Raw genomic sequence first — 55,992 nt, forward strand, 5'->3', positions numbered from 1 at the left:
CACACCCGTTCCCATACCGAACACGGAAGTTAAGCTCTCTAGCGCCGATGGTAGTTGGGACCTTGTCCCTGTGAGAGTAGGACGTTGCCAGGCAAAATGGAGGATTAGCTCAGCTGGGAGAGCACCTGCCTTACAAGCAGGGGGTCGGCGGTTCGATCCCGTCATCCTCCACCATATATGTCGGAGGGGTAGCGAAGTGGCTAAACGCGGCGGACTGTAAATCCGCTCCTTTGGGTTCGGCAGTTCGAATCTGCCCCCCTCCACCATTTCTTAATTATTGGGCTATAGCCAAGCGGTAAGGCAACGGACTTTGACTCCGTCATGCGCTGGTTCGAATCCAGCTAGCCCAGCCATTAAGAGCCATTAGCTCAGTTGGTAGAGCATCTGACTTTTAATCAGAGGGTCGAAGGTTCGAATCCTTCATGGCTCACCATTTTCTTGAAAAAATATGCGGGTGTGGCGGAATTGGCAGACGCACCAGACTTAGGATCTGGCGCCTTTGGCGTGGGGGTTCGACTCCCTTCACCCGCACTTTTAATAAAATATCTCATACATGTCTTGCGGAAGTAGTTCAGTGGTAGAATACAACCTTGCCAAGGTTGGGGTCGCGGGTTCGAATCCCGTCTTCCGCTCCAATTTTCAATATGACATGCCGGGGTGGCGGAACAGGCAGACGCACAGGACTTAAAATCCTGCGGTGGGTGACCACCGTGCGGGTTCGACCCCCGCCCTCGGCACCATATGCGCCCGTAGCTCAATTGGATAGAGCGTTTGACTACGGATCAAGAGGTTAGGGGTTCGACTCCTCTCGGGCGCGCTTTTATTAACGGGAAGTGGCTCAGCTTGGTAGAGCACCTGGTTTGGGACCAGGGGGTCGCAGGTTCAAATCCTGTCTTCCCGATTTTCCAAAAAACATGGGGCCTTAGCTCAGCTGGGAGAGCGCCTGCCTTGCACGCAGGAGGTCAGCGGTTCGATCCCGCTAGGCTCCACTTTATTTTTTATATGTCGGAGGTATACCCAAGTTCGGCTGAAGGGATCGGTCTTGAAAACCGACAGGCGGCGAGAGTCGCGCGGGGGTTCGAATCCCTCTACCTCCTCCATTTTTTTAAAAAAGTGGTTTAGTTACATATAAAAATGAATAAGATATTAATTTTTTCCTTCATGGAGGTATACCCAAGTTCGGCTGAAGGGATCGGTCTTGAAAACCGACAGGCGGCGAGAGTCGCGCGGGGGTTCGAATCCCTCTACCTCCTCCATTTATTTTTAAAACATAATATCGTCGCGGGGTGGAGCAGTACGGTAGCTCGTCGGGCTCATAACCCGAAGGTCGCAGGTTCAAATCCTGTCCCCGCAACCAATGGTCCCGTGGTGTAGTGGTTAACATGCCTGCCTGTCACGCAGGAGATCGCCGGTTCGACCCCGGTCGGGACCGCCATTTTATGTTGGCTCGGTAGCTCAGTCGGTAGAGCAGAGGACTGAAAATCCTCGTGTCGGCGGTTCGATTCCGTCCCGAGCCACCATTTTTTTATTTTTTTTTATTTATGCCGGCTTAGCTCAATTGGTAGAGCAACTGACTTGTAATCAGTAGGTTGGGGGTTCAAGTCCTCTAGCCGGCACCATTTAGGGGCATAGTTTAAAGGTAGAACTGAGGTCTCCAAAACCTCCAGTGTGGGTTCAATTCCTACTGCCCCTGTAAATTATATGGGCCTATAGCTCAGCTGGTTAGAGCGCACGCCTGATAAGCGTGAGGTCGATGGTTCGAGTCCATTTAGGCCCACCATATATTCCGCAGTAGCTCAGTGGTAGAGCTATCGGCTGTTAACCGATCGGTCGTAGGTTCGAGTCCTACCTGCGGAGCCATGGCCCGTTGGTCAAGTGGTTAAGACACCGCCCTTTCACGGCGGTAACACGGGTTCGAATCCCGTACGGGTCATAAAAAAAGAGTCAGCATATTGCTGACTCTTTTTTATTATGTATAAGCCTCTTTTTATCACCTTATTTTCCTCAAATAAATAAAGGGATTTAGGAAAAGCTATGGTATGTATTAAAAGGAGGAGATGAAAAATGACACAAGTTAGAGAACTTATGAGTACTCATATCGTACATTGTACACCATTAGACAATGTATATGAGGCGGCTGTAAAAATGAAGGAAGAATCGGTTGGATTGATTCCTGTTATTGAAAATAAACAAGTTGTTGGGCTTGTTACTGATCGAGACTTAGTTGTTCGTGGGATTGCTGAAAAACATCCTGGATCTAATCAAATTACAAATGTAATGACAACAAACATTGTTTCAGTTTCTCCAGATGATTCTATTGAAAAAGCTACAGAATTAATGGCACAATATCAAATTAGACGGTTACCGGTAGTTGAGAGCGGTCAACTCGTTGGGATGCTAGCACTAGGTGATTTAGCTATAAGAAAATCAGCAGATGATCAAGCAGGGTTTGCTTTAAGTGAAATCTCGGAGCATACGGAATAAATTATGTATAAAGATCAGATACATCATTCTAGTATATATGGATTAAACTAATATGTTAGCGTGATGTATCTAGGGCATTATATAATAAGTATAGAGTCAATATTTTTGACAGTTTTTTTAAATTTGTCATTCCTAATTTTTAATAAGAGAAAAAATGATATACTGAGAGATATAAGTATTATGATAGATTTTGAATATAACAATATTTATCATTAATGATGTAATAATGAATTAATATTTCCTACGTAGATAAAGTGAAACTTTAATTATTGGGGGAGGTTGTCCATCCCCCAATAATTATTAGTTGAACCAATCGGGCTTTTATGGGCAGTTTTATCTCCCACCTAACTTCCTCGCATTCGCAGAATTTTGAGGTGGGAGTCTTACTGTCTGAAAATAGCGGGATAAAAAGGGAAGGGGAATTATATGAGGGCTGTACAGGGCGATCCAAATTGGAATTTGGTTACAGATACATATATAGAACCAAATAATTTCGCTGAGTTATTTTCTTTGCTTGTACCTTGTCATCCAAAAGGTGAAGGGAAAGAGCGAACTATATTAGTATGGAAAGAAAAAGAATTTTATAAAGAAGAAAATTTAGCGGCATTTATCGTATATGGCATGAATAAAGTAAAGAATTTACCGCAGTTTCATAAAGATGGAATTCCAACTCTAGTACGTATTCTTCGTTTATGTCAAGAGATTGGTTGGTATGAAGAGGCAAATGCTTTTATGATAACCCAAGGGCTAGATGAATTTGTCCAAACTTCATTGGAGTATGAAACATGGGATCTTTTGACGAAAGCAGTTGCTTTAAACTATTTAATTATTAAATATCGTATTGGTGAATTAACAGCTGAGGATGTAGAAATTTGGGATCGAGTTAAATTTAATGAGAAATGTATAACCGATTGCAAACATCTATTATCTCATAAAGAAGTATTGGAATTTACATTCTTTTATATATGTAAGCGAGCGAAAACACTATCAAAAGAGCAATTAAATGGTGATATGATGAGTCTAGCAATGCATTGTAATACTTTTGTGTATGATTTATATACACATGATTTATTACGAAAGTATCGTAAGTGTACAGACTTCCTATCATATTATGGACCTAGTCAAGCAGTTTTAGCTTGTCAAAGAGCTGTACTTTCACAAATTTCTGATCGATTAGACCCTTTAAAGACAACTCATGTAGATGATTATTTATATGTGATGAAAGAAATGATGGAGCATATGACGATAGGGGTAATGGATCGGTATGGTCATTTTATTGGAAAGTTACTATCATATGTACCATTTTTCGAAATGATCCAAGTTCCACAGCATGCATATTATTGTGAAGAATTACTGTATATTTGTAAGGGAATTGAATACAAAGAAGAACTACTACGCAATTATATATTTATACAATTACATGATTGTTTACCATCATTCTTTAAACTATTTCTTAAAAATAAGCGTTATGCAACGATTCATGATATTCTTTTCTATTGGTGCGACGATGAACAAAGAATGAGCTTAGAGAAAAAATATAATCTTAGTTTTATTTATGAAAAATATGCTTGTGGATAAACCGTATTTTACATATTAAAAATTAATATAAATTAAAAAGGATCTCAAGTTTATGTGAGATCCTTTTTTGTTAGTAAAACAAGGAGAAAGTAACTAAGATAAGAAATAACATTCCATAAAGGAGAAATTGTGAAGTATAACTTCCTTGTATACCAAAAAAAGTATTCATTTTTTCATATAAATTCAATATATATTTCATTGGATTATCTTTGAAAGATTGGTACACAGTGTCTCCTCTTTCTAAGCTTCTTGTTCATGTTTTTGGTTATTAGGAACATTAACGTATCTAGCTAGGAATAATAAAACACCTATAAAGAATACAGGAAGTACAGTAGATAAATAAAAACCATTACTAATTATATTTGTTATAAGAGCACTCAAAAGAAAAATTGCATTATAAATATGGGCAATTTTTTGTTTTAGCCGCATTTGTAATGCTTCCATAATGATTTCTAAAGCAACAAAAGCAATAATAATAGATAAAAATACAGTGTTCGTATTATAAATGATTAAACAACAGATTAAACCTAAAAAGGCCAGGTATTCAATAAAGAGAGGTATATTGCGTGGCATATAATTTACCTAACTAAATATGGCAGTGGGTTTACTGCATTTGTTTTTTCAAAATTCCATTCCCCATTATGTAATTCAAAATGAAGATGTTGCCCGTATGAATGACCTGTATTTCCCATATGACCTACTAATTGTCCAGTTTGTACTTGATCACCAGCTTGTACAGTACGATCCTTCATATGAGCATAAACTGTTGTATATAATTTCCCATTTATTTGATGGGTGATGAACACGACATTGCCGTAGCTAGCCGAATAATAAGATTTCACAACCTTACCCGCAGCAGCAGCTTGAATAGAGACATTTCCTTGTGCTGCTATATCTATACCATAATGCATTTGCTCCCAGCGCATATCAAAAGTGGAGCTGATTTTTCCTTGAGTAGGGAATTTGAAAACTGCTGGAATTGATGCAGGTTGAGCTGTTTTAGCTTGTGCTTGATTTTGATTTTGCACTACATAGTGTTTTGCTACATATCCGTATCCTGTGCCAAAACGAATTTTATACCAAGTACCTACCGTTTCTACTACTTGTACTTGTGTACCATTTTGTAATGAGCCAAGTAGAGTGCCACTTGTGCTAGCATTGCTACGTACATTTAATTTTGGTGTTGCAACAGTATAAGAAGGAGAACCTTGTACAGTTACACCTTTTACTAGAGGTGTGGATCCATTAGATACAAATGTTTTTTGGACGTAACCAATTTGCCCGTTATGTAATATTTTGTACCAATCTCCTTGTTCACCTTGAATGGTAATGAATTGACCATTTGGTAATATATCTAGAATAGAAGACTCTGTATTAGGTTCAGAACGAACGTTTAATGCGTTTGCATTTACGATATATTGATTCTTTGGTTGAACATTTTTTTTGAATAGAATTGCATCTTTTTTCATATAGCCTGTTTTGTTGTTAACAGATACTTTATACCAATCTTGAGTTGTCTCAAGAATAGTAACAGGGCTATTAAATCGAATGTTATCAATTATTGCACTGTCTGCATGGTTATTTTGATGTAGTGCAACGTTATCAATTTTTACATATCCAGTTTTTACTGTAGATGGTTGCTTAGCAGCTGCTGTTTGTATATCGGATTCTCCCATAGAAGGAAGTAAAGAAGCAATTGCGATAGTAGTTGCTGTTAAAGCTGTAGCTTTCATATTCATGTAATAAAGACCTCCTCTAGTTGTATAGTTGTAATTTTATTATAGTATAAAGATATAATATAGTGGGTGTATTCACATAAATGTAATATGAAATCAATATAAATAATGTTAGAAGAGAGGTTCATATATAAATATTGTATATATCATTTGTGGGGTCGCATTTATATTTGTTTAACACGTTAATATTTAATTCGCAATTAAGAAAATTAAAACAGTTGATGATGTCTTATAGCGGTGTTATACTGACAGTGATAATTTTATAGTTTGCTAGGAGGGCTGGTGTTGCCAGCTGAGAGTAAGACCTTAAGTCTTTGATCCTTTTTATTACCTGATCTAGATTATGCTAGCGTAGGGAAGCAATTCGGACACTAACAATGAGTCCCCGTTTCTTTGCGTATAGAAACGGGGCTTTTTTATTTAAAAATTTCATATTAACACCACTAGGGGTGCTTTTCGTGCTGAGAGAGGAATAATCCTTAACCCTTACAACACCTGATCTAGATAATACTAGCGAAGGGAAGTGGAACAACGAATAAATTATAATTTTATTTGCTGTAACCACTTCTTATATACAGAAGTGGTTTTTTTATTGAGATAAATAGATATATAGGAAGGGGAATTATTAATGAAATTTTGTGAAAGATTATTTGATACGGTGCAGCCTGTTTGGAAGAAAAGTCATAATCATCCGTTTGTAGTAGGTATGGGGGATGGTACGTTGGAAAAAGACAAATTCCAGTACTATATTATTCAAGATTATTTATATTTGTTAGATTATGCAAAGCTATATGCAATTGGGGTTGTAAAGGCAACGAATCCACAAGTTATGGCAAAATTTGCAGAGCAAATTGATGGGATTTTAAATGGTGAAATGACGATTCATAAACAGTATGCAAAAAGACTTGGCATTTCTGCACAAGAGATGGAATCTGCGAAACCATCTGCTAAAAATTTAGCCTATACAAATTACATGATGTCTGTATCTCAAAATGGCACACTTGCAGAATTAATATCAGCTTTACTTCCATGTATGTGGAGTTATTGGGAGATTGGAAAGCGTTTAAATGATATTCCTGGAGCAGGAGATCATGAGTTCTTTGGAGAGTGGATTCAAGGATATAGTTCTGAAGAATACGGTAACCTTTGTATTTGGTTAATAGATTTATTAAATGAAATGGCAGTTGGAAAGTCAGAGAAAGAGCTAGACCGATTAGAGGAGATTTTCTTATATTCCAGCCGATTTGAATATTTATTCTGGGATATGGCTTATCGTAAGGAGATGTGGGGTTTTGAGGAGCAAGAACATACTACAGTTTCATAATGTTTCCTTTCATTATGATGAGAAACCAATCATCAGTGAATTAAATGCTTCTATACAAGATAAAGAGTTTGTAAGTATTATCGGACCGAGTGGATGCGGGAAAAGTACTTTATTTCGCCTTATTACAGGCTTAGAAGAGGCAAGTACTGGACAGATAGAGCTGACAGAAACAAAGAGTCATCCTGTAGGGTATATGCCCCAAAGAGATATGCTCTTGCCGTGGAGGACGATTATTGAAAATGCGGCCCTGCCGCTAGAGTGCCAAGGAGTGCAGAAGAAAGAAGCGCAAGTAAAAGCGAAAGAACTGTTACATAAATTTGGTTTACAAGGGTACGAGAAAAAATATCCGAAAGATTTATCTGGCGGTATGAGGCAACGCGTATCTTTTATCCGAACTTTATTAACAGGCGGGGAGATATTATTGTTAGATGAACCTTTTAGTGCATTGGACGCTTTAACGAAGGCATCTTTGCAAGAATGGTTGTTTGAACAATGGAAAGAGTGGGAAAAAACAATTTTATTTATCACTCATGATGTTGAAGAAGCACTGTTTCTTTCTAATCGAATTTTGGTTGTAGAAAATCAACCGATAGCAACTTTAACTGAGCGAATTGTGCCGCTTGATCGTAACCGAACAAGAAAAGATTTATATAAGCCTGAAGTGTTAGCGCTTAAAGAAGATCTCCTTAGTATGTTACAAAGGCAGGTACTCGTATGATGAATCGCTTGAAGGAGCTATTACCTGCCCTCATATTAAGTGGAATTTTACTTGCTCTGTGGGAAGTAGGAGCAAGAATTGTAGATGAGATGTACATTTTGCCATCACCGTCTGCAATTGTAATGAAGATATGGGTGCTGAAAGATATATTATTTACGGTTCATTTACCTGCAACGTTGTACGTCGTTTTAATAGGCGTTGTTATTTCTATCGTACTGGGCGTAGGGCTAGCAATGTTAATGAATGCGAGTACGTGGATGGAAAGAGCATTTTATCCATTATTAGTAGCTTCTCAAACAATCCCGATTACAGCACTTGCGCCACTATTTGTTTTATGGTTTGGATATACCATTTGGAGCAAGGTTGTTGTTACAGTTTTAATTACGTTTTTCCCAATTGCGGTAAATACGTATGATGGACTGCGTAGTACGAAGAAAGAATGGGAGGAGCTCTTAGTTACGTACGGTGCAACAAAAAAAGATATTTTTCTAAAGCTAAAGTTGCCATCTGCTCTTCCTTACTTTTTCTCAGCGTTAAAAATTGCCGTTCCGCTTAGTGTTATCGGGGCAGCAATTGGAGAATGGCTAGGTGCACAAGCTGGGCTTGGATATTTCAGTAAAAGAATGATGACGCAGTTAGACGGAGCTGGTGTGTTTGCACCAATTGTATTGTTATCATTATTAGCTATTTTCTTCGTCATACTTGTTTCGATATTAGAAAAGAAATTTATTAGTTGGAGGAAACATTCATGAAATTATTAAAACGCATCTTTGTGTTTACGTTATTAGTTGCAATGATTGCAGGATGTTCGAGTAATTCAGCATCAGATAAGAGTAAAAAAGAAAAAGAAATAACGGTCATGCTTGATTGGTACCCGAATGCGGTACATAGCTTTATTTATACGGCAATTGAAAAAGGATACTTTAAAGAAGAAGGAGTAAAGGTGAATATTAAATTCCCTTCTAATCCGACTGATCCATTAACGCTAGCGGCAGCAGGGAAAGTGACAGTTGGTTTGTATTATCAGCCAGATGTTGTTATGGCCAGAGCAAATGAACAAATTCCAGTGAAATCAATTGGAGCTGTCGTACGTTCCCCATTAAATCATGTTGTATCGCTGAAATCGGCAGGTATTCAATCACCGAAAGATTTAGAAGGAAAAACAGTTGGATATTCTGGAACTCCTTTAAGTGAAGCATATTTAAAAACGATGATAAAAAAAGATGGTGGTAATCCAGATACAGTAAAAGTAGTTGATGTTGGATTTGATTTAGTACCAGCGTTAATTACGAAAAAAGTAGATGCTGTAACAGGAGCATACATTAACCATGAAGTACCTGTTATGCGTCATGAGGGACATGAACCAGCATACTTTAATCCAGCTGATTACGGAGTACCGAACTATCATGAGCTTGTGTTTGTAACGGGTGATAAAACGTTGAAAAAAGATAAAGAAGCATTGCAAGCCTTTTTACGTGGTGCGAAAAAAGGATATGATTTCATGAAGAAAAATCCGGATGAAGCATTAAATATTTTATTAAATCATCAAGAAAAAGAAAACTTCCCGCTAGTACCAGAAGTTGAAAAAGAAAGTATGAAAATTTTATTAGAGAAGATGGAAACGAAAGATGAGCCATTCTTATCAGATTCAAAAGAGTCATGGGAGAAGCAAAATAAATGGCTGAAAGAAAAAGGAATGACGAAAGAAATTGTTCCAGCCGATGAATTATTCGAAAACATTTTAAAGTAGGCGAATGAATATGAAAAATGAGCTCCATGTAATCTCAAATGGTCACATGCCATTCGAAGAGTTAGTGAATGTAGCGATGCAAATTGAGAGTGAGATTGATTATTTGCATATTCGTGAGCGTGAGAAAAGTACGAAGGAATTGTATGAAGGTGTGGAAAGTCTTTTGGGTAAAGGCTTTCCGGCATCAAAGATAGTGATAAATGATCGAATTGATATTGCTATTCTATTAAATATTCCGCGTGTGCAGCTAGGATATCGAAGCGCAGATGTAAGGTCAGTGAAAGAAAAGTTTTCTTATTTGCATGTTGGTTATTCAGTACATTTTCTAGATGAAGCGATAGTGGCATTTAAAAATGGAGCGGATTCCCTCGTTTACGGTCATGTATTTCCAACGACTTGTAAAAAGGATGTACCAGCAAGAGGATTAGAAGAAATTGCTCATATGGCAAGGTGCTTATCCATACCAATAACTGCAATTGGTGGAATCACTCCTGAAAATACAGGTGATGTTCTTGCAAATGGTGTAAGTGGCATTGCTGTTATGTCCGGGATTATAAGCAGTAGTAATCCGCATAGCAAGGCGAAATCTTATAAGGAATCAATAAGAAAGTGGGCGGAAAAACATGTGTAAGAAGTACGATGTAGCGATTATTGGCGGAGGTGTAATTGGTAGTTCAGTTGCACACTTTCTAGCAGAAAGAGGGCATAAAGTAGCGATTGTAGAGAAGCAAAGAATCGCATCTGAAGCTTCGAAAGCAGCTGCTGGTTTACTCGGTGTTCAGGCAGAGTGGGATGAATATGATCCGCTGTTTGAACTTGCTAGAGAAAGCCGTGCTATATTTCCACAACTTGCAGAAGTTTTACGTGAAAAGACAGGCATCGATATTGGGTATGAGGAAAAAGGCATTTATCGCATTGCCCAAAATGAAGATGAGAAGGAAAGAATTCTTCATATTATGGATTGGCAACAGAAAACAGGTGAAGATTCCTATTTTCTAACGGGGGACCATTTACGGGAAAAAGAGCCGTTTCTATCCGAGTCAATTATAGGAGCGGTATATTATCCGAAAGATGGTCACGTTATTGCGCCAGAGCTTACGAAAGCATTCGCACATTCCGCGGCATTTTCTGGAGCTGACATATATGAACAAACAGAAGTGTTTGATATTCGTATTGAGAATAATAAAGTGACTGGGATTGTTACGAGTGAAGGTGTAATCACATGCGAAAAAGTCGTTATCGCTGGAGGGTCATGGAGTACGAAATTACTACATTATTTCCATAGTGATTGGGGTACATATCCTGTTAAGGGAGAGGTTGTTGCAGTAAGAAGCAGGAAACCGCTCTTGAAAGCTCCTATTTTCCAAGAGCGGTTTTATATTACGCCGAAGCGCGGTGGCCGTTATGTGATTGGGGCAACGATGAAGCCTCATACGTTCAATAAATCTGTACAACCAGAAAGTATTACTTCCATATTAGAGCGTGCTTATACGATATTGCCTGCTTTAAAAGAAGCAGAGTGGGAAAGTACATGGGCTGGATTAAGGCCACAATCGAATCATGAAGCTCCTTATATGGGAGAGCATGAAGAAATAAAAGGTTTATATGCTTGTACTGGACATTATCGAAACGGTATTTTATTAAGTCCTGTTTCTGGTCAGTATATGGCTGATTTAATAGAAGGAAAGCAGGAGAATCATCTGCTAGATTCATTGCTTTCTAAATCGGTTTAGAAAGGGGATGGAAGTTTGAATTTGAAAATTAATGGTAATCAAATTGAAGTACCAGTGAGTGTGAAAACAGTAGCTGAGCTACTTACACATTTAGAATTAGATAACAGAATTGTTGTAGTAGAGCGTAATAAAGATATTTTACAAAAAGATGATCATAAAGATACATCAGTTTTTGATGGAGACCAAATTGAGATTGTAACTTTCGTAGGAGGCGGTTGATTATGTTAAACATTGGACCATTTTCATTTCATTCTAGACTTTTATTAGGAACAGGGAAATTCTCTGATTTTGATGTACAGCAAAAAGCAATTGACGTTTCTGAGGCTGAAATTTTAACGTTCGCAGTACGTCGCATGGATATATTTGATGCGAAGCAACCTAATTTATTAGAGAAACTTGATGTGAAAAAATATACGTTATTACCAAATACAGCAGGAGCAAAAAATGCTGAAGAAGCTGTTCGAATTGCGAAATTAGCAAAAGCTTCTGGACTTTGTGACATGATAAAAGTAGAAGTTATTGGTGATGATAGAACGTTATTACCTGATCCGGTAGAAACGTTAAAAGCATCTGAAATGTTACTTGAAGAAGGATTTATCGTTCTACCGTACACATCTGATGATGTTGTATTAGCGCGTAAATTACAAGAACTTGGCGTGCATGCCATTATGCCAGGTGCATCACCGATTGGTTCAGGGCTTGGTATTGTAAATCCATTAAATTTAAGCTTCATTATTGAACAAGCGACAGTACCTGTTATCGTTGATGCCGGTATTGGTAGCCCAGCTGATGCGGCATTTGCAATGGAATTAGGAGCAGATGGCGTGTTATTAAATACAGCAGTATCTGGTGCGAAAGATCCTATTAAAATGGCATCCGCGATGAAATTAGGTATTGAAGCAGGCCGATTAGGCTTTGAAGCGGGTCGTATTGCGCGCAAACGTTGTGCGACAGCGAGTAGTCCTTTAGAAGGAATGAGCGTAGTTGAATAATCGATATTCTCGCCAAGAATTATTTTCTCCAATTGGAGAAGAAGGACAACAAAAGATAGGAGAAAAGCATGTACTCATTATTGGTGCGGGTGCACTAGGTAGTGCAAATGCAGAGATGTTTGTAAGAGCAGGCGTTGGTAAGGTGACAATTGTTGACCGCGATTATGTAGATTGGAGTAATTTACAAAGGCAGCAATTGTATGCAGAGTGTGATGTAGAGAATAACCTTCCGAAGGCTGTAGCGGCAAAGAAGCGTCTGGAAGAGGTTAATAGTGAAGTAAGAGTAGAAGCTCTCGTTCAAGATGTAACGGCTGAAGAATTAGAAGAACTCGTTACAAACGTTGATGTAATCATCGATGCGACTGATAATTTCGAAACGCGTTTCATTGTGAACGATATATCGCAAAAATATTCTATTCCATGGGTTTACGGGGCATGTGTAGGAAGTTACGGCCTTTCTTACACAATTCTTCCTAGTAAAACGCCATGTTTATCATGTTTATTACAATCGATTCCGCTTGGCGGAGCGACATGTGATACAGCGGGGATTATATCACCTGCTGTATCTCTTGTCGTTTCTCATCAAGTAACGGAAACACTTAAACTGTTAGTAGAAGATTATGAATCGCTTCGAGATGGACTTGTATCATTTGATGTATGGAAAAATGAATATTCATGTATGAACGTGCAAAAACTTCGTAAACATAATTGTCTATCGTGCGGTGAGAATGCGTTATATCCATATTTAAATAAAGAAAACACATCGAAAACAGCAGTTTTATGCGGGAGAAATACAGTTCAAATTAGACCACCTTATAAAGAGGAAATGAATTTTGAACAATATAAAAAACTGCTGAATGACCGTGTGAATGATTTGAATGTAAATCCATACTTACTATCGTTTTCAGTTGAAGGAAAGAGATTAGTTGCCTTTAAAGATGGCCGTGTACTTGTACATGGAACGAAAGATATCAGCGAAGCAAAGACGATTTATCATCGCTATTTTGGATAGAAAAGGATGAGTGAGATGGAAGTGAATAAAGCTTTAACAATTGCAGGATCTGACAGCGGAGGCGGTGCTGGAATTCAAGCAGATTTAAAAACATTCCAAGAGCTTGGTGTGTATGGCATGACGGCTATTACAGCAATTACTGCTCAAAATACGCTTGGCGTTCAAGGGGTATATCCTGTTTCTTTAGAAGGAATTACGGAACAGCTGAATTCAATTGGTACGGATTTAACGCCAGATGCTGTGAAACTAGGGATGCTATTTAGCAGTGAAATTATTCAAATTGTCGCAGAACATATTAAGAAATTTGGCTGGAATAATATTGTGCTAGATCCTGTTATGATTGCTAAGGGCGGGGCATCATTATTACAACAAGAAGCAGTGCAAGCATTAAAAGAATATTTATTGCCACTAGCAACGGTTGTAACACCGAATGTTCCTGAAGCAGAAGTGTTAACTGGGATGGAGATTCATAATATAGAAGATAGTAAAAAAGCTGCAGAAGTGTTGCACGAATTAGGTGCTAAATATGTGCTTATGAAGGGCGGACATGCAGAATATCAAGGGAATGAAGTAATTGATTTACTCTTTGATGGAGAAGAGTTTATTGAATTTAGAAGTGAACGAATTCCTTCGAAGCAAACGCACGGAAGTGGCTGCACATTTGCTTCAGCAGTTACAGCTGGACTTGCAAAAGGATACTCAATTGAAGAGGCAGTTCAAGAGGCAAAACGATTTATTAGTATAGCAATTGAAGAGCCATTGAATATTGGTAGTGGCCATGGACCGACGAATCATTTTGCTTATAAAGTGAATAAGACACATGCATAAGTGAAAATTTAACCAGTGGGGCTATATCCCCACTGGTTATTAATGTTAATGATTAATAGGGGTTTAATATATGCTAGCAAATGTGATTGGTTCTTCTTGTTTAAATGCGTCCTTTAGATGAGTAAAGTATATAAAAGATGTGATGAGATTAATATTAAATATATAAAATAGGGAATCATAGCTTTCTTATTTTTACTTAAGTATTTACTATAAATTAATAACAAACAAGAAATTAAAAAAATGATTTCTAATGTAGTACGGAATTCAGTATAACCAGGAATAATAACTATAATCGCTAGAATGAATAGCAACGAATTACCTAGAATATTTATTATTTTGATAAAATTATTCTTTGTATCCTCGATCATATACCATCCTCTTTTCACTTTTAGTTTTTAATCATTTTTTTATTTAGTATTATTACAATACGACTAATGAAAATCCCTATTGAATACAAAAATTTTTATTGTTTACTTTTTCCAAATACAGGAGTAATATATCAGCCAGAATACATTTCTTGTAATACGCTGAGTCCAATTGTATGGAGCGGAGGAACCAATTTGTGCGTCGTCACTAGGGGTGAATCTTTCAATGTTGAAAGTAGGGCTACTCTCAAAGTCCGAATCCGACAGCTAACTTCGTAAGCGTCTTGAGAGAGGACGGTGCCATGATGGATATATCACTTCGTCGGTCTGATTAGTATAGGAGAATATCAATCTGTGTTGGAGTTCTTTTATGCTAAGGAGGATGAGGTACATGGAATTAACGCTTATTTGTGTTGGAGAAGAAAATAAGGTAAAGAGTTTAAGAGAGCTAGTAGCAGTTCAGCATGAGTTAATTATTTTTACAGCAAATGAAGAGCTAGCAGCTCAAGTTAGAAATTGTGGATTTGATTCGACTTATAGCTGTAATAAGGAGCAGGATTTTACTAGTATTTGCGAGCGGATTAAGAAAGTAATTTTATTAGGAGATGAGCTTCCGATAGTTAGCTTTTTCACAGAACGCATTCGTTTTTCTTTTCAAGCGCCTATTACTGTTGTTACAAAGAATAAACGCTATCCAGCCAGGCTCTATGAAACAATTGGAGCTAAATTTGTAGTGTTTACGAACTGTGATAATATTTCTTTTTTATTTTTTGAATAGGGCGGGGGAAACGAAGATGAGGGTATTGTTACTAGGAGATATTGCGAATCGTTGGGTGGTATCGGTAGAGCGAGTTCAAGAATTGGTAGTGCTCGATCCTATTTTTCCAAGGCCATATATAATATTGCCATCGAAAGATGCTTTATATTTAAAAACGGATATTATCGAATATGAGCAGCTACATGCAGAACTGTCACAAGTTTATATTCGGGGGAGAAATTTACGTGCATTTTTGCGTGGAGAATAAAGTGAAACTTTAATCAGTGGGAGTCTTACTGCTCACAAATAGCGGGATAAAGGTTGAATGAAAAAAGAGCGAATACTGAGTGCAACAAGCTATGCACTTCATGTAGTTCGCTCTTTTTATTTCATATTTAAAAGATCATTTTTATGAAAAAGAAAGAAAAGACAAGGAAATAGATGGAATTATATGAATAACACTTAATGTAAGCGTTTAAACAGCGGGATATTTTCTTATTTTCAGTAATTTGCCTCTTTACAAGTTAAATATAGAGGAGTATATTTACTCTCATAAATCATTCATGAAATTTCCAAAAAAAACCTAAAATCGCTGAGTTCCAGAAATGGAGCGGGGGAACCAATTTTGTGCATCGTCACTTGGGGTGAATCTTTCAGTTTTGAAAGTAGGGCTACTCTTTAGGCCCGAATCCGACAGCTAACCTCGTAAGCGTTTAGAGAGGAGGTTTACTTTGTGTAGTTCGTTTCGAACACTAAGTAGAGCTTAGTGTTCTTTTTTTGATGATTAGATGGAAAATTTTAACAGAAGAGAGGGGTAGTTATGTTAGATGTTGTAATGATCGGGATTTTTGTTGGGTTAGTCGCATCGATGGCAAGTCTTGCAAGTTGGTCAGATAAAGTTGTGAAAGAAGGGAAGCAATCATGATGATTGCCTTATCGGTTATTGTTGCAGCGATTACGGTGTACTTAGTATACGCATTATTAAATCCAGAAAAGTTTTAATTAGGGGGAATCATTCATTATGATTTGGGTTGCAGTCGTTATTACAATGCTCTTGTTTATTCTAGTAGCAAAGCCAATGGGGATTTATTTAGAGAAAGCCTTTCAAGGTAGCAAGAAGCTAGATAAAGTATTCGGGCCTTTTGAAAAACTTATTTTTAAAATTACGGGTGTAAAAGCATACAATCAAACGTGGAAGCAATACGCATTATCATTAATTTTGTTAAACGGATTTATGATTATCGTTGTTTATTTCATTTTCAGATTACAAGGTGTGCTGCCGCTAAATCCAGCGCATATTGCAGGGATGGAGCCTACGCTCGCTTTTAATACAGCAATTAGTTTTATGGCTGATACAAATTTGCAGCATTATAGCGGTGAAAATGGTTTATCTTATTTATCACAATTAATCGCCATTACGTTTTTAATGTTTGCAGCACCAGCAACGACGTTAGCGATTGTTATGGCATTTATAAGAGGGCTTGCTGGAAAAGAACTTGGGAACTTCTTCGTTGATTTTACGAGAGCTTTAACGAGAGTTTTTCTTCCAATCGCATTTGTTGCGGCGTTAGCCTTTGTCGCACTCGGTGTACCACAAACGTTAGACGGGGCAGTTACAGCACATACGATTGAAGGTGCAAAGCAAAGTATATTACGTGGACCAGTTGCATCATTCGTTTCAATTAAGGAACTTGGGAATAATGGTGGTGGTTTCTTCGGAGCAAACTCAGCGCATCCATTTGAAAATCCAGGACAAATTAGTAATATTTTGCAAATGATGCTTATGATGTTATTACCAACAGCACTTCCATTTACGTACGGAAGAATGGTAGGAAATAAAAAGCAAGGACGTATCCTTTTTGTATCACTGTTCATGGTCTTTTTACTAGGATTTATAACGATTACGACATCCGAATTACATGGAAATCCAGTATTGAACCAAACGGGTATCCAGCATGTGCAAGGAAGCACAGAAGGAAAAGAAGTACGATTCGGAACCGTATTTTCTTCACTTTACGCGACAGTAACGACAGCTGCTGAAACAGGAGCGGTTGATACGATGCATGATACGTTAACACCAATTGGCGGTTTAGTTCCACTCGTAAATATGATGTTGAATACAGTATATGGCGGCGTTGGAGCAGGCTTTATCAATATTATCATGTATGCAATTATTGCAGTCTTTATATCAGGATTAATGGTCGGACGGACGCCAGAGTTTTTAGGTAAAAAGATTGAAGGTAAGGAAATGAAATTAATTGCGGTAACGATATTATTCCATCCGTTGCTTATTTTAGGATTTTCAGCATTAGCTCTTTCAACAAGTTTAGGAACAGATGCCATTTCTCATTCCGGTTTTCACGGTTTAACGCAAGTTGTATATGAATACACATCGTCAGCTGCGAATAACGGGTCTGGATTTGAAGGTTTAGGGGATAATACGCCGTTTTGGAATATTACGACTGGTTTAGTTATGTTTTTAGGACGTTATTTCAGCTTAATTACGATGCTAGCTGTTTCTGCTTCACTGAAGGAGAAAACGGTCGTACCAGAAACAGTCGGAACATTCCGTACGGATAATAGTTTATTTGGTGGCATCTTCATCGGAACGATTGTAATTGTCGGTGCGTTAACATTCTTCCCGATGTTAGTATTAGGTCCAATTGCAGAATTTCTTACATTGAAGTAATGGAGGGTAAATGATGAGACCGGTAGTAGTAAAAGAAAAACAAGTGAACGAGTCACAAATACATGTTATAGAAGATGAGGTTAGACAAGCGAAAACGTTGGATCGTGATATCGTGACGCATGCGATGAAACAATCCTTTGCGAAATTGAATCCGAAAGTAATGATAAAAAATCCTATTATGTTCATTGTGGAAATTGGATTTATAATAACGTTACTTTTATCCTTTCTTCCAAGTAGTTCGAGTAGCGTACCAGGATGGTTTAATATAACAGTTTCTCTCATTCTATTATTTACAGTTTTATTTGCTAACTTTGCAGAAGCGTTAGCTGAAGGTCGTGGTAAAGCGCAAGCCGATTCTTTAAAACAATCGAAAAAAGATGTATTTGCAAATGTTGTAAAAGAAAATGGAGACATTGTTCAAGTTTCAGCAACTGATCTGAGAAAAGGTGACATTGTTATTGTAAAACAAGGAGAAATGATTCCAAATGATGGTGAAGTAATTAAAGGATTAGCGTCTGTAGATGAATCTGCAATAACAGGAGAATCTGCTCCTGTTATAAAAGAAGCAGGTGGCGATTTTTGTTCCGTAACAGGCGGTACGATGGTCGTAAGTGATGAGATTACAATTGTGATTACGAGTAACCCAGGTGAATCATTTATCGATAAAATGATTTCTTTAGTAGAAGGAGCTGCTCGTCAAAAAACGCCGAATGAGATTGCTTTAAATACAGTATTAACGAGTTTAACTCTTATTTTCTTAATAGTTGTTGTGACGTTGCCGATTTTTACAAATTATTTAGGGTTTCAAATTGATACAGCTGTACTTGTAGCGTTGTTAGTTTGTTTAATTCCGACGACAATTGGTGGGTTATTATCAGCGATTGGTATTGCTGGGATGGACCGTGTGACAAAATTTAATGTGCTAGCAATGTCAGGGAAAGCAGTAGAAGCTGCGGGTGATATTAATACAATTATTTTAGATAAAACGGGTACGATTACTTTCGGAAACCGGATGGCACATACACTGCTTCCTGTAGGAAATGAAACGATTGAGCAAGTAGGAAAATGGGCTGCGATTAGCTCAGTTTTAGATGAAACACCAGAAGGTCGATCAGTTATAGAATATGTACAAACGAAATCTATATCATATAATAGAGAAATTGCAGAACAAGGTGAATTTGTTCCATTTAAAGCAGAAACGAGAATGAGTGGTGTTGATTTACAGGACGGAACGAAAGTGAGAAAAGGTGCTGTTAGTGCAGTTATTGAATGGGTTCAATCGCAAGGCGGAACAATTCCGAAAGATGTGAATCAAAAAGCAGATTTAATCTCAAAAGAGGGCGGGACACCGCTTGTAGTTGCAGTAGATGATCGTATTTATGGTTTGATTTATTTAAAGGATACAGTAAAACCTGGTATGCGTGAACGTTTTGAACAATTGCGCCAAATGGGGATTAAAACGGTTATGTGTACTGGTGATAATCCGTTAACAGCAGCAACAATTGCAAAAGAAGCAGGGGTAGATGAATTCGTTGCCGAGTGTAAACCGGAGGATAAAATTGCGGTTATTAAAGCAGAGCAAGATAAAGGGAAACTTGTAGCGATGACAGGTGATGGTACAAATGATGCTCCGGCATTAGCGCAAGCTGACGTTGGATTAGCGATGAATAGTGGTACGACAGCTGCGAAAGAAGCAGCGAATATGATTGATTTAGATTCGAATCCAACGAAAATTATTGAGGTTGTAGGAATCGGTAAGCAATTGTTAATGACACGAGGTGCGTTAACGACGTTTAGTATTGCGAATGATATTGCAAAATATTTTGCAATCATTCCAGCAATGTTTACACTTGCGATTCCGCAAATGGAAGCATTAAACATTATGAAATTAACATCACCGCTTTCAGCAATCTTATCAGCATTAATATTTAATGCAGTTATTATTCCGTTACTCATTCCGTTAGCGATGAAAGGTATTGCGTATAAACCGATGAGTTCTAATGCACTACTTAGTCGAAACTTATTCATTTACGGGCTTGGCGGAGTGATCGTTCCGTTCATTGGAATTAAAGTAATTGATATGATTGTCGGCTTGTTCATATAAGGAAGAGGGGAAAAAAGATGGCGAAAAAACAAAGTATACTTTCACCAATTATTCGTATTACTTTTACATTTCTAGTCTTGTGTGGACTTGTATACCCGCTTATTGTAACTGGTATTGCGCAAGCGGTAATGAAGGATAATGCGGATGGAAGTCTTATATATAATGATAAGGATGAAGTAGTTGGTTCAAAATTAATCGGTCAAAATTTCACAGATCCACGTTATTTTCATGGACGTGTCTCTAGTATAGAATATAAAGCAGAAGCATCTGGTTCAAATAACTATGCACCGTCTGATCCAGAATTAGCAAAACGAGTTGAGAAAAGTATTGAAGACTGGAAGAAACAAAACAGGGCCGTTCCAGTTACAGAAGTACCGATAGATTTAGTGACGAATTCGGGTTCAGGGCTTGATCCTGACATTAGTCCAAAAGCGGCTTCTGTGCAGGTAGATCGCATCTCGAAATTAACGAATATTCCGAAAGAAAAGCTGGATCAATTGATTAAGGATCAAACAGAAGGTGCTGCACTTGGCTTGTTTGGAGAAGATCGCGTGAACGTTTTAAAGTTAAATTTAGAATTACAGAAATTAATGAAATAGTAACAGTGCTACCTCAATCTAACGGATTGAGGTAGTGTTGTTTCGAAAGAAAGGTTGTGAGTGTTTTGTATGCGGATGACTATAAACCGACGTTTCAAAGGCGAACACCAGAAGAGTATTTAGAATACATTCGTCAACAAAATCGTGGGAAGTTAAAGCTATATGTAGGAGCGGCTCCAGGAGTAGGAAAAAGTTATAAGATGCTCTATGATGCTAGAGAAATGAAAAAGGATGGTATTGATATTGTAATTGGTTTAATTGAAACACATGGGAGGGAAGAGACAGAAGAAGCGATTGCTGATTTAGAAAAAGTCCCTTTAAAAGAAATACAGTATAAAGGAAAGTTATTTTGTGAGCTTGATGTGGAAGGAATTATAAAGCGTGCACCGCAAGTAGTTGTAGTGGATGAACTCGCGCATAGTAATATTCCTGGATCTAAAAATAAGAAACGTTATATGGATGTACAAGAATTATTAGAAGCAGGCATATCCGTATTATCAGCATTTAATATTCAACATTTAGAAAGTGTTCATGACATTGTAGCTCAAATTACGAATGTAAAAGTAAGAGAGCGTATTCCAGATTTTATTTTGCAAAAAGCAAATGAAATTCAACTCGTTGATGCAACGCCCGAGGTACTCCGGAAGAGATTAATAGATGGAAAGATATATAAGGAAGAAAAAATAGAGCAAAGCTTACAAAATTTCTTCACACTCAATAATTTAGGGGCACTCAGAGAGTTATCGCTTCGTGAAGTGGCAGATGATATGGATGAGAAAATTAGTCAAACAGTTACAGAACCAATTGGGGTGAAAGAAAAAATTCTCGTTTGTGTACAATACAGTTCAACAGCGGAGAAGTTGATACGAAGAGGTTGGCGTATGGCTGACCGGTTAAACGCTGAATTGTATGTCTTAAACGTTGAGAGGGAAAATATAGATTCTCTTTCAGCAGGGAAAAAGCAAACAATTGAAGAGTGGAAGTCGCTAACGAATCAATTTGATGCGAGTTTTGTATTAGAAGAAGCGAAAGGAAGAAAACCGGCGGATGTTATTATTGAAGTTGCCCAGAGACTACAAGTAACACAAGTTTTACTCGGGCAATCGGCGAGAACACGGTGGGAGGAAATACGAAAAGGTTCTATTGTAAATGAAATTATGAGACAAACGAAGTATATTGATATTCATATTGTTGCTGATCAAAGAGCTTAAAATAGAGCCGACCTTTCGGGGGCTCTATTTTGCTTTGTGTGCGGTAGGGGAGCGTAGCATTTTCATCGCATATAAGATTACGAGTAGAAACATAATTGCTCCTATGAAGAAAATCCAAAAATAATTTTGGTTAAATAAAAGAAATCCACTTATAATAGGTCCAGCACCCATACCGAGATAGCGAATGAAGTTGTACATACCGATAGCAGTTGCACGTTCTTGTACGAATTCTTCCGTTAATAAAGTAGTGTGAGTTGGCATAGAAAGTCCCATACTAAAACCGTATAAAGATGTAACGATAATTATGAATGGGATATTGATGCTATATGTGAAAGAGAATAAAGTGACACATATAATATTGAAGAAACTAGTGATGAATAAAGCTTGCTTTGTTGTGAGCCGTTTTTGCAAAAATTTGTAGCAATAACTTCCTAACATAATAGAAAGGGACATCGGTACAAACATAAGACCAATTTCACCTGCGTGTAGATAAAATATCTTTGTTAATATGCTAGGCAAAAAAACGAGGAAGCAGAAATACATACAAAATTGAATAAAGCCAATAAGAGCAATGGAAGATCCAGTTTTATTTTTTAAGATAAGCCAGTAATTCTTTTTTGTTTTAGGTTGCTCAATTACATTTGGTTTTGTTTCTGGAAGTAGTGAAATGTTTATAATTAATAAGAGAATGCCAAGTATAGATAAAAACAGAAATACGGATAAGTGACCATTTATACTGCCGAGATAACCACCTATGAGAGGGCCGAGAGCAGGTGCGAGAGCAAGTAACATTTGATAAAGGCTCATCGCTTCTCCACGTTCTTTTCCTTCAAATAAATCACCGATAATCGTTGCTGCAACTATAGGTATAGCCGCTATTCCTATAGCTTGAACAGCTCTAAAGAATAGAAATAAGTAAATGTTTGGTGAGAAAGCACAACCGATTGAACCAATTGTACTAATGATTAAACTAGGGATAAGGACAGATTTTCTTCCTATTGTATCAATTAAAGGTCCATAGATGAGCTGCATAATCGCAAGAACGAATGTGAAAAGTGAAACGGTTAAATTTACGAGATAAAGAGAAGTATGAAATGAATTTTGAATCATCGGTAAAATAGGTGTGTAAATATTTTGAGAAAAGGAACCGAGTAAAGCACTAATACAGACAACATATAAAATGAAATTTAGTTTGGATTTTTTCATTATGTTAACCTCCTTGTCATTTGGTTTCCTAGGAAACTAAATTTATTTTAACATGATTTTCTCACTTGTAAAGATGGAGAAATGATTTTAAAATGGTATATAGTTAAATTGTTTCTTCGGAAACTTAGGAGGCGGGCGGATTGGAACGTACAGCGAAACAAATGGAAATAATTTCGGATATTCGTACACTTTTTCATAAAAAAGAAGAACATATGAAAGAAAATAATGAGAAGTTTCTTCGTGAAACAGGTGTAAGTGGTATGTCTTTATCTGAGTTACATGTTATCGAGTGTATCGGACAAAATGGTCTTATGAATGTAACGGCTATTACGACAGAAATGGGAATGACGAAGGGTGCAATCTCTAAAATTTGTACAAAGTTGTTTCAAAAGCAATTCGTTGAGAAGATGCAAATGTTAGATAATCAAAAAGAAATTTTCTTCCGCTTAACGGAAAGAGGAAATGAAATATATAAAGCTCATGAAAAGTTGCATAAACAAGCTGAAGAAAAGTGGCTGTTACTTTTAGATGGATATACGAAAGAAGAGCAAAATTTTATTCAAAGGTTTATAAAGGATGTCTCCGATCATTTGGAAATATAATTGGAAGAAAAAATCTCTTTTTTCAAGCCTTTTGAATATAATTTCTGAAAGAACTCATATATAATAGAAAAAGATACTTAACATAGTGAATAATTAAAGAGTCAATGTATATAAAGAGGAGAGAATAACATGCTTGAAAATACGGGGTTAGTATTAGAAGGAGGCGGTATGCGTGGTGTATATACTGGTGGGATACTAGAATACTTTATGGAACAAGATTTATATTTTCCATATGTAGTCGGTGTATCAGCTGGTGCTTGTCATGCAGCGTCGTATCTTTCCAGACAAAGAAATAGAAACAAAACGGTCAATATTGATTATGTATCACATCCGAAGTATTTATCGTATAAAAACTTATGGAGAAAACGTCAGTTATTTGATATGGATTTCATTTTTCATGAAATACCAGAAAAGCATGTGCCGTTTGATTTTGAAACATACTTTAATAGTCCCGAACGCTTTCTTGTAGGAACAACGGATTGTGAAACAGGACAGTCTGTTTATTTTGAAAAAGAGGGAACGAATGATGATGCGCTAAATTTATTACAAGCGTCTAGTTCATTACCTTTCATTGCACCAGTAGTAAATTACCGTGGTAAGCAGTTATTAGATGGCGGGATTTCAGATCCGATTCCAGTGCGTAAAGCACAATCGGACGGGTTTAAAAAATCAGTCGTTATTTTGACGAGAAACCATGGTTATGCGAAGAAAAAATCAAAATTTGGATGGATTGCAACGAAAGCTTATAAAAAATATCCGAACCTTGTTAATACGATGCTAGCTCGTTATGAAGTGTATAATGAAACACTTCACTACATTGAAAAAGAAGAGCAAGCGGGTAATTTATTTGTTATTCGCCCGGAAGTGCCGCTTCAAGTAAATCGTATGGAAAAAGATGCGGCAAAGCTACAAAGTTTATATGAGCAAGGCTATGAAGATGCAAAGAGACAATTTGCAGATTTACAGTCGTTCTTGCAAAAGTAATAATTAGGCTGTGGAGAAGGAGTTCTCCGCAGTCTTTTTTATTATTGATCTATAACTGAATGCCATTTTAGAAACATATATATATATTTAGTTATGGTATAATATGGATAAAGTTGTGTGGAGAGGTGATACATATGGAAAATGTATATAAGGGGCTTAGACATACTGGATTTACTATGATACTTATTTTTGGTGGTGTATTTCTACTTCGCTGGTTCATCCATGATGAGATGCTACTGGACCAGCTTATTGGGTTTAGTGTAGGAATGATGATGGTTATTTCATCATTTTTTATTCAAAAGTATAGTAAAGAGTTACAGGTAGATGAGAGGTATTAGAAATTGTGAGCGCCCTTTATTTTGGCTTTTATTTCTGCTGTTATGCTTGTATTTAATAACGGAATGGGAGAGCTGATGATAGCAGCTTTCCTAGGATTTGTAGCAGTAGCGAACTTTCTCTTACTGCTTGCGCTAAAAGTAGTTCGTGTGATTGTTGCAAAAGGAAAGTAGAGCATCGGAATTCGATGCTCTACTTTTTTATTTAAACTTTTTTTTAATAAATGAAAAGGCTAAAGCTGTAATTAAAATACTGCCTTTAATGATATCTTGTGCATAATAAGGAACGTTCATCATTGTGAGGCCATTTAATATAATTCCAATTAATACTGAGCCAAGAAATGTTCCGACAATGTTTGGTTTCTTTGCACCAAACATTGCATAACCGATATAGGCAGCTGCAACTGCATCCATTAATAATGGGGCGCCTGCTGAAACTTGTCCTGTTCCAACGCGGCTACATAGAATGATGCCGCCAATAGAGGCAAGTAAACCGCTAATCATATAGGCATATACACGGTAACGATCAGTAGGGATACCGGCTAGTCTAGCAGCTTCTCGATTCCCACCTGTCATATAAAAGAAACGACCGTACGTTGTTTTTTCTAAAAATAAATATGCAATCAAAACGACGCTAAGCATGATAATGACAGGGACTGGAATTCCTAAAACGGAGCCCTGACCGATAAATAAAAAGGATGGAATAAAATGTCCTGTGGCACCAGACATTCCTTCATAAATAGAAGATCCTTTTGAGAATGTTAAGTGTAGTCCATTCACGATATACATGATACTTAATGTAGCTAGTAAATCTGGTAGCTTAATTCGGATAACGAGTAGTGCATTTAATAATCCAACTAATAGTCCACAAAGAATAGGAATAAGGAGTGTGACTATTAGTTCTTGTCGATATAAAACGAGACAAGAAGCCGCGGTAATTGTGGCTAAACTAGCGGTAGAGCCGACTGATAAATCAAATCCATCTACAATTAATGTAAAGGTAACACCAATTGCAAGTAACGTTACAATAGAAATGGAACGTAAAATATCACTAATATTGTTGTAGGTTAAAAAAGAATCGTTGGCGATAGAGAAAAAAATTGTAACACCTATAATGATAGCAATCGTGCTAAATTGATAAAAAAGATGGGTAGGTAAATATAATTTCTTAGTTTTAGTTTTATGAATGAGATTCAATGGAAAAGCTCCCTTCAGATAAATGTAAAAGCTGTTCAGGAGATAGGTCATTCGGCAAGTACTCACCAACAAATTCGCCGTTTGCTAGTATGAGAATACGATCGGCGATATGTAGCGCTTCATCTTGTTCTCCTGTGAAATAAATTATGGAATTTCCGTCATTTGTAATGTTACGAATGGATTGAAAAATGTCTTGTTTCGCAGCGATGTCTACACCTTTAGTTGGCTCGTCCAAAAGAAATAGATTAGGTTTGAATCCATGCCACTTTGCAATTGAGACTTTTTGTTGATTTCCGCCGCTAAGTGAATGAATAAAGGCTTTTGGATCATTTGGTGAGATGCCGAAAGCAGTAATTGCCGCAGTAGCATTATTTAATTCGGTTTGTTTTCGTCTCCAACCTGATTGGTGTAAATTTGTGTGACTTATAATATCTTCCGAAAGAAATACGCCTTGTTTTCTTCTTTCTTCTGGTACAAGCGCGATTTTCGCTTTAATCGCATCTTGCGGTGTTTTAATCGTTATATTTTGACCGTCGATTTCTGCTTGATAAGTATGACGAGCACCAAATAAAGTTTCAGCAAGTGTTGTTTTTCCGCTTCCAATTAATCCGTATATCACAACAGTTTCTCCTTTTCGTACTGTAAGAGAAAGCGGAGGATGGTCTTTGTGTAATTGAAGTTCTTGTACTTTCAATATTTCTTCGCTCCCGAGTTTTGGTGTTGTATTAATAGGAAGTGTAAGTTGTTTTCCAGTCATTGCTTCAACAATTTGTTGATCCGTAATCGTTGTAATGGTTTCAGAAAGTGCGACTTTACCTTTATATAAAACAGTTACCTCATCCGCAAATTTTCGAATCTCTGATAAACGATGAGAAATCAGGATGATGCCAATTCCTTTTGATGTTAAATCTTTTAATAGTTTTCCAAAGGTTTCGACTTCTTTTGGTCCAAGAGAAGAAGTTGGCTCATCTAATAAAAGATAATTTGTATTGTTAGATAGAGCTCTTGCGATGAGAAGTAATTGTTTTTCATGTAATGAGCAGTTTGAAACATCTTCAAGCATATTTAAGTCGGCCTGTACAGCTTGCAAGTATTGTTTAGCGAGTGCCACTAATTTTGATTTTGAAAATAGTGCTTTATTTTGCATTGCTAAATGATCGATTAGTACATTTTCTAATACGGATAATCCAGGAATAAGTCCGTGATCCACTTCTTGTGTTACGAAAGAAATACCATGCTTTTTTGCATCGCGTGGTGAAGTAAAAGAAACGGGCTGATTATTAATTGTTATGTGTCCAGCAACTGGTTGAATTTCACCAGTTGCTATTTTTAGTAAAGTACTTTTTCCTGCACCATTCATTCCTAGTAAAGCGTGAACTTTTCCTTTTTGTATGTTAATAGAAATATTTTCTAGTACAGGGGTAGCGATGTGATAAGAATGTGTAATGTTTTGAAGAGAGAATGGCATCATTTTTTCTCCTTCTCTAATTTTTTCATCCAAGGTGAATATGCATCTTTCGAGTCTCCCCAACCGTTTATATGTTTTGATAATTGATCCATCGTTATATTTTCTTGTGGTAAAATATTTTTCTTTACTAAATAAGGTTCTAGTGAATAAATATCTGGCGTTTGTTCACCAGCGATTTTCTTGTATAAGAAACGCACTTGAACTTTACCGACTTCAGCTGGATCGGTTGCAGCCGTAGCAGTCCAAGGTGAATTTTCTTTTTGCATGAGTTGTAAATCTTCATTACTTAAGTCGATGCTGTATACTTTTATATCTGTACGACCAGCTTGTTCGAGTGCTTTGACGGCCCCTTTAGCAAACTCATCCCACGAAGCGAAAATAGCTTGTAAGTCACCTTTTTTTGGATATTTTTTTAGTAAAGCTTCTACTTGTGTTTGTGTATCAAGTGGTGTGTTATTACTAGCGGTACCAAAGCGTGCCACTTCTTTTATATTTGGATAACGTTTATAAAAAGCATCAATGATAACATTGCGACGTTCCATTGGAGAAAATCCGCCAACCCATACGACGGCGATATTCCCTTGTCCATTCAGATCTTCTGCTAACGTTTTTAATGATTTCCATGCAAGACTATAGTCATCTTGATCAATAATCGTTACGCCTGGTAAGCGTAGGTCGTTATCAGATGCCACTACAGGAATGTTCGCTTGTAATGCTTTTTCTACTCCGGGTTTTAGTGCTTCAGAGCGACCATGATCAATTAAAATACCATCAACTTTTGAATTAATAGCAGTATCTAGATTTGCTGCCATTTTTGCTAAATCATTATCAGAATTGTAGACTTGCACACTGCCACCGAATAGCTCGACTTGTTTTTTGACACCCTCAATATATTGAGAGGAAAAAGTTCCGATGGACATTTGCATAATTAATGCGATTTTTAATGGCTTTTTTACTTGGCTTGGAATTTCTGTTTGTAAATGATTTTCTGCTGTAGTAGCTTCTTTCTTCACCGTTTGTTGCCTTTGTGAAGAGATAGCATCTTGTTCATTTGTGCAAGCTGTTAATGCGAGTAAGAGAATAATGAGTACGGTGGAACATAATTTTTTCATAAAAAAATCCCTCCTAAATTAAGAAGAGAGAGGAGGGAGTGAAAATAAAAACGTCTTTTCATATAGAAAAGACGTCTTATCATATTACTCTTATCTTTCAACACAATGTGTTGTAAGAATTAGCACCGTGCCCATAAATGGGTCGGTTGCCGGGCTTCGTAGGGCTCATCCCTCCACCTGCTCTTGATAAGACATCGAATATTTAACTATTTAGAATTATTCCATAAGTATATACTGTTGTCAAATGTTTTTTTGTAAATAAAAAATCCCTCTTTATGAGGGATTTTAATGTGGTAAGAAAACTAATTGATAAGCGAACAAGATTCCGAATAAATACACAAGCGGGTGAACAGCACGGAATTGTCCTTTTGCCAATTTCATAAGTGGGTATGAAATAAATCCAAGTGCAATTCCTGTTGAGATACTTGATGTAAGTGGCATGCTTAAGATTACTAAAAATGCTGGGAATGCTTCATCGAATGTATCCCAATCGATGTGGCGAACTGAGCCCATCATAAGACTACCAACGATAATTAATGATGGTGCTGTAATAGCTGAAACGCCAGAAACAGCACTCACTAACGGTCCGAAGAATGCTGCTAATGCAAATAGAACAGCTACTGTAACAGTTGTTAAACCAGTACGACCACCAGCTGCAACACCAGCAGATGATTCAATGTAAGCTGTTGATGGTGTTGTTCCGAACATAGCTCCAATTGTTGCTGAGAATGAGTCAGATAGAAGAGCTCGTCCTGCTTTTGGAAGCTTTCCGTCTTTCATAAATCCACCTTGTTGTGCAACGCCAAGTAGTGTACCTGTTGTATCAAATAGTGTAACGAGGAAGAATGAGAACACAACGCCGTATAATCCGTAGTTAATTACATCAGATACAGCAGTAATTGGATTTGAAACGATAATTCCTTCTGGTAATCCAGGCATTGATGTAACGCCGTTTGAGAATGTTAATTGACCTGTGAAGTAAGCGATAATACCAGTTAATAACATTCCGATAAATAGTGCCCCGTTTATATTTAAAGACATAAGGATAATTGTAATTCCAAGGCCAGCTAATGCTAGTAGAACTGGAGCAGAGTGAAGATCGCCAAGCCCAACTAAGTTTGCATCATTTTTTGTAACAATTCCTGTTAAGCGCAAACCGATAAAAGCAATAAAAAGACCGATACCAGCAGTAAGTGCATGTTTTAAGTTTTCAGGAATTACTTCCATTAATTTCGTACGGAAAGATGTGAATGATAACAAAATTAAAATCATACCTGCTACGAATACAGCAGAGAATGCAATCGCGAAAGTCATGCCTTCATGAGCTTTTACAACAGAGTAAGAGAAGTAAGCATTTAATCCCATACCTGGTGCAATTGCGATTGGTAGATTAGTAAAGATCGCCATAAATAATGTTCCGACAACAGCTGCAATGATTGTCGCTGTAAATGCTTGCTCAAATGGAACGCCTGCATCCCCAAGGATGACAGGGTTTACGACAATGATATATGCCATTGTTAAAAAGGTAATAATACCTGCCATAATTTCAGTTTTAATAGAAGTTTTATGTTTTGAAAGGTTAAACATATAAACATCCTTTCTTTTTACGAATAATTTTCACAACAGTTATATATAATATTCGTTTTTTAACTATTTTGCAATAGTTTTGCATAAAAACTTTAGAACAATTCCTATTTTATGTCGTAAATTCGAATATTAACCGTAAAACTGTGTGTGAATTGTGGTTTTTTAATGTGTAAGTAGTTTTTTTTATTGTGCGCATTATAAGGGGAAAGGAGTTGAAGGAAGTTATGCCGCAGCAAAAAAACTTTGTAACGATGCCAGCGCAACATCAAAATAAACAGCCTGGTATTGAATCATTAATGAATCCTCGTCCAAAGTTTGAAGATCCTAATTATAAAGGAAGCGAAAAGTTAAAAGGAAAGAATGTATTAATTACAGGGGGAGATAGTGGGATTGGGAGAGCTGTGTCCATCGCTTTTGCAAAAGAGGGAGCAAATATTGCGATTGCTTATTTAGATGAGGACGAAGATGCAAATGAGACGAAAAAACTTGTTGAGAAAGAAGGCGTAAAGTGTGTATTGTTGCCGGGTGATTTAAGTAATGAACAACATTGTAAAGATATTGTGGAAGAGACCGCCCGACAGCTAGGTAGTTTAAATATTTTAGTGAATAACGTCGCACAGCAATATCCGCAGCAAGGATTAGAATATATTACAGCGGAACAGTTAGAAAAAACGTTTCGCATTAATATTTTTTCTTATTTTCACGTTGCGAAAGCAGCACTCTCTCATTTAAAGCAAGGTGATGTAATTATAAACACGGCATCTATCGTTGCGTATGAAGGAAATGAAACGTTGATCGATTATTCTGCAACGAAAGGAGCAATCGTCGCTTTTACAAGATCGCTATCTCAGTCGTTAGTACAAAAAGGAATTCGTGTAAATGGGGTTGCACCAGGCCCAATTTGGACACCGCTTATTCCATCCAGTTTTGATGAGAAAAAAGTATCACAGTTTGGGAGCAATGTTCCTATGCAAAGGCCTGGTCAGCCGTATGAATTAGCGCCTGCATATGTATATTTGGCGTCTAGTGATTCGGCATATGTGACAGGGCAAATGATGCATGTAAATGGTGGAGTAATTGTGAATGGATAGTTTTCATTTATAAGAGCAAAGTAAAGCTAATTGCATTTATCCCGCTATTTGCGGGCAGTAAGACTCCTACCTCAAAATTCGGTGAATACAAGAAAGTTAGGTGGGAGATAAATGCCCGATTGGTGAAGGCTAATCCTCAGTGGGGATGGACAAAATCCCCCAACGAGTAAAGTTTCACTTTATTATGATGTTAGTGCTAGGGAGGATTTAGATGAAGAAAGTATGGTTTATCGTAATCCTATTTTTCTGCCTGCCAGCTAGCGTTTTTGCTAATACAGATCATTTAATATTAGTTAACCTTACAACGAATCAGCTGTCTTTTTTTGAAGAGGGAAACTATACTAGAACATTTCCGATAACGACAGGAAGAGATAGCACCCCAACGCCTGAAGGGAATTTTTGTATTATAACTAAATATAAAAATAAAGAATACCATCGTAAGAAAATAGCTGGGGGTGCTCCAAATAACCCTCTCGGTACGAGGTGGCTGGGTCTAGATAAAAAGGAATATGCGATTCATGGAACAAATCGGGAATGGACGATTGGAAGCCGGGAGTCGAATGGTTGTATTCGCATGCACGATCGGGACATACAATGGTTATACGACCGAGTACAATTACAGACGAAAGTAATTATTTCGCGTTTTCATACGAGTCCCGAATATGAAGCGTATAAGCTTGGTTATCGTGTTGTGAGTTGGAATGGTCGTAAAGTAGAAGAAGAACAAATTGGAATGCTTACGTTAGTAGACCGTGTAAATATATATTGGCAAGAACCAAATGGACAATTGACGAAAATAAAAACGGTATTGCCAACTGAAAAATATACAGTGTATTCCAAACGAAAAGATGGAACCTATTATATAGGAAACAATTTGTATATTGTAGATGAAACGGGAGAAAAAATTCGTTATGAGCAATTACCTTATTCGATTTTAAGTAACATATATAAAAGGAAATATAATGTTCCATAATAGCTACCGTGTATAGGCGGTAGCTTATTTGTGATGAAGTTTAGTTGGTTTTAATGATTTCATACCAATCGTGTGCCTGCAAATAGTGAGATGAAAAAATTGAAACAGCAACTATTATGTTTTGCTGAATATAATACAGTACAGACTGGGGGGCGGTCACATTATGAAAAGTGAATTTGCATTTAAAATTTTCTTAATCACGACTTGTTTATTTATCGTGTATGTATATGCGTTACTCGTCTTCTCCTTTTATGTTCCATATGTTGATTTAATATTGTTCGTCGGATTTATTTGGGCATTTGTTAAAGCGAGGGAAGGGGAGAAGAGTGTATATCGACGCATTACTTTATGCGGGACGGTCCTTCTCGTTATTTTGTACTTTTTTATGATGCATGATTTTTGGAGGGTAATGTAAAAAAGCATACGACTAATCGTATGCTTTTACGTTTAATATTTCGGTTTAAATGTATGACAACACGTTTCTACACTCGTTGTTACAGAACTTTCAAGCGTCTCGTTTGTTAAAGTAGTGTTTGTATATGAACTGTTTTCAATTTGACCTGCTTCTTGTGCATCAGGTTGAACAACGATTGCACTTGCTTGACAAAGGTTACCTTGTCCCCAAAATGAGCAATTGGAAACAGAGCATTTCACTTCTGGCATAAAACCCCCTCCTTATACATTAGTGTGGGATTTTACACGCATTTCATGTATAGAAGGAGTTTCCTTTTCTTATTATTTTTTCGTTTGCTCAAGCCACTCTTTTAATTTGTCTTCCGGTTGTTCGCCGCTAATACGGCTCACTTCTTTACCATCTTTAAAATGAATGATTGTTGGAGTACCTTTAATTTTATATTCATCCCAAGGAGCATCTAATTTTTCAATATCCATAACTTTCATATCAACATTCAAGTCTTTAGCCATTGGTACTACGATAGGAGATAATTTTTGGCAATGAACGCAAGATGTTTGATAAAAGTATACTGTTTCTTCTTTTTTCTCTTTTAAATTCTTTTGGAGATCTGAAAGAGAAATTTTGTTTGTGTAGTAGTCAGGACCATCTGATTGACTAGTAGCATTATCAATTTTTTGGCTTGTTGAAGCATTTTTTTCTTCCATTTGTGTTACAGCGAAAATTGCTGCAAACAAGGCAATAATAATACCGCCAAATATAAGCATTTTTTTCATTTTTTCATCTCCTTACTTGTTTTTAATTACAATGAAGCTACAAATAGCGATTGTGATAAAGCCGATAAGTGCTAAAAACGGGATTGTCACAAAGCCAAACCAATTTATGTATTCTCCCGTACAAGGTACGCGTCCGCAAGCTGCTCCTGCAGCTGATAGTGCTGAAACTTTTTGAATTGCATAATGATATAAAGAAATACAAGCACCAATACTTGCAATTGGTAAGGAATAACTTGCAATGCGATAATCTTTTTTTACTACAGCAATGCCGAGCCATAAAACGAATGGATACATAAAGATACGTTGATACCAGCAAAGGACACAAGGCTCAAATTTCATGATTTCGGAAAAGTATAGGCTACCTAGCGTAGCAATAAAAGAAGCTCCCCATGCAGTAAATAAAGCATACTCTTGCTTTTTTTCTCGTCCCATATTTTATACCTCACTTATAATAGTTACATACTAAATTATAGTATGAAGTAGTACAGAAAAGAAAGAGAAAATATGTTTATCAATAAAAGTTTTGTAAAAGAAAACTTTTATTGATATAAAAATGTTCAAAAAAGCGCCATTCTCTAAGAGAGAATAGCGCTATATTTTACATTTGAATTTGCTCTACTACTTCTTCTACATGTGACTTCTGGGATGCATGGTCAATATATTGAAATAGGAGCTGCAATTGCTTGTCAACTTCTGGTAATTCTTTACTGTATTGATAAGCGTGTAAAAAGTGTTCAATACGCTTAGAAAATAGTTGATCATTCGTTTGAACCATTAAAACGAGTAGTTTATCCCAATTACAGCAATACGTGTAATAGAGAGCTTTGTCATAGTCGTTATATGTTTGCACTGTGTTACCCTCCTTACCGAAGAGTTATATATAGTGTGTGATAAGCGAGGAGAAATACACTTGAAAGAATTTGTTAAGAAAAAAAGTGAATGAAAAGAAAAAAAACGAGGAGTCTCCTCGTTTTTTAAGCTTTTGGCATTGGCGTAGGTGTTGGTTTTCCATATCCTTCTTTGTATTTATTATCAATATAATTACGAATTTCAAGCGTTGATTTTCCTTTTTGTTTCATCGAAGCAGATTCAACTGCGATTTCTAAGCAATTTACACAAGTTGTTGCATGGGAATCCCAAACAACTTCACCATTCTTTTTGATTTCACGAATAAAGCAATTTTTATTATTTTTATGTCCTACACTTTCACCACAACCGCAGTAACAAGGAATCCAATCCAATAGTTCAGCATTTTGTCCAGCGACAGTATAGATGTCTTTCATTTGTGGATCAAGTTTGTCTAGGAAGGCCGGAAGTGTGTCGACTCCTTTTGTCTTTTCTTGAATGTCAGCTTGCTGAGTATGCGTGGCATGGTCATGCTCTTCTTTTGATTCAGAAGATTTTTTTTCATTTGTACCAGTACTCCCGCATCCAGTAAGAATTAAGCTCAGTACTACAAGTAAAGAAAATACATACTTTTTCATCCGCTTGTCCCCTTTACAAATGTATTAATAAAATTGTATCAGACTAAAGCACACCTAGGGAGAAGTTTTTTTTGAACGATTTTTGAAGCGCCACCGCAGTGAATGGAATAGAAATAAAATCGGTACATAAGCGTAGACAATATACATGCCTATTTGGGATAATATTGTATTTAATGCATTGATACTCTCACGGTTTGTAAAAAATAGGGAGGAAATAAATATAATTGTGATAAAAAGTGGCAATGTAATTTTAAATGGTATGCGAAAAGATTTCTTAGTAATGCAACAAGAAGACCAAATCGTTAAACAAAGGTTAGGTAAAATAATAAGAAACCATAAGAAAATAATAATGTACTCAAACCTTTGGATAAAGGGAACCTTAATAATTTTTAGCATCGTTAATGTTGGCCAAATTGTATGATGTAGTTGTCCTTGGCTATAGTACATAAGGGAAACAAGCGCTAATATTACGTATAGAATGGTTGTAAAAGCAATACCGCTATGTGCCCATTTATTTAACGATTTTCCTTTTTTTATAAATGGATAAAAAATAAGGATTGCTTCAAATCCAAGAAATTCTAATGCAGATGCTTTAGTTGCAGTTAGAATGTCTAAAGGTGAATGAGTGAGAATTGGGAAAATGTTACGGACATGTGCATATTTCATTGGGAAAACTAAGAAAAATAGTACGAAAATCGGTATTATGACGCCCCAGAAACAGATTCCTGTTACAGAGCGGAATCCACCTTTTATTACGTAATATGTTACGAGTAAAAATAATAACGTTAATTTCCACGGTTTAATTGTAGGAAAGACCCAAACTTGAATGACTTCAATATATGTACGAAGAACAGTAAGGCAAAATAATAGAAGGTATGCAGCAAAGCATACGGAAAAAAATGTTCCAATCCACTTTCCGAAACATGTCGTATGAATATTCATTAAATCATTATCTTTTTCTAACATTTTAAGCATGCAAAATAACACGATATGAGTTGCAATACCAGCGACAATAAGGGAAATCCAAGAATCATAACCGGCATATTGCGCAATAATTCTTTGGTATCCTAACACACCTACTCCGATTTGAAGGGAGTGTAATAGAAGGAATGTGAAATAAGGGGAAACAGTATGTGTTTTATCTTGTTCAGCCATTATAGCACCTCACTATTCTCCGATACCAGATTGTACGACATTAATTTGCACATTAACAGCAACGTCTACGCTAGGGTACATTTCTTGAATTTGTTGTATAGTCCATTTTCTTGAATGACTACGAATTTCTTCTCGTATCCCTATTGGATCGATTTCTTTTTCTTGGAATTGTTTTATTAATTCGTTTAAATGCTTCTCAAGCGTTTTTTCTACATGTTTTTTTACGTAAGTTATATTTTCGTTCTTTGCTAAATCGAGCCAGTCGGGAGCATTTTTTATAAGTCCATTTAACTTTAAGTGGATGTTAACTTTCGGAATGTCACCGTTTTGGGAAAGAGAACAAAAACTTTTTCCAGATAAGTTTTGAGTAGCGATCAATCCTTTATGTTTACCTTGACGTATCGGAACTTCGTAACGCCCATTTTTAGTTGGATTAATGAGTAATTTTAATAAAAAAGATCCTTTTTTATCTGTGTACATAACCACTTTATCCTTTTTTAAAAAAGCAAGTCCTTTAATGGAAGCGGACTTGTCTTCATCAACTTTAATATAAGGAAGAAATGGATCGCATCCAGATGAATAAAAGTTATATAAAAAAATATTTAAAGCTGTCCGAGGGATTGTCTCGGTTTCTATATTTTGCTCCAGTAAATCAGATAGATATAGCGATCCATTCGTTTTGACATGTTTAAGTAATTCTTCTGTTGAACCATCTACAAGCGCTAGTTGCACATCTCGGCCAATATTAGGATCACGTTGTAAGTTGGTAATAACATCCCCAATTCCACGTTCACCAAATGATTTTCCAAATAGGACAACACGCATTTGACCTACAGCGATCGTATGTGGTGATTTGGCGTTTAGAAGTGAAGATATTGTTTCAATGGTACCAGCAGTCGTTGATTGAGTTTGAGGCTTTGATTGCACGCCCCTTGTGTAATCGGGATAGAGAATCGTCCCGCGAAATTTTTTATCTTTCGTTATATCAAATCCACCTACATGAATAATTCGCTGTGTGTCTACTATATTTGGTTGTGTACAGCCGGATTGGAAAATTAAAATGATAATGGAAAAGCATAATAAAGTATTTTTCATTTCTCTTCACCATCATGCTTTTCTTTCGCTTTGTTTGGATCATAGCGCCATTTCTTTTTTGGTCTTAGAAAAGAGGCACGTCCTGCAGTTTGACTAAATGGCAAGCGAAAGAGGCCTTCTGCTGTCCCTAAACCGCGAAATGGATATAGAGGTAATAAATAAGGTGATCCAAGTGATTTTAAGCGAATTAAATGAGCTAATATGAATACGAATCCTACAATGAGACCTAAGCCCCCAAATGCACCAGCTAAAAGAATAAGTGGAAATCGTAGTATCCGGATAGTAGAAGACATTTTTACAGTTGGTGTTGTAAAAGAAGCGAGTGCTGATAAAGCAACTGCAATTAATAAAATGGTACTCGTTAAAGCAGCCTGAACAGATGCTTGGCCAATTACAATCCCGCCAACGATGCCGATTGTTTGTCCAACTTTTGTAGGTAATCGTGCTCCAGCTTCACGGAGCAATTCGATTGTGATTTCTAAAAAAAGTGCTTCTAAAATAGGCGGAAAGGGTACATTAGCTCTTGAAAAAATAATCGGGCCTAGTAAATCCGCAGGAATCATTTGATAGTGATACGTTAATACAGCTGTATAAATAGCTGATGAAAATAGCGAGAATGCTGCTCCGAAAAAGCGAACCATTCGAAGAAATGAGCCTGCTATCCATGGTAAATAATAATCTTCTGGAGAGACGAAGAAATCGAGTAATGTCGCTGGTCCAGCTAATGCATATGGTGAACCGTCTGTTAAAATGACAACTCCTCCATTCAATAATGCATAAACGGAACGATCTAAACGCTCTGTAGGGAGTAAAACAGGGAAGGGAGAGTTGCTGTTATCACTAATAAACTGTTCAATCATAGTTGCATCGAAAGGAACATCAAAGTCAATGTCTTGTAGGCGCTGCATTGCAGTATTAACGTGCTGTTCATTCGTAATGCCTTCGATGTAAGCAACTACGACTTTTGTTTTTGATATAGAGCCCACTACAACTTCTTTGAAAACTAATTGCTCCGTTACAATATTCCGGCGAAGTAAGTGTATATTTGTATCAATATTTTCAACAAATCCGACTTTTGGACCGATGACACTATATTCATTTTCAGTATCGTTATATAGCCGTGTACCTAAAACGGAACTTTCAGCACGAATAAGTGCATATTCTGCGATTTGAGAATCATTTTTTAGTTGTATAAGTACATAACCACTTAATAATTTTTCACGAATGTCATCAATAGAAGGATTAGTGATAATCTCCTCAAGTGTGACGATATTTGCTATATCACTTATATTTTCAATGTGATCTAATTCTCTTTTTATAGGTGTTAAAATGAATCGATTAATGAGGAGTGATTCGGCTGTAGATTTATAGTAAAACAAACATAACGTCCCATCTTCTACGATGTTATAAGAAACGAAATCACTAGATCCTTTCATAGTTTGGATAAATTCTGGAATGGAACAGATTGTTTTTTTATTCTTTTTAGACGAAGAACGAAACATTTTCTCACCCCTTACCTACATTATTTACTTATGTTAGTTTTTGGGAAAGACGGGAATTTATACTTGAAAATTGAAAGTTCATAAAGAAAAGGAAGAGGGATGAATATCTCTTCCTTTTTGGCATGTTAATTTGTTTTCTTTTCTTTAATAGACTTCACTAATTTAATCATTTCTGCCCGTATATCTTCTTTTTTAACATTTAGTTTTTCCGCAATTTGTTTAATATCCATCCCATCTTTTTTCATTTTCAGTACATCATCGAGAGAAGTATTACTTTTTTGAGCGATGATTGTTAATACCGTGAGCTGACGTAAGCCTATGTTATACTCTTTCATTTTTTGTTTTAGTCCATCTGGTGTGGACTTTTGCATACTTGCTAATTCTTGCAGTAGTGCTTTTTTCGTTTCTTTATTCATATGATGCTTTTTCAATTTACTTGGATCTACACCGAAATGCTCGGCTGTTTTCTCCCAAGATTTATTTTGCTTATAGTAAGCTAAAACGTCCTTAATTTCTTTTTTACTTATTTTTGCAATGTGGGCAGCTTTCCAAATTTCATGTTTGTTATAGCCGAGTTTTTCTAATGATTGCATTTCTTCTTCTGAAACTGGCTTATGATGGTGCATGGTTACTTCTTTTGGCGTGGCAGCGGAAGCAAAAGCAGAAGCAGGAAAGACAGATATCCCACACAATAATGCTGCCATAGTCATACTTACTACGATTTTCTTATACATGTAAACTCCTCCTAGATGGGTAATGTGGAAAACTTACACATATCATTTCCATAAAATGTGAAAAACTTGTGAACAAGTTAAGTTTTTTTATTCACAGTATAAAAAGAAGTTTTTCTTGGTTTTCCAACATAAAACATTGATTAATAGTGAAAAACTAGGTTATAATCGAAATTGAAAATCAATATCAATGACGGATTTATACATATAGATAAAAATAAGGGAGAGAAAAATATGACTACATATACTTCCATCGCAAACGTTATTAAAGAAAGACGTTCTGTTCGTACATTCACAGATAAAGCAGTAGAAAAAGAGCTATTAATTGAACTATTAAACGAAGCAACGTGGGCGCCGAATCATAAACATCGCGAGCCATGGAATTGTAAATTATACATTGGAGAAGGTCGTCAGAAATTAGTAGACGCAGTATTAAACTCTTTCACAGAAGAAGAAAGAGCGAAACGCGGCAAAATTTTATCTGACCGTTTCTTAAGCACCCCTGCACAAATCGTTGTGTACATTAATGAAGATCCGCGTCAAATTCAACGTGACGAAGATTACGCTGCAACATGTGCATTTATGCAAAACTTCCAATTACTTGCTTGGGAACGTGGCTTAGGATGTGTTTGGAAATCAGGTGGATTAAACTATAATCCACTATTTATAGAAGGAATCGGTTTAACAAGAGGTCAACGCATCATTGGAATTCTTCACATCGGCTATTTCGATAAAGCACCAGAAGGAAAAGCTCGTACGCCGATTACGGAGAAGATGGAGATTATTGAGGGTTAATTTGGAAGGCATTCTCGTTTTTTACGAGGGTGTCTTTTTATTATGTAATCAATCCTCATGAAAGCTTGTTCCCCATCATACACTTTCTTAAGGGAAAGTGTAAGGAGGGAAAATAATGAGAACAAGTGACGATAAAGCACTACAATATGCGATTGCTGAAATTACTGAAATTGCGACTGGATTTGGTCTTGATTTTTATCCGATGCGCTATGAAGTATGTCCAGCGGAAATTATTTATACATTTGGTGCATATGGGATGCCGACGAGGTTTTCGCATTGGAGTTTTGGAAAGCAATTTTTTAGAATGAAATTACAATACGATTTGGGACTTAGTAAAATTTATGAACTCGTTATTAACTCTGATCCATGTTACGCCTTTTTATTAGATACGAATTCTTTAATTCAAAATAAACTAATCGTGGCGCACGTTTTAGCGCACTGTGACTTCTTCAAAAATAATATTCGTTTTTCTAATACGAAACGTGATATGGTGGAGAGCATGTCAGCAACAGCTGAACGTGTGAAAGCATATGAGCATAAGTACGGAAAAGCAGAGGTAGAAACGTTCTTGGATGCAGTACTTGCCATTCAAGAACATATAGATCCATCACTTATGCGCCCGAAACTTGCATGGAGTATTGAAGATTTAGAAGAGGATGTAGAAAAGAAAAAGATATCACAGTACGATGATTTATGGAATTTAGATGATCGAAACAAAAAGAGGGAAAGACCTAATATGCATAAAAAGAAGAAAATCCCTCCGCAACCAGAAAAAGATTTACTCCTCTTTATTGAAGAATACAGCCGTGAGCTAGAAGATTGGCAGCGCGACATATTAACAATGATGCGCGAAGAAATGTTATATTTCTGGCCACAGCTTGAAACGAAGATCATGAATGAAGGCTGGGCTTCCTACTGGCATCAACGCATACTTCGTGAAATGGACTTAACATCTGGTGAAGCAATTGAATTTGCGAAATTAAATGCAGGTGTCGTACAGCCATCAAAAACAAGTATTAATCCATACTACCTCGGTATTAAAATGTTTGAAGATATTGAAGAACGCTACAACAATCCGACAGAAGAAATGAAGCGGCGCGGTGTGAAGCCAGGCTCTGGTCGTGAGAAAATGTTTGAAGTACGAGAAATTGAATGGGATGTATCATTCCTAAGAAACTACTTAAATAAAGAACTCGTAATGAGAGAAGATATGTACTTATTCCAGCGCCAAGGAAAAGAATATAAAGTAATTGATAAAGAGTGGGAACATGTACGCGATCAACTCGTAAATATGCGTACGAATGGAGGTTTCCCATACTTAGTAGTAGAAGATGGCGACTACTTAAAGAATGGGGAATTGTACATTAAACATAGCTATGAAGGAATTGAGCTAGATTTAAAATACTTAGAAAAAGTATTACCGTATCTTCATCAGCTATGGGGAAGAACGGTGCATATGGAGTCCATTGTGGAGAGTAAGGGCGTTGTGTTTTCTTATGACGGGAAGATGGTGCATCGGAAGTATGTGTGAGAGGAAGCCGCTGGAATCAGCGGCTTTTTTATTGATTTGGTAATTTAATGAAATTGGTAAACGTATATGTGATAATGTTGTTAGTTTCTTAAATTTTGTTTTTTATTCAAGGGGGATAAGATGCGTGGGGGAGTTTGAACTGCAAGTTTATCAAAGAAAATATGTGGTAGGGAAAGAGGTTGAGTATTACATCCTTACAGGTAAGATCAGTGAGGCAGAGTATATAGTTAAAGTTTTAGCAAATCATGAAGAGCTTGCATCAGTAGTTGTATATAAGAGGTTGGAGTTTGCAAAGAAAAAAGGAATGGAACTTTTGTTACAACATGAAGAAAATGTTGAGTTGGAAGATTTAGAGATGATTCATTTTAAAGAGGATCGTCTTAACGGAAAGCCTTGGCAAAAAGATAATGATAGTGTGCTCAAGTCATTGTTAAATCAGAATTATAGAAGTTTAAATGGGGAAATTGAGTCGCATATAGGGAATAAGAATGTAACCGAAGAGAGGGATAAGATAATGCAACAAAAAAATACGATTCTATATGGACCACCAGGAACAGGAAAAACATATACAGTTGCGGAGAAAGCGCTTGAAATCATTATGCCTCAACAGTACAAACAAATAATGGGAAACCGTTTAGCTGTAATGGAAGCCTATCAAAAATTAAGTGAACAAAATCGTATTTCTTTTTGTACATTTCATCAATCTTTCGCATATGAAGATTTTGTGGAAGGGTTAAGAAGTGACGAGGAAGGAAAATTCATATTACAGGATGGTATTTTTAAAAGAATATGTGAAACAGCGGTATTAGGAGAAACAAAGGATGTTTCTGTATATGATTTTGATGAGAATGAGATTGAATTTTATAAAATGTCTTTAGGTGGCATTCAAGAGGAATACGGAGAAGATATCTACAACTATTGTATTGATAATAATTGTGTTGCATTAGGTTGGGGCGGCAATATTGATTATGAGGGATGTATAGATCGCCAAGCTGTACATGAGAAATTTTATTCATACAATGCTGAGGATGATAAGGTATTTAATGTTGATGCAATTAATCGGTTTAAAAATTGGATGAAGAAGGACGATATTATTTTCATTTCTGAAGGTAACCATAAAATTAGAGCCATTGCGAAGGTAATTGGTGATTATAATTATGTTGAAGATTCAGAGATTAGATATAAACACTTTCGAGAAGTAGAGTGGTTATATTATGGCGAAACAATAGGTGTCGACCAAATTTTAAAAGATAAAGTATTATCGCAGCAAACAATATATCAATTTGGAAAAATGGATTTAAATATGCAGCAAATAAAACGTTTGCTTACAAAAACAAAACCAGTTAATGAAGAAACGGATAATTATGTACTTATTATAGATGAAATTAACCGAGGAAATATCTCGAAAATATTTGGGGAGCTTATTACTTTAATTGAAGATGACAAAAGAATTGATGCTACAAATGAAATAAAGGTAACTTTACCTTATTCGAAAAAATCATTTGGTATTCCTAGTAATCTTTATATTATTGGAACAATGAATACCGCTGACCGATCTATTTCGATGATGGATACAGCATTACGCCGAAGATTTCATTTTGAGGAACTAATGCCGCAACCGAATTTGTTACCAGAAAAAATAGGGAATATAGAAGTACAGAAAATGCTAAAAGTATTAAATGAGCGCATTGAGTTTTTAATTGATCGTAACCATACAATCGGACATGCCTATTTTATAAAAGAAAATTTAACTTTTGAAGAGCTAGTTGAAATTATGAAGTTTAAAGTAATCCCATTGTTACAAGAATATTTTTATGAAGATTGGGAGAAGGTGGAACTTGTTTTAGGTGGAGCTGGAAAACTGGGGGATAATTCATATTTCTTAACAAAAGAAGAAAAAACTGCTCAAGGAATTTTTAAAACTGAATTAGATTACGATCAAACTATAAAGAAATATCAATTGGTGGAAAATCCGAATGAACAAGCTTTTTTAAATATATATGAGGGATAGGATATGAAACATATCACAACATATGAAGTTGCAGGAAAAGTTTTGATTAAGGAAAATTGTTCACAATGTTTAACTGAAAAAGAAGCTAGAGACTTAGAAAAGTATATTGGAAGTAGTAAGCTTGATAAGAAGTGTATTAAATGGGGAAGAAATAGCGTAACATTTATTAATTATGTTGGTTTTATTCAACTAACAACGGTATCTATTGAAATCCTACCTAAAACGCAGATAAACAGCTCTGATAAAGAAATTGAAGAATCAAGAAAAATGTTATTACAAATGTTGTATAGGACAGGAAGTCTAAAGATTAATGTTAATAATATGAGTATGAATCAAATGTGTAAGCATAATTTATTAGAAATGTTTGGAGAGCTATTTGCATTGATGTTGGAAAAAGAATTAATGAAGGGGCTTTATATGCAGTATGTTCAACTAGAGGAGAACTTATCTGTAGTAAAAGGGAATATTCTTTTTCATAAACAATTACAAAATCAAGCAACTCGTGTTAATCGTGTACATTGTCAATATGAAGAATTTTCTGCTGAAACCCAATTAAATTATATTTTGAAAAGTGCAATTGAAAAATTAATGAGTAATGTGAAACAATTAGGAACCTTAAAGAAATTGAAAAGATGTTCTGTTTATTTTGATGAGCTGGCATTTTCAACAATAACAAGCATGGATTTTAATACAGTTTATTTTAATAGGTTAAATAGAAGGTTTGAACCAATTTTTATTTTAGCAAGAATGATATTAGAAAATATGTTTTCATTATCAAGTTTCGGAAAAGAAAAAAGTTTTTCGATTTTATTTAGAATGGATGAATTGTTTGAGAAGTATATTGCTAATTTATTAGATACATGTATTGAACATAAAGTGATGGGTCAGCATAAGAAATATAAACTTATGATTAATGAGTTTAATGATAGAGAGGTATATCCATTGAAACCTGATATTGTTGTTTTGCAGAATGACAGTGAAAAGCTGATTATTGATACAAAATGGAAATTTATTAATGGTTCTAGAAACCGTCATGGAGTAAAAAGAGAAGATCTATTTCAAATGTATGCGTATTTAACTAGGTATGAGAAGGTTTCAACGGTAATTTTGTTGTATCCACATCAATCAGCTATTGCTAAGCCATCAAGTGAAGTTTTGGAATCGTGGTATTTAGAAGAATCTACGGGAATTCAACAAAAACAAAAAATAAGGGTATATTCTGTCAATTTATCCAGTGAAAGAAGAGTAATTCAAGATTTACAAGGGATAATTGAAGAGAACCTCACTGTATTATTATGAGAGTTTTTAGTAAATCGTTGTGAGTATATCGGAAGTATGTGTGATAAAAAGTCAAATATGCTATTCTTGAAAAAAGGGAGTTACATAGAGAAATGGAGAGATTCAAATGAGCAAAGTAGGGGTATGCAAGGTGGATATTACGCCGCCTTTAGGCATTGATTTTATCGGATATCATAGAGATACAGGAATTAATAATATTGAAGAGCGTATTTATGGGACGGTCTTTGTATTTGAAAAAGATGAAATAAAAACTGTGTTTATAAGCATTGATAATATTGGGATGTTAGTAGAAGATACGAATATTATTCGTGAGCGAGTAGCTAGTAGGCTTCATGTCCCATTTGAGCGAATAACGGTTGTTTATACTCATACGCATTCCGGTCCAGAAACGGTCGGTGATGATCCGCTAGTACAGTCGTATAAAACGATTTTAGTAAATAATGTGGTGCACGGTGCTGTTACTGCAAATAACAACATGGTGTTATGTGAAGTTGGATGGGGTGTTACGACAGGTGATATGGGAGTAAACCGAAGAGAGAGAACATCTGATGGAAAAGCGAAGATGGGAATAAATATAGGGGGTGTTGTAGATAAACGAATTGGCATGTTAGCAATGAGAGATGCTGAAACGAAGGAGCTATCTGGGATTGTAGTATTTTGTACTGCTCATCCGAATGCTTTAAAAGGTGATAGTGATGTATTATCAGCAGATTATCCTGGAATGACGAGAGGGATTCTTGAGAAGATAGTAAACTGTCCTGTTATTATTGTTCAAGGTGCTGCCGGAAACGTGAACGCGAAGTATCGTGGTTCAAGGAAAGCATTAAAACAAATGGCTTACACACTTGGTGGACATGTATTAACGATGCTACCAACAGTTACATATAGCCCAATTGTAAAATTAAGAACGATTTCGAGTACGATGCAAATGAAATTGAAGGATATTCCTGAAATTGATGAGATAAGAGGAATGGCTCGATTAGCTGAGAGACAGTGGGGTGTGAATACAGATGAATGGCTTACTATCGTTTTAGAGAAACATAAGCAAAATATTCGGCAGCTAAGTATCGTTTTAGAAGTTCAACTGTTTCAAATTAATGATGGTATGTTCGCTGGAATACCGATGGAACCTTTTTCGGAAACTGCGTTAGAAATAAAAGAGAGTCTTCAAAATGAACTAGCTTTCTTTGGTGGCTATACGAATGGATATATTGGTTACTTACCGACAAAAGAGGAATATGCATATGGTGGGTATGAAGTGGAATTAAATCCTGTTGTGTATGGGCCGGTTACAAACTTGTTGATGCCGCCAGAGGAGAATACAGCAGATTTCATTGTACAGAAAGTTATAGAAATATACGTAAAAGAACTTGGAGCTATCTAGGTTCTTTTTTGTTTCGAATTTGTGAACAAAAGATATATATATTGAAAATGATTTTTGTATATTTTATTATATACCCATACGGGTATGAGTTTTTTGTTTATAATACATGGAGAAATTAAATAATAAACAACATGGAGGTTTAAAATATGTCTAGAAAAATTGTTGTAGTAGGTGGGGTTGCGGGCGGGGCATCAGTCGCTGCAAGGCTTCGTCGTTTAAGTGAAGAAGATAAAATTATTATGGTTGAGCGTGGTGAATATATTTCATTTGCAAATTGTGGATTACCATACTATATTGGCGGTGTAATTACAGAAAGACAAAAACTATTAGTACAAACTGTTGAAAAGATGTCAAAGCGTTTTAATTTAGATATACGTGTATTAAGTGAAGTGGTAAAGATTAATAAAGAAGAGAAAACAATTACTATAAAGAATGTAACTACAAATGAAACATATAACGAGGAATATGATGTGTTAATTCTTTCACCAGGGGCAAAACCAATTGTTCCACCTATTCCGGGTATTGAAGAAGCGAAGGCGTTGTTTACATTACGAAATGTACCTGATACAGATCGTATTAAAGCATACATTGATGAGAAGAAACCAAGTCATGCGACGATTATTGGTGGCGGATTTATTGGGATTGAAATGGTTGAAAACTTAAGAGAACGAGGACTTGATGTTACTCTTGTAGAGATGGCAAATCAAGTAATGCCACCGATTGATTATGAGATGGCAGCGTATGTACATGAACAGATGAAACAGCATAATGTTGAGCTTGTTTTTGAAGATGGTGTGGATGCTATAGAAGAGAACGGAACTATTGTGCGTTTAAAAAGCGGTTTAAATATAAAGACAGATATGATTATTTTAGCAATTGGTGTACAACCAGAGAGTCGTTTAGCAAAGGATGCAGGATTAGCACTAGGAGTTAGAGGAACGATAAAAGTAAATGAAAAATTTCAAACGTCGGATTCATATATATATGCAATCGGTGATGCGATTGAAGTGAAAGATTTTGTTACAGAAACAGAAACGATGATTCCTTTAGCGTGGCCAGCTAATCGTCAAGGTCGCATGTTAGCAGATATTATTCATGGTCATATGGATTCTTTATATAAAGGTACGATGGGAACTTCTATAGCTAAAGTTTTTGATTTAACAGTTGCTTCGACGGGAGTAAATGAGAAAATATTGAAACGGTTAAATATACCCTATGAGGTAGTACACGTACAAGCAAATTCCCATGCTGGATATTATCCAAATGCTACCCCAGTACTAATCAAATTAATTTTCAATAAAGAAAATAGAAAAATTTATGGAGCACAGGCGCTAGGGCGTGACGGTGTAGATAAGCGTATTGACGTTATTGCAACAGCGATGAAAGCAAATTTAACTGTAATTGATTTGCCAGATTTAGAATTATCATATGCACCACCATATTCATCTGCGAAAGATCCAGTAAACATGGTAGGATATGCGGCAAGTAATATAGTAGATGGTTTTGTTGATACAGTACAATGGCATGAAATTGATCGTATTGTTGAAAATGAGGGATATCTGATTGATGTTCGAGAGCCTAATGAATTAAAGCAAGGAATGATTAAAGGTTCTATTAATATTCCATTAGATGAATTACGTGATCGCTTGGATGAAGTGCCATTAGATAAAGAAATATATATTACTTGTCAGCTTGGTATGAGGGGATATGTTGCAGCACGTATGTTAATGGAAAAAGGATATAAGGTAAAGAACATAGATGGTGGTTTTAAATTGTATGGGACAGTATTACCAGAACGTGTTGTATATTGATAGGTTTCACTTTTTGTTTAGCGAACATATAAGGTGAAAATTAAAAATAGGGGTTTACAAAATACCTGTAGGGGTATAATATATTGTCATAAGTTATAAATGGTGACATAATGGTAATGAGGTGATTATAGGATGGAATATAATCAAGATATGAAAAATAGATTGAAACGTATTGAAGGTCAAGTTCGTGGTGTGCTTCGCATGATGGAAGAGGGAAAAGATTGCCGAGATGTTATTACACAGTTAACTGCATCCCGTTCTGCGCTAGATCGTACAATTGGACTCGTTGTGGGAACAAATTTAGAGCAATGTTTACGTGAACAGTTTGAAAGTGGAAATGGTTCAAATGAAGAATTAATTAAAGAAGCTGTTCAATTACTTGTAAAAAGCCGATAATCTGTCAAACATATGTGTTGACAGATTTTCAAAAACATTTTATTATACCCCTATAGGTATATGTATAGTGATTAGGGAGGAAATGACGATGAGTATAAAAGTGGATACGAGTTTAGATTGTAAAGGATTGGCTTGTCCGATGCCGATTGTGAAGACGAAGAAGGCGATGGAAAGATTGGCATCAGGGCAAGTGATTGAAATCGAGGCAACAGATAAAGGATCTACGTTAGATATTCAAAGTTGGGCGAGTAAAGTAGGGCATCAATATATCGGGACGAAACAAGAGGGAGATATATTAAAGCATTATGTAAGAAAAGCCCATGAGCATGAAGTGAATGAAGTTGTGAAATATCCTTATACGATTACGAATGGGGAATTGCAAAATATATTATTAAGTGGTGAGGATTGCACTGTATTAGATGTTCGTGAAGAAGCGGAATTCGTCTTTGGTCATATTCCATCCGCAATTTCGGTGCCGTTAGGTGAATTAGATAGTGCTTTGTTAGACAGTGCGAAACCAATTTATGTTGTTTGCCGAACGGGTAATCGTAGTGATATAGCGTGTCAAATGTTGAAAGAAAAAGGTTTTTCAAACGTGAAAAATGTCATTCCAGGTATGTTAGAGTGGCAAGGGAATGTGGAGAAATAAAATTTTTTAAATAAAAATATACCTACGGGGGTAATTAAATGAACATTAAGATGTTACAAGCAAAAGATGTTGCAGAGAAAATTTTATTCGGAGATTTGTTTATTTTAGATGTTCGTAATGAGACGGATTATGAAGATTGGAAAATTGAAGGGAAACAAGTTTCTTCTATAAATAAACCTTATTTTGACTTGTTAGATGGTGTAGATCATATTGTAGATGAATTACCGAGAGAAAAAGAGATTTTAGTCGTATGTGCGAAAGAAGGTTCTTCGCAGTTTGTTGCGGAGCAATTGTTGAATGCTGGTTTCAACGATGTTTCCTATTTAGCTGGTGGGATGAAAGCTTGGAGTGAATATGTAAAGCCGCTCAAAGTAGGAGATGTACAGGGCGGAGGGAGTATATATCAATTTAACCGTCTTGGAAAAGGCTGCCTATCCTATATGGTAGTTTCAAAAGGTGAAGCAGCAGTTATTGATGCAGTAAGAACGGTTGAAGCATACGAGGAATTTGCGAAAGAGCATGGAGTTACTATTACGAATGTAATGGATACACATTTACATGCAGACCATATTTCTGGTGGTCGTAAGTTAGCTGAAAAAGTAGGTGGTACGTATTGGTTACCTCCAAAAGATGCGGAGGAAGTCGTTTTCTCATACGAACGACTTGTAGAAGGATCTGTTATTACGGTGGGGGGTACCAAAATTGGAATTGACGCGTTATACTCACCAGGGCATACGATTGGGAGTACGTCATTTATTGTAGATGATTCCTATTTATTATCAGGCGATATTTTATTTGTAGATTCAATCGGGCGTCCAGATCTTGCTGGTAAGGCTGAAGATTGGGTGAGCGATTTACGAAATACATTATATAAGCGCTATAAGGAATTATCTCAAGAGTTAATTGTTTTACCAGCTCATTACTCAAAAATAAGTGAAATAGATGAGAATGGTATTGTAAGTGCCAGTTTAAAAGAATTATTTGAGTCTAATGCAGGACTAAATATTAAATGTGCGGATGAATTTCGTAAAATCGTAACAGAGAATTTACCACCTCAGCCGAATGCTTATGAAGAAATTCGTCAAACGAATATGGGGAAAATCCATCCGAGTGTGGAAGAAGAGCGTGAAATGGAGATTGGTCCAAATCGCTGTGCAGTTCATAATTAATAACAAATTGGAGGGATAGATGATGAATATAAAACAAGTATTAGATGCGAAAGGTTTAGCATGCCCGATGCCGATTGTAAGAACGAAGAGAGCGATGGATACTTTACAATCTGGAGAAGTGTTAGAAGTACATGTAACAGATAAAGGATCAGTAAAAGATATTCCAGCATGGTCAAAAACAGGCGGTCATGAAATAGTAAAGCATAATATAGAAGACGATGTGCTGAAGTTTTGGATTAAGAAGGCGTAGTGAAGAACTAGTTTTATAAAGGCGGAGAGGTTGGTTATATGAATACAATATTAAGTACGCTTTTCATTGTACTTGCTGCATGGTTTGTTATTTCACGTTTTTTACCGGTGAAAGGTGTTCAAAATATAAATGGAAAAGAATTAAAAAGTATAGTGGGAAAACAGGGGAAGTACTTTATTGATGTTCGTACAGTAGGTGAATATAGAGGAAATCATATGAGAGGATTTCAGAATATCCCGCTAAATGAGTTAGTTAGTAAGGCAAATCAGCTAGATAAAAATAAGGAAGTAATCGTTATTTGTCAGAGCGGGATGAGAAGTAAGCAAGCAGCAAAAGTATTAAAGAAATTAGGATTTCAGCACATTATAAATGTTTCAGGCGGTATGAACGCTTTGTAAGGAAGGGATAGCAAGATGAAAGAAATAACAGCGAGAGAAGTAGAGGAAAGATTGTTACGAAATGAAGAGATACATGTGATTGATGTTCGTGAAGTGGAAGAAGTGATGGAAGGGAAAATTCCAGGAGTGATTCATATTAGGTTAGGTTTACTAGAGTTTCGAATACATGAACTGGATAAAAATAAAGAATATATTATCGTTTGTCGCTCAGGCAAGAGAAGTGCAAGAGCAGTTCAATTTTTAGAAGGCTACGGTTTTCGAGCGATTAATATGGTAGGTGGTATGTTAGATTGGGAAGGTAAAGTTGTATAGTACGGAGATAAATGATTTGAGCCTTTTTATAAATAGTTAAATACCCCTATAGGTAATTAGGAGGAGAACAACATGGAACAACAGAAGAAAACGACGATTGTTTTATTTAGTGGAGATTATGATAAGGCGATGGCAGCTTATATTATTGCAAATGGTGCAGCGGCGTACGATCATGAGGTGACTATTTTTCATACTTTCTGGGGTTTAAATGCGCTTAGGAAAGATGAGCATGTGAAAGTAAAGAAAACGTTTATAGAGAAAGTGTTTGGAAAAATGATGCCGCGCGGCGCTGATAAGATGGGATTATCAAAAATGAATTTTGCTGGTATGGGGCCAAAGATGATTAAAGGCATTATGAAGAAGCATAATGCGATGTCTTTGCCAGATTTAATTGATATGGCGAAAGAGCAAGAGGTTAAGCTTGTAGCTTGTCAAATGACAGTAGATTTATTAGGGTTAAAAGAGGAAGAGATTATGGAAGGGGTAGAGTTTGCAGGAGTAGGTGCATATTTAGCAGATGCTTCGGATGGGAATGTGAATTTATTTATTTAAATCACCTTCTTTTTAGAAGGCGGGGGATACAATATGAGTTTAACAGTACTACTTTTTATTATTGGATTTATAGGTTCGTTCATATCAGGGATGGTTGGGATTGGCGGTGCAATTATTAATTATCCGATGATCTTATACATTCCAGTATTGCTAGGATTTGCCGGATATACATCACATGAAGTGAGTGGTATTACAGCGGTTCAAGTATTCTTTGCAACTTTTGCAGGCGCGTGGGCGTACAGGAAAAGTAACGATATGGATAAAACGTTGGTTGTGTATATGGGAGCTAGTATATTAATAGGAAGCTTTGTAGGTAGCTTTAGCGCGAATTTATTAAATGAGCATGCTGTAAATGTTGTTTATACAATATTAGCTACTATCGCGGCTATTATGATGTTTATACCGAAGCGAAGCGATCGTAAGGGATCAGAGGGGATTATGTACAATAAATGGCTAGCTAGTTTGTTAGCGTTTATTGTAGGAAGTGTTTCCGGCATTATTGGGGCTGGTGGTGCGTTTCTTTTAGTCCCGATTATGCTAGTTGTTTTAAAACTACCGATACGTACGACAATAGCAACCTCTATCGCTATTACTTTTATTTCCTCGATAGGAATTACTACTGGGAAAGTGATTACTGGACAAATAGTTGTTATTCCGGCTCTTATCGTTGCGATAGCAAGTTTATTTGCCGCTCCTCTTGGAGTGAAAGTAGGGAAGAGACTGAATCAAAAAATTTTGCAATATGTATTGTCCGCTTTAATTGTAGGAACTGCGATAAAGATGTGGATTGATATGATATCGAAATAAAAAGATGGTGCTCTTGTAGCACCATCTTTTTATTTACGCCCAAATAACTTTCATTAAGTTCTTATATTCATCGTTTGCCAGTTTATATAGCATTCTCGTGTGTTCAAAGACAAGTGCGGGATTAAAGTTTGGTTCTGAGAATGCAAGAGATGTTGAAATATCAATTGCATTTTGTTTGTTTAGCGTGAATTTTGCAAATCGATAAGATGTGTTTAATTCATTGATGACATGTAAAATGTCATTTTTTGATGTTGAATCAGGTACAAGAGCAACATTGAAGCAGTATATATCCACAGCAGGATGTTCGCTTTGGAAAGCAGCGATAAGTTGAATTTTTGCGCCAGCTTCTGTTTCTAATCCTACTGAAAAATGTACCGAACCATCATTTTCATCTATATTTTCTTCCATGTATATATCGTTTGATTTTAAGTACTCTTTAAAATCTGAAATGTTATGTTTTACTGCAGCTTTCATATGTATGAGCCCCCTGATAATTGGAATAGATTACTATTATTTATTATAATTTAAAAATATTAAAAAAGATAGTTGGAAAGTTCTGATTTTTTGTTTTGAAAGCATTAAAAAGAAGCAGTGCTCTACCTCCATAGAGCACTGCTTCACTTTATTCATTGTCATTAGACGATGTTTCTGTATCTTTACTACTATTATCATTATGCTTGTTGTTACTTGATTCATGTTTGTTTGTATCTTCAGAGTCAGCTTCTTTCGTTCTCTCTGAGCTTGTTTTTTTCGAATCGGATGTAGATTCTTTCGTTTTCTCTGAATTTGTTTTTTTAGAATCAGAATCAGAGTCAGAGTCTGATTTTGTATATGCAGGTAGTCCAAGGTGACTACGAAGTTCGTTTGTAACATTAGCTAATTCTTTTTTATCTGGATTGTAGTAGTAAGTTCGGCCACCACCAGCTGACTTACTACATGTATCATCACCTTTTGCCATGTAACAATCTTCACCTTGAAGTTGTAATTTCTCAATTTCCGAATCCGATCCATATTTATAGAATGAAAGCATGTCATCGAATGTTAAGTTTGTAACGAATTGTCCGTTAATATCATCAATGATGTTTCCAACTTTTGTTACAGACCCAGCGCTTGTTAGTTTCTTTAAAATTGCTTCAATAACAAGTTGCTGACGTTGTCCACGCATTGCATCACTATCAATGTGCCTTGTTCTAGCAAGAGCAAGAGCTTCTTCACTATTTAACTTTTGAACACCTTTTTTCAGGTGAATTGCATCGGCGTTATCATTACTATCTTGTTCAGTAAACTCAACTGGTACGTCAACTTCAATGCCGCCTAAATCATCAACGATTTTCATGAATGATTTAAAGTTGAATTTTACAAAGTAATCGACGGGAACATTCATTAATTTTTCAACTGCATCAATACTAGCTTGTGGTCCACCATCTTTTCCGTTTTTGGTAGCACCGAATGCATGAGCGTGTGTAATTTTATCTTTTTTCTTTTCTACTGGAATATAAGTATACGTGTCACGTGGAATACTTAATAGCTTTACAGTTTTGCTATCTTTATTAAACGTTGCAAGTAATAGTGCATCCGTTCTTATAGCTTCACCATATTCTTTTCCGCGGACATCGCTTTCATCAACGCCCATTATTAAGACAGAGACGTTATTTGTAATAGGTTTTACAGCTTTAGCACGTAAATCAGACTTATCACCGCGTGCTAAATCGTGAGCGGCGTTTCGAACAGCAGAAGATGCTTTATTTACTAAAAACCATGTATAACCGCCACCTACTATTAAAAAGAATAGAATAACGCTTATAATAATTTTTGTTTTTTTCTTACTATTTTTCGGTTTACTTCGTGTATTTTCTTGTAAAGATGGGTTTTGCTCCATTTCTTGTACTCCTTCATTTGGATTGAAATACGACACTCATATCCACTTATTATAATGAAATTTAGCGAAAAAAAACATTACAAATCATTTACATTTCGTAAAAATTCAATTTATTTATAAAAAGTCAGATTTTCTATATTTTATTTTAAAGATGTAGAACAAGTATAATGTGTTTTAGTAGAAATGAAAATATGTATTGTGAGAAAGTGATAGAGAAGTAAGATTTGTTGAAATATAGCCAAGAAGAAGCGATTAGCTTTACATTCATTTTTTATATAATAAAGAAGTATTCTACGGATGAAGGAGAGAGCGTAATGAATCATACATCATTCCAAGCAATTGTTGTGAAAGAAAAAGAAAATAATCAATTTGAAAGAAAGCTTGTTGAGAGAGAAATTAATAGTTTACCTGAAGGAGACGTATTAATACGTGTTTATTATTCTTCATTAAATTATAAAGATGCCCTTTCAGCTACTGGTAATAAAGGTGTAACGAGAACATATCCTCATACACCTGGCATAGATGCAGCGGGAGAGGTTGTTAGTAGTGGAAATGACTCCTTTAAGGAAGGGGATCAAGTCATTGTAACTGGATATGATTTAGGCATGAATACTTCTGGTGGTTTCGGAGAATATATTCGCGTGCCATCATCTTGGGTCGTTCCTTTACCAAAAGAAATGTCTTTGAAGGAAAGTATGATGTACGGGACAGCCGGTTTTACAGCTGCCTTATCGGTATATAAGCTCATTAGAGCGGGAATTACACCTAGTACGGGAGATGTTTTAGTAACGGGTGCTACGGGCGGAGTAGGCAGTGTAGCAGTTAGTATTTTAGGAAAGCTAGGATATAGCGTAGTAGGGGCAACAGGGAAAATGGAAGAGAAAGAGATGCTGCTACGTTTAGGTGTAAAAAAGATGATTCGCCGCGCGGAGTTGAGTGATGAATCAGGAAGACCGATGCTTAAAGGAATATACGCTGGGGTTGTCGATACTGTAGGCGGAAACATGTTAGAAAGTTCTTTAAAGGTAGTTAAGTATGGAGGCTGTGTAACAACGTGTGGTAACGTAGCAGGGCATGAATTAAATACAACTGTATACCCATTCATATTACGAGGGATTAGCCTTTTAGGAATAGATTCAGTTCAATGTCCAGTAGATGT

At 36.2% G+C, this 55,992-nt stretch carries 59 protein-coding genes, 20 tRNA genes, 1 rRNA gene, 1 pseudogene and 5 riboswitches (1 of these 86 only partly in view); of the genes and pseudogenes, 63 read left to right on the forward strand and 18 right to left on the reverse strand.

The features are described 5' to 3' along the window. From rrf to ACFVQC_RS08665, 23 genes are all read left to right on the forward strand, one after another. A 5S ribosomal RNA gene (gene rrf, locus ACFVQC_RS08555) occupies nucleotides 1–93 on the forward strand; the annotation flags it as partial. A 5-nt stretch (nucleotides 94–98) separates the two neighbouring features. Next, nucleotides 99–174, forward strand: a tRNA-Val gene (locus ACFVQC_RS08560). A gap of 8 nt (nucleotides 175–182) precedes the next feature. After that, a tRNA-Tyr gene (locus ACFVQC_RS08565) sits at nucleotides 183–266 on the forward strand. Between the two features lie 12 nt (nucleotides 267–278). Further along, nucleotides 279–353, forward strand: a tRNA-Gln gene (locus ACFVQC_RS08570). A gap of 4 nt (nucleotides 354–357) precedes the next feature. Then, nucleotides 358–433, forward strand: a tRNA-Lys gene (locus ACFVQC_RS08575). Between the two features lie 17 nt (nucleotides 434–450). Beyond that, nucleotides 451–531: transfer RNA gene (locus ACFVQC_RS08580), tRNA-Leu, on the forward strand. 29 nt (nucleotides 532–560) lie between these two features. After that, nucleotides 561–635 (forward strand) — tRNA-Gly (locus ACFVQC_RS08585). A gap of 16 nt (nucleotides 636–651) precedes the next feature. Then, a tRNA-Leu gene (locus ACFVQC_RS08590) sits at nucleotides 652–740 on the forward strand. A gap of 3 nt (nucleotides 741–743) precedes the next feature. Further along, a tRNA-Arg gene (locus ACFVQC_RS08595) sits at nucleotides 744–817 on the forward strand. A gap of 10 nt (nucleotides 818–827) precedes the next feature. Continuing rightward, a tRNA-Pro gene (locus tag ACFVQC_RS08600) sits at nucleotides 828–901 on the forward strand. 15 nt (nucleotides 902–916) lie between these two features. Then, a tRNA-Ala gene (locus tag ACFVQC_RS08605) sits at nucleotides 917–989 on the forward strand. A gap of 18 nt (nucleotides 990–1,007) precedes the next feature. Then, a tRNA-Ser gene (locus ACFVQC_RS08610) sits at nucleotides 1,008–1,100 on the forward strand. Between the two features lie 63 nt (nucleotides 1,101–1,163). Further along, nucleotides 1,164–1,256: transfer RNA gene (locus tag ACFVQC_RS08615), tRNA-Ser, on the forward strand. Nucleotides 1,257–1,280: 24 nt separating this feature from the next. After that, nucleotides 1,281–1,357, forward strand: a tRNA-Met gene (locus ACFVQC_RS08620). Nucleotides 1,358–1,359: 2 nt separating this feature from the next. Continuing rightward, a tRNA-Asp gene (locus tag ACFVQC_RS08625) sits at nucleotides 1,360–1,435 on the forward strand. Between the two features lie 9 nt (nucleotides 1,436–1,444). Further along, nucleotides 1,445–1,520, forward strand: a tRNA-Phe gene (locus ACFVQC_RS08630). A 23-nt stretch (nucleotides 1,521–1,543) separates the two neighbouring features. After that, nucleotides 1,544–1,619: transfer RNA gene (locus ACFVQC_RS08635), tRNA-Thr, on the forward strand. Between the two features lie 3 nt (nucleotides 1,620–1,622). Beyond that, nucleotides 1,623–1,693, forward strand: a tRNA-Trp gene (locus ACFVQC_RS08640). Between the two features lie 10 nt (nucleotides 1,694–1,703). After that, a tRNA-Ile gene (locus tag ACFVQC_RS08645) sits at nucleotides 1,704–1,780 on the forward strand. A gap of 5 nt (nucleotides 1,781–1,785) precedes the next feature. Further along, nucleotides 1,786–1,860: transfer RNA gene (locus ACFVQC_RS08650), tRNA-Asn, on the forward strand. 1 nt (nucleotide 1,861) lies between these two features. Then, a tRNA-Glu gene (locus ACFVQC_RS08655) sits at nucleotides 1,862–1,933 on the forward strand. A 131-nt stretch (nucleotides 1,934–2,064) separates the two neighbouring features. Beyond that, on the forward strand, nucleotides 2,065–2,484 hold the full coding sequence (locus tag ACFVQC_RS08660; RefSeq protein WP_002125317.1) for a CBS domain-containing protein: 420 nt from the start codon (nucleotides 2,065–2,067) through the stop codon (nucleotides 2,482–2,484). A 426-nt stretch (nucleotides 2,485–2,910) separates the two neighbouring features. Then, entirely contained in the window at nucleotides 2,911–4,062 is a 1,152-nt protein-coding gene (locus ACFVQC_RS08665) for a DUF3965 domain-containing protein (RefSeq protein WP_377898159.1), read from the forward strand. 240 nt (nucleotides 4,063–4,302) lie between these two features. On the opposite strand, the gene ACFVQC_RS08670 is transcribed toward ACFVQC_RS08665, so the two are convergent. Both ACFVQC_RS08670 and ACFVQC_RS08675 read right to left on the reverse strand, forming a co-directional pair. Further along, complete coding sequence (locus ACFVQC_RS08670) at nucleotides 4,303–4,635, reverse strand: hypothetical protein (RefSeq protein ID WP_002150506.1); 333 nt, start codon at nucleotides 4,633–4,635, stop codon at nucleotides 4,303–4,305. 5 nt (nucleotides 4,636–4,640) lie between these two features. After that, the gene (locus ACFVQC_RS08675) at nucleotides 4,641–5,801 is read right to left on the reverse strand and encodes an SH3 domain-containing protein (protein ID WP_377898160.1); all 1,161 of its coding nucleotides are present in this window, start codon (nucleotides 5,799–5,801) and stop codon (nucleotides 4,641–4,643) included. Between the two features lie 259 nt (nucleotides 5,802–6,060). After that, nucleotides 6,061–6,173, forward strand: a riboswitch (TPP riboswitch). A gap of 60 nt (nucleotides 6,174–6,233) precedes the next feature. Continuing rightward, a riboswitch (TPP riboswitch) is annotated at nucleotides 6,234–6,337 on the forward strand. A gap of 89 nt (nucleotides 6,338–6,426) precedes the next feature. On the opposite strand from ACFVQC_RS08675, the gene tenA reads away from it, so the two are divergent. The 18 genes from tenA (at nucleotide 6,427) to kdpDN (ending at nucleotide 21,880) form a co-directional block, all read left to right on the forward strand. Further along, nucleotides 6,427–7,122 (forward strand): thiaminase II, encoded by a 696-nt coding sequence (gene tenA / locus ACFVQC_RS08680; RefSeq protein WP_377898161.1) that lies wholly within the window; start codon nucleotides 6,427–6,429, stop codon nucleotides 7,120–7,122. Further along, nucleotides 7,091–7,840 (forward strand): ABC transporter ATP-binding protein, encoded by a 750-nt coding sequence (locus ACFVQC_RS08685; RefSeq protein WP_016094761.1) that lies wholly within the window; start codon nucleotides 7,091–7,093, stop codon nucleotides 7,838–7,840. Before tenA ends, ACFVQC_RS08685 begins: the two co-directional genes overlap by 32 nt. Further along, the gene (locus ACFVQC_RS08690) at nucleotides 7,840–8,592 is read left to right on the forward strand and encodes an ABC transporter permease (protein ID WP_377898654.1); all 753 of its coding nucleotides are present in this window, start codon (nucleotides 7,840–7,842) and stop codon (nucleotides 8,590–8,592) included. The genes ACFVQC_RS08685 and ACFVQC_RS08690 overlap by 1 nt, the downstream gene beginning before the upstream one ends. Further along, a complete protein-coding gene (locus tag ACFVQC_RS08695; protein WP_377898162.1) occupies nucleotides 8,589–9,590 on the forward strand; it encodes an ABC transporter substrate-binding protein in 1,002 nt (333 codons plus the stop codon). The genes ACFVQC_RS08690 and ACFVQC_RS08695 overlap by 4 nt, the downstream gene beginning before the upstream one ends. Nucleotides 9,591–9,600: 10 nt before the next feature. After that, entirely contained in the window at nucleotides 9,601–10,221 is a 621-nt protein-coding gene (gene tenI / locus ACFVQC_RS08700; RefSeq protein WP_377893600.1) for a thiazole tautomerase TenI, read from the forward strand. Continuing rightward, entirely contained in the window at nucleotides 10,214–11,323 is a 1,110-nt protein-coding gene (gene thiO, locus ACFVQC_RS08705) for a glycine oxidase ThiO (RefSeq protein ID WP_377898163.1), read from the forward strand. The genes tenI and thiO overlap by 8 nt, the downstream gene beginning before the upstream one ends. A 15-nt stretch (nucleotides 11,324–11,338) precedes the next feature. Then, entirely contained in the window at nucleotides 11,339–11,542 is a 204-nt protein-coding gene (gene thiS, locus ACFVQC_RS08710; RefSeq protein WP_033718047.1) for a sulfur carrier protein ThiS, read from the forward strand. 2 nt (nucleotides 11,543–11,544) lie between these two features. Continuing rightward, nucleotides 11,545–12,315, forward strand: a complete 771-nt coding sequence (gene thiG / locus ACFVQC_RS08715) for a thiazole synthase (RefSeq protein ID WP_219917195.1) — start codon at nucleotides 11,545–11,547, stop codon at nucleotides 12,313–12,315. After that, entirely contained in the window at nucleotides 12,308–13,327 is a 1,020-nt protein-coding gene (locus tag ACFVQC_RS08720; RefSeq protein ID WP_377893593.1) for a thiazole biosynthesis adenylyltransferase ThiF, read from the forward strand. Before thiG ends, ACFVQC_RS08720 begins: the two co-directional genes overlap by 8 nt. Before the next feature lie 6 nt (nucleotides 13,328–13,333). Further along, complete coding sequence (gene thiD, locus ACFVQC_RS08725; RefSeq protein WP_377898164.1) at nucleotides 13,334–14,155, forward strand: bifunctional hydroxymethylpyrimidine kinase/phosphomethylpyrimidine kinase; 822 nt, start codon at nucleotides 13,334–13,336, stop codon at nucleotides 14,153–14,155. 515 nt (nucleotides 14,156–14,670) lie between these two features. Further along, nucleotides 14,671–14,818: riboswitch (cyclic di-AMP (ydaO/yuaA leader) on the forward strand. A 93-nt stretch (nucleotides 14,819–14,911) separates the two neighbouring features. Continuing rightward, the gene (locus ACFVQC_RS08730) at nucleotides 14,912–15,298 is read left to right on the forward strand and encodes a hypothetical protein (protein WP_377893589.1); all 387 of its coding nucleotides are present in this window, start codon (nucleotides 14,912–14,914) and stop codon (nucleotides 15,296–15,298) included. 16 nt (nucleotides 15,299–15,314) lie between these two features. Next, nucleotides 15,315–15,545 carry a hypothetical protein gene (locus ACFVQC_RS08735; protein ID WP_033706424.1) on the forward strand — a complete coding sequence of 77 codons (231 nt, stop codon included), beginning with the start codon at nucleotides 15,315–15,317 and terminating at the stop codon, nucleotides 15,543–15,545. A gap of 312 nt (nucleotides 15,546–15,857) precedes the next feature. Then, a riboswitch (cyclic di-AMP (ydaO/yuaA leader) is annotated at nucleotides 15,858–16,003 on the forward strand. 94 nt (nucleotides 16,004–16,097) lie between these two features. Further along, a complete protein-coding gene (locus tag ACFVQC_RS08740) occupies nucleotides 16,098–16,202 on the forward strand; it encodes a SipW-dependent-type signal peptide-containing protein (protein ID WP_000887888.1) in 105 nt (34 codons plus the stop codon). Beyond that, nucleotides 16,199–16,279, forward strand: coding sequence for a K(+)-transporting ATPase subunit F (gene kdpF, locus ACFVQC_RS08745; protein ID WP_000972378.1), 81 nt, complete (start codon nucleotides 16,199–16,201; stop codon nucleotides 16,277–16,279). Before ACFVQC_RS08740 ends, kdpF begins: the two co-directional genes overlap by 4 nt. A 19-nt stretch (nucleotides 16,280–16,298) precedes the next feature. Continuing rightward, entirely contained in the window at nucleotides 16,299–17,966 is a 1,668-nt protein-coding gene (kdpA, locus tag ACFVQC_RS08750) for a potassium-transporting ATPase subunit KdpA (RefSeq protein ID WP_377893587.1), read from the forward strand. A 13-nt stretch (nucleotides 17,967–17,979) separates the two neighbouring features. After that, the gene (gene kdpB / locus ACFVQC_RS08755; RefSeq protein WP_377893586.1) at nucleotides 17,980–20,070 is read left to right on the forward strand and encodes a potassium-transporting ATPase subunit KdpB; all 2,091 of its coding nucleotides are present in this window, start codon (nucleotides 17,980–17,982) and stop codon (nucleotides 20,068–20,070) included. A gap of 17 nt (nucleotides 20,071–20,087) precedes the next feature. After that, nucleotides 20,088–20,669: a K(+)-transporting ATPase subunit C gene (kdpC, locus tag ACFVQC_RS08760; protein WP_002063856.1), complete on the forward strand. Its 582-nt coding sequence runs from the start codon at nucleotides 20,088–20,090 to the stop codon at nucleotides 20,667–20,669. A gap of 56 nt (nucleotides 20,670–20,725) precedes the next feature. Beyond that, entirely contained in the window at nucleotides 20,726–21,880 is a 1,155-nt protein-coding gene (gene kdpDN, locus ACFVQC_RS08765; protein WP_377893584.1) for a KdpD-like non-kinase potassium sensor, read from the forward strand. Between the two features lie 24 nt (nucleotides 21,881–21,904). Here kdpDN and ACFVQC_RS08770 read toward each other — a convergent pair whose 3' ends face one another. Further along, nucleotides 21,905–23,086: an MFS transporter gene (locus tag ACFVQC_RS08770; RefSeq protein ID WP_377893582.1), complete on the reverse strand. Its 1,182-nt coding sequence runs from the start codon at nucleotides 23,084–23,086 to the stop codon at nucleotides 21,905–21,907. Between the two features lie 140 nt (nucleotides 23,087–23,226). Between ACFVQC_RS08770 and ACFVQC_RS08775 the strand changes: the two genes are divergently transcribed. From ACFVQC_RS08775 to ACFVQC_RS08790, 4 genes and pseudogenes are all read left to right on the forward strand, one after another. Then, on the forward strand, nucleotides 23,227–23,688 hold the full coding sequence (locus ACFVQC_RS08775; protein WP_377893581.1) for a MarR family transcriptional regulator: 462 nt from the start codon (nucleotides 23,227–23,229) through the stop codon (nucleotides 23,686–23,688). Nucleotides 23,689–23,817: 129 nt separating this feature from the next. Continuing rightward, the gene (locus ACFVQC_RS08780) at nucleotides 23,818–24,672 is read left to right on the forward strand and encodes a patatin-like phospholipase family protein (RefSeq protein ID WP_377898165.1); all 855 of its coding nucleotides are present in this window, start codon (nucleotides 23,818–23,820) and stop codon (nucleotides 24,670–24,672) included. Between the two features lie 134 nt (nucleotides 24,673–24,806). Then, the gene (locus tag ACFVQC_RS08785; protein WP_377898166.1) at nucleotides 24,807–25,010 is read left to right on the forward strand and encodes a hypothetical protein; all 204 of its coding nucleotides are present in this window, start codon (nucleotides 24,807–24,809) and stop codon (nucleotides 25,008–25,010) included. A 15-nt stretch (nucleotides 25,011–25,025) separates the two neighbouring features. Further along, nucleotides 25,026–25,181 (forward strand): annotated as a pseudogene (locus ACFVQC_RS08790) (sugar ABC transporter ATPase); the annotation flags it as partial. A 27-nt stretch (nucleotides 25,182–25,208) separates the two neighbouring features. Here the strand turns inward: ACFVQC_RS08790 and ACFVQC_RS08795 are convergent. The 4 genes from ACFVQC_RS08795 to ACFVQC_RS08810 form a co-directional block, all read right to left on the reverse strand. Continuing rightward, complete coding sequence (locus ACFVQC_RS08795; protein WP_377898167.1) at nucleotides 25,209–26,204, reverse strand: ABC transporter permease; 996 nt, start codon at nucleotides 26,202–26,204, stop codon at nucleotides 25,209–25,211. Continuing rightward, nucleotides 26,188–27,675 (reverse strand): sugar ABC transporter ATP-binding protein, encoded by a 1,488-nt coding sequence (locus ACFVQC_RS08800; RefSeq protein ID WP_377893575.1) that lies wholly within the window; start codon nucleotides 27,673–27,675, stop codon nucleotides 26,188–26,190. The genes ACFVQC_RS08795 and ACFVQC_RS08800 overlap by 17 nt, the downstream gene beginning before the upstream one ends. After that, nucleotides 27,672–28,784, reverse strand: a complete 1,113-nt coding sequence (locus ACFVQC_RS08805; protein WP_377893574.1) for a sugar ABC transporter substrate-binding protein — start codon at nucleotides 28,782–28,784, stop codon at nucleotides 27,672–27,674. Before ACFVQC_RS08805 ends, ACFVQC_RS08800 begins: the two co-directional genes overlap by 4 nt. 87 nt (nucleotides 28,785–28,871) lie before the next feature. After that, nucleotides 28,872–28,977: riboswitch (SAM riboswitch) on the reverse strand. Between the two features lie 92 nt (nucleotides 28,978–29,069). Continuing rightward, nucleotides 29,070–30,371 (reverse strand): NCS2 family permease, encoded by a 1,302-nt coding sequence (locus ACFVQC_RS08810; RefSeq protein ID WP_377893573.1) that lies wholly within the window; start codon nucleotides 30,369–30,371, stop codon nucleotides 29,070–29,072. Between the two features lie 224 nt (nucleotides 30,372–30,595). On the opposite strand from ACFVQC_RS08810, the gene ACFVQC_RS08815 reads away from it, so the two are divergent. The 3 genes from ACFVQC_RS08815 to ACFVQC_RS08825 all read left to right on the forward strand — a co-directional run bounded on the left by ACFVQC_RS08815 (nucleotide 30,596) and on the right by ACFVQC_RS08825 (nucleotide 32,850). After that, nucleotides 30,596–31,462: an SDR family oxidoreductase gene (locus ACFVQC_RS08815; protein ID WP_377898655.1), complete on the forward strand. Its 867-nt coding sequence runs from the start codon at nucleotides 30,596–30,598 to the stop codon at nucleotides 31,460–31,462. 211 nt (nucleotides 31,463–31,673) lie between these two features. After that, nucleotides 31,674–32,435 carry a L,D-transpeptidase gene (locus tag ACFVQC_RS08820; protein WP_377893571.1) on the forward strand — a complete coding sequence of 254 codons (762 nt, stop codon included), beginning with the start codon at nucleotides 31,674–31,676 and terminating at the stop codon, nucleotides 32,433–32,435. A gap of 163 nt (nucleotides 32,436–32,598) precedes the next feature. After that, nucleotides 32,599–32,850, forward strand: a complete 252-nt coding sequence (locus ACFVQC_RS08825) for a hypothetical protein (RefSeq protein WP_377893569.1) — start codon at nucleotides 32,599–32,601, stop codon at nucleotides 32,848–32,850. A 32-nt stretch (nucleotides 32,851–32,882) separates the two neighbouring features. Here the strand turns inward: ACFVQC_RS08825 and ACFVQC_RS08830 are convergent, their stop codons facing one another. The 9 genes from ACFVQC_RS08830 to ACFVQC_RS08870 all read right to left on the reverse strand — a co-directional run bounded on the left by ACFVQC_RS08830 (nucleotide 32,883) and on the right by ACFVQC_RS08870 (nucleotide 39,593). Beyond that, a complete protein-coding gene (locus ACFVQC_RS08830; protein ID WP_377893567.1) occupies nucleotides 32,883–33,098 on the reverse strand; it encodes a DUF1540 domain-containing protein in 216 nt (71 codons plus the stop codon). A 72-nt stretch (nucleotides 33,099–33,170) separates the two neighbouring features. Next, a complete protein-coding gene (locus ACFVQC_RS08835) occupies nucleotides 33,171–33,623 on the reverse strand; it encodes a thioredoxin family protein (RefSeq protein WP_002201704.1) in 453 nt (150 codons plus the stop codon). Between the two features lie 12 nt (nucleotides 33,624–33,635). Further along, nucleotides 33,636–34,055 carry a disulfide formation protein C gene (locus ACFVQC_RS08840; protein WP_002116351.1) on the reverse strand — a complete coding sequence of 140 codons (420 nt, stop codon included), beginning with the start codon at nucleotides 34,053–34,055 and terminating at the stop codon, nucleotides 33,636–33,638. 166 nt (nucleotides 34,056–34,221) lie between these two features. Next, nucleotides 34,222–34,473: a YhdB family protein gene (locus tag ACFVQC_RS08845; RefSeq protein ID WP_002150460.1), complete on the reverse strand. Its 252-nt coding sequence runs from the start codon at nucleotides 34,471–34,473 to the stop codon at nucleotides 34,222–34,224. Between the two features lie 124 nt (nucleotides 34,474–34,597). Continuing rightward, the gene (locus tag ACFVQC_RS08850; protein WP_002063869.1) at nucleotides 34,598–35,107 is read right to left on the reverse strand and encodes a PCYCGC motif-containing (lipo)protein; all 510 of its coding nucleotides are present in this window, start codon (nucleotides 35,105–35,107) and stop codon (nucleotides 34,598–34,600) included. A gap of 54 nt (nucleotides 35,108–35,161) precedes the next feature. Then, complete coding sequence (locus ACFVQC_RS08855; RefSeq protein WP_377893562.1) at nucleotides 35,162–36,262, reverse strand: GerAB/ArcD/ProY family transporter; 1,101 nt, start codon at nucleotides 36,260–36,262, stop codon at nucleotides 35,162–35,164. A 12-nt stretch (nucleotides 36,263–36,274) separates the two neighbouring features. Then, entirely contained in the window at nucleotides 36,275–37,357 is a 1,083-nt protein-coding gene (gerYC, locus tag ACFVQC_RS08860) for a spore germination protein GerYC (protein ID WP_377898168.1), read from the reverse strand. Further along, entirely contained in the window at nucleotides 37,354–38,859 is a 1,506-nt protein-coding gene (locus ACFVQC_RS08865) for a spore germination protein (protein WP_377898169.1), read from the reverse strand. Before ACFVQC_RS08865 ends, gerYC begins: the two co-directional genes overlap by 4 nt. 125 nt (nucleotides 38,860–38,984) lie before the next feature. Continuing rightward, a complete protein-coding gene (locus ACFVQC_RS08870) occupies nucleotides 38,985–39,593 on the reverse strand; it encodes a hypothetical protein (RefSeq protein WP_377898170.1) in 609 nt (202 codons plus the stop codon). A gap of 231 nt (nucleotides 39,594–39,824) precedes the next feature. Between ACFVQC_RS08870 and ACFVQC_RS08875 the strand changes: the two genes are divergently transcribed. The 14 genes from ACFVQC_RS08875 to ACFVQC_RS08940 all read left to right on the forward strand — a co-directional run bounded on the left by ACFVQC_RS08875 (nucleotide 39,825) and on the right by ACFVQC_RS08940 (nucleotide 52,954). Further along, a complete protein-coding gene (locus ACFVQC_RS08875) occupies nucleotides 39,825–40,385 on the forward strand; it encodes a nitroreductase family protein (RefSeq protein WP_002150450.1) in 561 nt (186 codons plus the stop codon). A gap of 115 nt (nucleotides 40,386–40,500) precedes the next feature. Further along, a complete protein-coding gene (spoVR, locus tag ACFVQC_RS08880) occupies nucleotides 40,501–41,916 on the forward strand; it encodes a stage V sporulation protein SpoVR (protein ID WP_377898171.1) in 1,416 nt (471 codons plus the stop codon). A gap of 124 nt (nucleotides 41,917–42,040) precedes the next feature. Beyond that, on the forward strand, nucleotides 42,041–43,927 hold the full coding sequence (locus ACFVQC_RS08885) for an AAA family ATPase (RefSeq protein ID WP_377893555.1): 1,887 nt from the start codon (nucleotides 42,041–42,043) through the stop codon (nucleotides 43,925–43,927). 3 nt (nucleotides 43,928–43,930) lie between these two features. Continuing rightward, nucleotides 43,931–45,226: an McrC family protein gene (locus ACFVQC_RS08890; protein ID WP_377893553.1), complete on the forward strand. Its 1,296-nt coding sequence runs from the start codon at nucleotides 43,931–43,933 to the stop codon at nucleotides 45,224–45,226. A 106-nt stretch (nucleotides 45,227–45,332) separates the two neighbouring features. After that, nucleotides 45,333–46,610, forward strand: a complete 1,278-nt coding sequence (locus tag ACFVQC_RS08895; RefSeq protein WP_377893552.1) for a neutral/alkaline non-lysosomal ceramidase N-terminal domain-containing protein — start codon at nucleotides 45,333–45,335, stop codon at nucleotides 46,608–46,610. Nucleotides 46,611–46,756: 146 nt separating this feature from the next. Continuing rightward, nucleotides 46,757–48,421 carry a CoA-disulfide reductase gene (gene cdr, locus ACFVQC_RS08900; RefSeq protein WP_377898172.1) on the forward strand — a complete coding sequence of 555 codons (1,665 nt, stop codon included), beginning with the start codon at nucleotides 46,757–46,759 and terminating at the stop codon, nucleotides 48,419–48,421. Between the two features lie 132 nt (nucleotides 48,422–48,553). Then, the gene (locus ACFVQC_RS08905; protein WP_002063885.1) at nucleotides 48,554–48,817 is read left to right on the forward strand and encodes a metal-sensitive transcriptional regulator; all 264 of its coding nucleotides are present in this window, start codon (nucleotides 48,554–48,556) and stop codon (nucleotides 48,815–48,817) included. Nucleotides 48,818–48,905: 88 nt separating this feature from the next. Then, nucleotides 48,906–49,466 (forward strand): sulfurtransferase TusA family protein, encoded by a 561-nt coding sequence (locus ACFVQC_RS08910; protein ID WP_033706433.1) that lies wholly within the window; start codon nucleotides 48,906–48,908, stop codon nucleotides 49,464–49,466. 38 nt (nucleotides 49,467–49,504) lie between these two features. Continuing rightward, entirely contained in the window at nucleotides 49,505–50,635 is a 1,131-nt protein-coding gene (locus ACFVQC_RS08915) for an MBL fold metallo-hydrolase (protein WP_377898173.1), read from the forward strand. Between the two features lie 19 nt (nucleotides 50,636–50,654). After that, nucleotides 50,655–50,885, forward strand: a complete 231-nt coding sequence (locus ACFVQC_RS08920) for a sulfurtransferase TusA family protein (RefSeq protein WP_002150428.1) — start codon at nucleotides 50,655–50,657, stop codon at nucleotides 50,883–50,885. Between the two features lie 38 nt (nucleotides 50,886–50,923). Continuing rightward, nucleotides 50,924–51,283, forward strand: coding sequence for a rhodanese-like domain-containing protein (locus tag ACFVQC_RS08925; protein ID WP_377898174.1), 360 nt, complete (start codon nucleotides 50,924–50,926; stop codon nucleotides 51,281–51,283). Nucleotides 51,284–51,298: 15 nt separating this feature from the next. Next, the gene (locus ACFVQC_RS08930; RefSeq protein WP_377898175.1) at nucleotides 51,299–51,595 is read left to right on the forward strand and encodes a rhodanese-like domain-containing protein; all 297 of its coding nucleotides are present in this window, start codon (nucleotides 51,299–51,301) and stop codon (nucleotides 51,593–51,595) included. A 72-nt stretch (nucleotides 51,596–51,667) separates the two neighbouring features. Beyond that, nucleotides 51,668–52,147: a DsrE/DsrF/DrsH-like family protein gene (locus ACFVQC_RS08935; RefSeq protein ID WP_002063892.1), complete on the forward strand. Its 480-nt coding sequence runs from the start codon at nucleotides 51,668–51,670 to the stop codon at nucleotides 52,145–52,147. Between the two features lie 33 nt (nucleotides 52,148–52,180). After that, the gene (locus ACFVQC_RS08940) at nucleotides 52,181–52,954 is read left to right on the forward strand and encodes a sulfite exporter TauE/SafE family protein (RefSeq protein WP_002063893.1); all 774 of its coding nucleotides are present in this window, start codon (nucleotides 52,181–52,183) and stop codon (nucleotides 52,952–52,954) included. Between the two features lie 33 nt (nucleotides 52,955–52,987). On the opposite strand, the gene ACFVQC_RS08945 is transcribed toward ACFVQC_RS08940, so the two are convergent. Both ACFVQC_RS08945 and ACFVQC_RS08950 read right to left on the reverse strand, forming a co-directional pair. Then, nucleotides 52,988–53,428 (reverse strand): hypothetical protein, encoded by a 441-nt coding sequence (locus ACFVQC_RS08945; protein ID WP_002010734.1) that lies wholly within the window; start codon nucleotides 53,426–53,428, stop codon nucleotides 52,988–52,990. A 148-nt stretch (nucleotides 53,429–53,576) separates the two neighbouring features. Next, complete coding sequence (locus ACFVQC_RS08950; RefSeq protein WP_377891250.1) at nucleotides 53,577–54,833, reverse strand: LCP family protein; 1,257 nt, start codon at nucleotides 54,831–54,833, stop codon at nucleotides 53,577–53,579. 314 nt (nucleotides 54,834–55,147) lie between these two features. Here ACFVQC_RS08950 and ACFVQC_RS08955 point away from each other — a divergent pair, with 314 nt between their 5' ends. Next, nucleotides 55,148–55,992: the 5' portion of a YhdH/YhfP family quinone oxidoreductase gene (locus tag ACFVQC_RS08955; protein ID WP_377891252.1), read on the forward strand. The gene runs 154 nt beyond the window's last position; the window shows 845 of its 999 coding nt (coding positions 1–845); its start codon is at nucleotides 55,148–55,150; its stop codon lies beyond the right edge, outside the window.

It is taken from the genome of Bacillus sp. NPDC057893 (assembly GCF_042796455.1).
Taxonomy (GTDB): domain Bacteria; phylum Bacillota; class Bacilli; order Bacillales; family Bacillaceae_G; genus Bacillus_A.

Coding starts and splice junctions, on each gene's coding strand:
- cdr (WP_377898172.1), top strand. CDS start 46,757: ATGTCTAGAAAAATTGTTGTAGTAGGTGGGGTTGCGGGCGGGGCATCA.
- ACFVQC_RS08735 (WP_033706424.1), top strand. CDS start 15,315: ATGAGGGTATTGTTACTAGGAGATATTGCGAATCGTTGGGTGGTATCG.
- ACFVQC_RS08850 (WP_002063869.1), bottom strand. CDS start 35,107: ATGAAAAAGTATGTATTTTCTTTACTTGTAGTACTGAGCTTAATTCTT.
- ACFVQC_RS08950 (WP_377891250.1), bottom strand. CDS start 54,833: ATGGAGCAAAACCCATCTTTACAAGAAAATACACGAAGTAAACCGAAA.
- ACFVQC_RS08925 (WP_377898174.1), top strand. CDS start 50,924: ATGAATACAATATTAAGTACGCTTTTCATTGTACTTGCTGCATGGTTT.
- ACFVQC_RS08870 (WP_377898170.1), bottom strand. CDS start 39,593: ATGTATAAGAAAATCGTAGTAAGTATGACTATGGCAGCATTATTGTGT.
- thiG (WP_219917195.1), top strand. CDS start 11,545: ATGTTAAACATTGGACCATTTTCATTTCATTCTAGACTTTTATTAGGA.
- ACFVQC_RS08935 (WP_002063892.1), top strand. CDS start 51,668: ATGGAACAACAGAAGAAAACGACGATTGTTTTATTTAGTGGAGATTAT.
- ACFVQC_RS08865 (WP_377898169.1), bottom strand. CDS start 38,859: ATGTTTCGTTCTTCGTCTAAAAAGAATAAAAAAACAATCTGTTCCATT.
- tenI (WP_377893600.1), top strand. CDS start 9,601: ATGAAAAATGAGCTCCATGTAATCTCAAATGGTCACATGCCATTCGAA.
- ACFVQC_RS08830 (WP_377893567.1), bottom strand. CDS start 33,098: ATGCCAGAAGTGAAATGCTCTGTTTCCAATTGCTCATTTTGGGGACAA.
- ACFVQC_RS08785 (WP_377898166.1), top strand. CDS start 24,807: ATGGAAAATGTATATAAGGGGCTTAGACATACTGGATTTACTATGATA.
- thiO (WP_377898163.1), top strand. CDS start 10,214: ATGTGTAAGAAGTACGATGTAGCGATTATTGGCGGAGGTGTAATTGGT.
- ACFVQC_RS08815 (WP_377898655.1), top strand. CDS start 30,596: ATGCCGCAGCAAAAAAACTTTGTAACGATGCCAGCGCAACATCAAAAT.
- ACFVQC_RS08800 (WP_377893575.1), bottom strand. CDS start 27,675: ATGATGCCATTCTCTCTTCAAAACATTACACATTCTTATCACATCGCT.
- ACFVQC_RS08940 (WP_002063893.1), top strand. CDS start 52,181: ATGAGTTTAACAGTACTACTTTTTATTATTGGATTTATAGGTTCGTTC.
- ACFVQC_RS08780 (WP_377898165.1), top strand. CDS start 23,818: ATGCTTGAAAATACGGGGTTAGTATTAGAAGGAGGCGGTATGCGTGGT.
- ACFVQC_RS08805 (WP_377893574.1), bottom strand. CDS start 28,784: ATGAAAAAATTATGTTCCACCGTACTCATTATTCTCTTACTCGCATTA.
- ACFVQC_RS08890 (WP_377893553.1), top strand. CDS start 43,931: ATGAAACATATCACAACATATGAAGTTGCAGGAAAAGTTTTGATTAAG.
- kdpC (WP_002063856.1), top strand. CDS start 20,088: ATGGCGAAAAAACAAAGTATACTTTCACCAATTATTCGTATTACTTTT.
- ACFVQC_RS08660 (WP_002125317.1), top strand. CDS start 2,065: ATGACACAAGTTAGAGAACTTATGAGTACTCATATCGTACATTGTACA.
- tenA (WP_377898161.1), top strand. CDS start 6,427: ATGAAATTTTGTGAAAGATTATTTGATACGGTGCAGCCTGTTTGGAAG.
- ACFVQC_RS08855 (WP_377893562.1), bottom strand. CDS start 36,262: ATGGCTGAACAAGATAAAACACATACTGTTTCCCCTTATTTCACATTC.
- ACFVQC_RS08690 (WP_377898654.1), top strand. CDS start 7,840: ATGAATCGCTTGAAGGAGCTATTACCTGCCCTCATATTAAGTGGAATT.
- thiD (WP_377898164.1), top strand. CDS start 13,334: ATGAGTGAGATGGAAGTGAATAAAGCTTTAACAATTGCAGGATCTGAC.
- ACFVQC_RS08840 (WP_002116351.1), bottom strand. CDS start 34,055: ATGGGACGAGAAAAAAAGCAAGAGTATGCTTTATTTACTGCATGGGGA.
- gerYC (WP_377898168.1), bottom strand. CDS start 37,357: ATGAAAAATACTTTATTATGCTTTTCCATTATCATTTTAATTTTCCAA.
- ACFVQC_RS08875 (WP_002150450.1), top strand. CDS start 39,825: ATGACTACATATACTTCCATCGCAAACGTTATTAAAGAAAGACGTTCT.
- ACFVQC_RS08695 (WP_377898162.1), top strand. CDS start 8,589: ATGAAATTATTAAAACGCATCTTTGTGTTTACGTTATTAGTTGCAATG.
- ACFVQC_RS08930 (WP_377898175.1), top strand. CDS start 51,299: ATGAAAGAAATAACAGCGAGAGAAGTAGAGGAAAGATTGTTACGAAAT.
- ACFVQC_RS08675 (WP_377898160.1), bottom strand. CDS start 5,801: ATGAATATGAAAGCTACAGCTTTAACAGCAACTACTATCGCAATTGCT.
- ACFVQC_RS08910 (WP_033706433.1), top strand. CDS start 48,906: ATGAGTATAAAAGTGGATACGAGTTTAGATTGTAAAGGATTGGCTTGT.
- ACFVQC_RS08945 (WP_002010734.1), bottom strand. CDS start 53,428: ATGAAAGCTGCAGTAAAACATAACATTTCAGATTTTAAAGAGTACTTA.
- ACFVQC_RS08670 (WP_002150506.1), bottom strand. CDS start 4,635: ATGCCACGCAATATACCTCTCTTTATTGAATACCTGGCCTTTTTAGGT.
- kdpA (WP_377893587.1), top strand. CDS start 16,299: ATGATTTGGGTTGCAGTCGTTATTACAATGCTCTTGTTTATTCTAGTA.
- ACFVQC_RS08895 (WP_377893552.1), top strand. CDS start 45,333: ATGAGCAAAGTAGGGGTATGCAAGGTGGATATTACGCCGCCTTTAGGC.
- ACFVQC_RS08770 (WP_377893582.1), bottom strand. CDS start 23,086: ATGAAAAAATCCAAACTAAATTTCATTTTATATGTTGTCTGTATTAGT.
- ACFVQC_RS08825 (WP_377893569.1), top strand. CDS start 32,599: ATGAAAAGTGAATTTGCATTTAAAATTTTCTTAATCACGACTTGTTTA.
- kdpB (WP_377893586.1), top strand. CDS start 17,980: ATGAGACCGGTAGTAGTAAAAGAAAAACAAGTGAACGAGTCACAAATA.
- spoVR (WP_377898171.1), top strand. CDS start 40,501: ATGAGAACAAGTGACGATAAAGCACTACAATATGCGATTGCTGAAATT.
- kdpF (WP_000972378.1), top strand. CDS start 16,199: ATGATGATTGCCTTATCGGTTATTGTTGCAGCGATTACGGTGTACTTA.
- ACFVQC_RS08820 (WP_377893571.1), top strand. CDS start 31,674: ATGAAGAAAGTATGGTTTATCGTAATCCTATTTTTCTGCCTGCCAGCT.
- ACFVQC_RS08915 (WP_377898173.1), top strand. CDS start 49,505: ATGAACATTAAGATGTTACAAGCAAAAGATGTTGCAGAGAAAATTTTA.
- ACFVQC_RS08730 (WP_377893589.1), top strand. CDS start 14,912: ATGGAATTAACGCTTATTTGTGTTGGAGAAGAAAATAAGGTAAAGAGT.
- ACFVQC_RS08665 (WP_377898159.1), top strand. CDS start 2,911: ATGAGGGCTGTACAGGGCGATCCAAATTGGAATTTGGTTACAGATACA.
- ACFVQC_RS08920 (WP_002150428.1), top strand. CDS start 50,655: ATGATGAATATAAAACAAGTATTAGATGCGAAAGGTTTAGCATGCCCG.
- ACFVQC_RS08905 (WP_002063885.1), top strand. CDS start 48,554: ATGGAATATAATCAAGATATGAAAAATAGATTGAAACGTATTGAAGGT.
- ACFVQC_RS08810 (WP_377893573.1), bottom strand. CDS start 30,371: ATGTTTAACCTTTCAAAACATAAAACTTCTATTAAAACTGAAATTATG.
- ACFVQC_RS08835 (WP_002201704.1), bottom strand. CDS start 33,623: ATGAAAAAAATGCTTATATTTGGCGGTATTATTATTGCCTTGTTTGCA.
- ACFVQC_RS08740 (WP_000887888.1), top strand. CDS start 16,098: ATGTTAGATGTTGTAATGATCGGGATTTTTGTTGGGTTAGTCGCATCG.